The organism is Burkholderia sp. MR1-5-21 (assembly GCF_053427715.1).
On the sequence record NZ_JBSAXD010000050.1, the window covers coordinates 1 to 46564 of the forward strand.

Here is a 46564-nt window from a genome sequence, read left to right on the forward strand (position 1 = left end):
TGGCCGACCGCGGCTACGTGATGGACTCGGGCACGGTGACGATGGAAGGCGATGCGAAGCAGATGCTCGACGATCCGAAGGTGCGAGCGGCGTATCTTGGTGAATAAACACGGGCGAAATGCGGGCCGCCGGGCGCGCATTTCCGTTGGAACCAGACGGAGCAACTGATGAAATCGACTTTTTTCTGTATCGACGGACATACCTGCGGTAACCCGGTTCGGGTTGTCGCGGGCGGGGCGCCCCAACTCGAGGGCCAGAACATGATCGAGCGACGGGCGCATTTCGAACGGGAGTTCGACTGGATCCGGACTGCGCTGATGTTCGAACCGCGTGGGCACGAAGTGATGTCGGGCAGCATTCTGTACCCGCCGACACGCCCGGATTGCGACGTCGCCATCCTGTTCATCGAAGTGAGCGGGTGCCTGCCCATGTGCGGTCATGGAACGATCGGGACGGTGACGTCGGCTATCGAACACGGGCTGGTGCGTCCGCGCGAGCCGGGCGTGCTGCGGCTCGATACGCCAGCCGGTCTGGTGGTTGCGAAGTACAAGATGAGCGGCGATCACGTCGACTCCGTTCAGCTCATCAACGTGCCGTCGTTCCTGCATTCGACGGATCTCAGTGTGGAAGTGGAGGGTCTTGGCGAAATCCGGTTTGACGTCGCATACGGCGGCAACTTCTACGCGATCGTCGAGCCGCAGGCGAACTACGCTGGTCTGCATGCGTTGAAGCCGTCGGACATCCAGCGTTTGAGTCCGGTCCTGAGGCAGAAGGCCAATGAGAAATACCAGTTCGTCCATCCGGAAAAGGCAGAGATCCGCGGACTGAGCCACGTGATGTGGACGGGGGAACCGACCGTTGAAGGTGCGAGCGCGCGCAATGCGGTGTTCTATGGAGACAAGGCCATCGATCGTTCGCCGTGCGGCACCGGCACGTCGGCGCGGATGGCGCATCTGGTCGGCAAGGGCAAGCTGAAGATCGGTGAGCGTTTCGTCCACGAGAGCATCATCGGCACGCTCTTCACGGGTATTCCGGAAGAGGCAACCAAGGTGGGCGAATTCGACGCCATCATTCCGAGCATCGAAGGGTGGGCGCGCGTGACGGGGCACAACACGATATTCGTCGACGATCGCGATCCGCTCGCGAAGGGCTTCTTGCTCAAGTAAGTTGCCGGGATCGACTGGCTCACGGCGCGGGAATCGGTGAGGAGCCGACGTGTCGACCCCGGAAAATGCACATGTTCCGGCTAAGTTGGATTTTGGATCCTAAAGCCAACGTCGTGCTACGATGCCAGCTATATCGAGCATCCTGAGTCAGTCCATCATGTCCCCGGTCACAGCCAAGAAACGCCGTGCAGAAGAGTCCGGCGCGGCGGAAGCGATTGCCGCCGAAACCACCCGAAAAATCGTTCGGCCGACCACCGTCGAACTGGTGACGACGGCGATCCGGCAGCGCATCTTGAGCGGCGAGCTTGCGCCGGGCGAGGTGGTGCGTCAGGAGGCGCTCGCGGACGAACTCGGCGTGAGTCGTGTGCCGATCCGCGAAGCCATCACGCGTCTGACCGCCGAAGGGCTGCTGACCAGCGTGCCGCACAAGGGTGCGTACGTGGCCGAACTGTCGATCGAAGAAGTGCGTGAGACGTTCGACATTCGTCTCCGCCTGGAGCCATGGATTTTTGCCGAAGCGATTCCGAGGATCACGGATGCCGAGATCGCGAAGGCGGAACGGCTCGTCAAGGAAATGGACGAGGCCGATTCGGGCGAGTGGGGGCAATTGAACTGGCGTCTCCACGAAACGCTCTATATGCCGGCCCAGAAAGACATCACGCTTCAAATGCTGCGTGTGCTGCACGATCGCAGCGACAGGTATTTCCGTTTTCAGGTCGTCCAGGTTCCGATTCGCGAGCAGTCGCATCAGGAGCACATGGAACTGATCGAAGCATGCAGGAAGCGCGATGCGAAACGCGGTGCGAAGCTGCTCGAACAGCATGTCAAGATCGCGGCGCAGCAGATCATTTCGGTCGTCGACGCCATCGTGACACGCTGATCCTTCGAACCTCCTCTGCCCAGTTCGTTGCCGATGATTGACGAGTATTCTCGTCTCACATGCGCGCCGCGCCGGCCGCCGCAATCACATCGGCGAGCCGTTGCGCAGCCGTTTCGATCTGCGCGCGGCTGAAGCCGCCGAACCCGAGCACGAGCCCCGGGCGGCCCGTACCGGGCGCGAACATCGGCGACACCGCGCGCACCGCGACACCGGCTTCCTCCGCACGCGCAACGACCGCGCGGTCGTCGATGCCGTTCGCAAGCCACAGCACGACGTGCATCCCCTGGTCGCCGGGCTGCAGCCACGCGAGCCGCTTCGGCAGCCGCTTGCCGAGCGTGTCGATCAGTTGCGCGCGATGGTCCGCGTACACGGCGCGCACGCGGCGGATGTGCCGGTCGAGATGGCCTTCGGCCATGAAGGCCGCCAGCACGTGCTGGTCGGCGGTCGGCGCATGGCGATCCATCAGCACGCGCGCGCCGCAGAACGCGGCGACGAGATCGTCCGGTGCGATCACGTAGCCGAGCCGCAGCGACGGGAACAGGATCTTGCTGAACGTGCCGAGGTAGATCACGCGATCGGGGTCGAGCCCTTGCAGCGACGGAAATGGATAGCCCTCGTAGCGCAGTTCGCTGTCGTAGTCGTCCTCGACGATCCACGCGCGATTCGCGCGCGCCCACGCGAGCAGCGCGTTGCGCCGCGCCATGCTCATCGGCATCCCGAGCGGGTACTGGTGCGACGGCGTGACGAACGCGGCGCGCGCATGCGGCGCGAGCCGGATCCCCGCGTCGACGTCGATGCCTTCGTCGTCGACCGGCACGCGCACCATCGCGTCGCGCCGGCCCGTGCTTTCCAGCAGCGCGGTGATGCCGCGGTACGCGGGATTCTCGACCCAGGTCTGGTCGTTCGCGCCGAGCAGCACCTGGCACGCGAGATGGAGCCCTTGCTGGGTGCCGCTCGTGACGATCACCTGATCGGGTTCGCAACGGACCGAGCGCGACTTGCGCACATAGTCGGCAATCGCTTCGCGCAGCGGCCGCGCGCCGTGCGGATCGGCATAGCCGGACGGCGCGCCGGCGCCGCGTGCGCGCAGCCGGTTGCCGAGCCGGCGCCAGATGTCGTCGGGCGCGGTCAGGCCGACGGGCACCGAGATCGCGAACGGCACCGCCGGCAGCGGCGCGAATTCCTGCGCGATCCGCGCGAATGCGGTGGCCGGCTCGGGCAGGCTGGCGCGGGCCGGCCGGCGGCGCGCGGCCACCGGTTCGACGGGCGCCGCCGGCTCGGCCAGCGCGTGCGCGACGTGCGTGCCCGCGCCGCCGCGCGACTCGAGGAAGCCCTCGGCGATCAATTGCGCGTAGGCATCGACGACCGTGCCGCGCGCGACCTGCAGCGCCGCCGCCAGCACGCGCGTGGACGGCAGCGCGTCGCCGGGCCGGATGTCGCCGTGGCGGACCGCGTCCCGCAGCGCCTGCGCGAGCTGGCGGCTCAGGTTGCCGGCCGCGCGGTCGAGCGCGCCGAGCGACGGGATTTCGATGATCCGGGCAATTCTTGCCATGATTCTGGTTCGCTGAAAATGTTACAAACCGGCTCTTCAGCATAAACCAGTTTGCGCCCACAATCGTCGCATGACGGGTTCGAACCCGTGCGTCTCTGGACCTTTGCCCGACTGTGGAGCCCTCATGTACGTCCCTGCCCATTTCGACGAATCCGATCTCGACACGCTGCATGCGCTGATCGTGCAGTTTCCGTTCGGCAGCCTGGTCACGCACGGCCGCAACGGGCTCGACGCGAATCACATCCCGTTCGAGCTGGTCGCTGGCGACGGCGGGCTCGGCGAGCTGCATGCGCACGTCGCGCGCGCGAATCCGGTCTGGCAGGACGTCGCGAACGGCGACGAGGTGCTCGTGATCTTCCGCGCGGGGGACGCGTACATTTCGCCGAACTGGTATCCGAGCAAGCACGCGACGCACCGGCAGGTGCCGACATGGAACTACGTCGTCGTGCACGCGCATGGCCGGATCACCGTGCGCGACGACGAGAAGTTCGTGCGCGGCCTGGTCGCGCGGCTCACGCGCACGCACGAAGCGCCGCAGCCCGAGCCGTGGAAGATGGGCGATGCGCCGAAGGACTATCTCGACACGATGCTGCAGTCGATCGTCGGGCTGCAGATCGAGATCACGCGGCTCGTCGGCAAGCGCAAGCTCAGCCAGAACAAGGCGGCGGATGATATTCGGGGGGCGGGCGAGGCGCTCGTCGCGCGCGGCGAGCGCCGGATTGGCGATGCGATGCTCGCGGAGGCTGACGCGAAGCGGGAATGACTGCGGGAATGAGCGCGCTGGGGGGCGGACGGTATCGGCGCACCCCTGTCGAAGCGTAGCTTCGGAGCGATGCGGGGTGCGCGTGTCTGCTCGTGTCTTCGCCGTGACCGGCGACTACTGCGTGCGCGACGCGTCGTGCGGCCCCGACGCGTTCTGCGCGGTTTTCGTGGCTTGCGCGAGCGCATCACGAATCGCCGCCTCGGTCTTGTCGTAATCGCCTTCGCCGAAGCGTGTGTAGACGATATGCCCGTTCCCGTCGATCAGGTACAGCGCGGGCCAGTATTGGTTGCCGTACGCGTTCCACGTGTCGTAGCGGTTGTCCTGCGCGACCGGGAAGTGGATCCCGAAGCGCCCGATCGCGTCCGCGACGTTGTGCGCGTCGCGCTCGAACGGATATTCGGGCGTATGCACGCCGATCACGACGAGGCCCTGGTCGCGGTATTTGCGGTACCAGTCGTTCACGTGCGGGATCGTGTGGATGCAGTTGATGCACGAGTACGTCCAGAAATCGACGAGCACGACCTTGCCGCGCAGCTGGCCGAGCGTCAGCGGCGCGCTGTTGTGCCAGCGCTCGATGCCGGCGAGTTCGGGGGCCGGTGCGCCGGCGGCGGGCATCGGCGACACGGTTTGGCCCCGTGTGTCCGCAAACGCAGCCAGTGCGGCGGTGGCGGCGATCGCGGCGAGGGCGGTGACGGTGGCGGCGGTCTTCAGGCGTGTGAACATGGCAGGTTCCTCCGGAGAGCGACGCCGTTGCCGGCCGGTGCCGGTGGCGGACGTTCGCAGTTTCGACAGACCGTATTGAGCCGCGCTGACGTATCGGACATGTGTCCGCAAAACCCCCCATGTGCAATGTCATGTATCCGCGGCCGGGCCGGATACAGTGGGATACAAACGGGTGCGCCGCCTGCGGTATAAAGCGGATATCGCCCGTCCGGCGCCGCGCGGCACGCGCCGGCGGCAGCCGGAGAACCGGACATTTGTGCGGCACACGCCGCGAGTATGATTCCTGCCATGGACAAGACCGACCACGTGCTGATCGTCGACGACGATCGCGGCATCCGCGAGCTGATCGCCGGCTACCTCGAGAAGAACGGCATGCGCGTATCGCTGGCCGCGAACGGGCGCGAGATGCGCGCCGTGCTCGACAGCGGCGCGCCCGACCTGATCGTGCTGGACCTGATGCTGCCCGGCGAGGACGGCCTCGTGCTGTGCCGCGAGCTGCGCGCCGGCAAGTTCCGCGCGGTGCCGGTGCTGATGCTGACCGCGCGCAGCGAAGAGACCGACCGCATCGTCGGTCTCGAGATGGGCGCCGACGACTACCTCGCGAAACCGTTCGCGGTGCGCGAGCTGCTCGCGCGCATCCGCTCGGTGCTGCGCCGCACGCGGATGCTGCCGCCCGGCATGCAGGTGACGGAGACGGCCGAGATGCTCGGCTTCGGCGAATGGCGCCTCGATACGACCGGGCGGCACCTGCTCGACACCGACGGCACGCTGGTCGCGCTGAGCGGCGCCGAGTACCGGCTGTTGCGCGTGTTCCTCGATCATCCGCAGCGCGTGCTGACGCGCGACCAGCTGCTGAATCTCACGCAGGGGCGGCAGTCCGATCCGTTCGACCGCTCGATCGACCTGCTCGTCAGCCGGCTGCGGCAGCGGCTGCGCGACGGCGCGCGCGAGCCGCGCTACATCAAGACGCTGCGCAACGAGGGCTATGTGTTCTCGGCGGCGGTTACCGTCGTCGAAGGCACGCCATGACGCCGCGCGCGATGTGGCGGTGGCCGCGCACGCTGTTCGCGCGGCTCGCGCTGATCCTGTGCGTCGGCCTTGCGCTCGCGCAGGCGCTGTCGTTCTGGCTCACGCTGACGGAACGCGACCAAGCGACGACCAACATGATGATGGGCTACATCGAGCGCGAGGTCGCGAGCTCGGTCGCGCTGCTCGACCATCTGCCGGCCGGCGAACGCGCGGCATGGCTGCCGCGGCTCGCGCGGCGCAGCTACCAGTTCATTCTCGGGCCGGGCGAGACCGGTACGCCGCCGGAGGCGCGGCTGTCGGCGCGTGTCGAGCAGTCGATCTCGGACGGCATCGGCGGCGCGTATCCGCTGACCGCGAACGCGATTCCCGGCGACCGCGAACATCTTCAGGTGCATCTGCGGCTGACCGACGGGTCGCCGCTGACGATCGACATTCATCCGATGTCGACGGTGCCGATGTCGGGCTGGCTGCCGTTGGTGCTCGTGCTGCAGCTCGCGGTGCTCGCCGCGTGCTGCTGGCTCGCGGTGCGGCTCGCGACGCGGCCGCTGAAGCAGCTCGCGCAGGCCGCCGATGCGCTCGGCCCGGACCTGAAGGCCGAGCGGCTGAGCGAGGACGGCCCGTCGGAAGTCGCGCGCGCGGCGCGTGCGTTCAACGCGATGCAGGAACGCATCGCGCAGTACATGGCCGAGCGCATGCAGATTCTCGCGTCGATCTCGCACGACCTGCAGACGCCGATCACGCGGATGCGGCTGCGCGTCGACGTGATGGACGACGACACGCAGGGCGCGAAGCTGCGCCAGGACCTGATCGAGATGGAAACGCTCGTGAAGGAGGGCGTGGCATATGCGCGGACGCTGCACGGCGGCGCGGAGGCGGCGCGCCGCATCGACCTCGACGCGCTGCTCGACAGCATCGTGTGCGATTACGTCGACGCGGGGCAGGTGGTCGCGTTGCAAAGCCGCGTGCCGATCGCGCTCGTCACGCGCCCGCAGGCGCTGCGCCGCATCGTCGGGAACCTCGTCGACAATGCGCTGAAATTCGCGGGCTCGGCCGACATCGACGTGACGGCCGCGCCCGACGGCGGCGCGGTCGTCACGGTGCGCGACAGCGGGCCCGGGGTTCCGGACGATCTGCTCGAAGCGGTGTTCGAGCCGTTCCGGCGCATCGAGACGTCGCGCAATCGCGAGACGGGCGGCACCGGGCTCGGGCTCGCGATCGCGCGGCAGCTCGCGCTCGCGATGGGCGGCGTGCTGACGTTGCGGAACCGGCCCGAAGGCGGGCTCGAGGCGCGGCTGGTGTTGCGGAGTCTCGATTAGCGCGGGCTTTGCCGCAGGTGCGTGTCGACGAGCGGCGCGAGTTCACGCGCATGCACGGCGGCGAGATCGTGCTGGCCGCCTTCGACAATGTGCAGCCGCGCGTCGGGCAGCCGCTCGAGCAGACGCCGGCCGGCCGCGACCGGGCTGATCGGATCCGCATCGCCCCACAGCAGCAGCGTCGGCTGCGCGATTCGGCCCAGCTCCGCCGACAGATCGGCGCGGAACGTGACGAACCAGTCCGGCAGATGCGGGTTCGCGTTGACGAAACCGGTCTGCCACTCCTGTGCGCCCAGGCCCTGCATGTCGAGCCCGCCGGACGTCACTGTCAGCACCAGATGCGTGACGAGTTCCGGTTTCTCGAGCGCCGCGCGCAGCGCGATCACGCCGCCCATCGATTGGGCGATCACCGCCGTCGGCTGGTCGATGTGTCGCAGCACGCGTCGCACGAGGCCGTCGAAATCGCGGACGTCCGGATCGCCGGGCTCCGCACCGAAGCCCGGATAGCCGACGATCCGTCGCGCGGCCGGGTGGGTGAGCTGATCGGCGAGCGGTTGCCAGAATGCGGTGCTGCCCGATGCACCCGGCAGGAAAAGAAGCTGCGATGGAACCGGCATGGTGGTTGGTTTCCCGATGGTTGAAGTGGCGTGCGATGCCGATGCGATTGTCGTTCGTGTTGGGCGTTGCCGGGGCGACGCGGTGCTGCGCGGGGAGCGATGCGTGTGTCAGCGCGGTCCGGTGCACGTCGTGACGGATCCGTCCGGCTGCCCGGCTCCGCCCCCGAGCCGTGGGCGTGCATTGCGCGTCAGCACCGTCCGGTGCGCAGCGCGACGGACCATTCGTGGCGTCCGATCGATTCCGCGGCTGCTGCTGCTGCGTCCCAATCGTATTCGACTGCGTGGAATTCGACGGCCCAGCCGGACGCCGTGCGTGACGCCATCGCGTAGCGCGCATGCGGCGAGCCCGTTTCGATCTTGTGCGGGAACGGCAGATCGTCTTCATAGGCCTGAAGGCCGACGCTGCCCGGATTGACGATCGTGCGTCCGTCGGCGAGCGTGATCGCGCGCGGCACGTGCGTGTGCCCGCACAGGATCAGCGACGCCGATGCATCGCCTGCGCGCCGCGCGACTTCGTCGGGCGTGGCCGCGCGGCATCCGGATGCGGTGACGGTTTCGAGGAAGTAGTCGACGTCGCTGTCCGGGGTGCCGTGGACCAATAGCACGTCGTCGAGCATCAATTGGGCGGGCAGGCTGGCGATCCACGCGAGCTGATCGTCGCGCAAAGTGTCGTGCGCCAGGCGGTCGGACAGGCGCATGGATTCGCGATTGCCGGCCAGCACTTGACGCTCGTGATTGCCCTTGATGGTCGGCAGGCCGAGCGGCATCAGGCGGTCGGCCGTTTCGCGCGGGTAAAGCGCGCCGGACAGGATGTCGCCGAGATTGACGATCACGTCGGCGCCGCGCCGGCGAATGTCGTCGAGCACGGCGTCGAGGGCAGCCAGGTTACCGTGGATGTCGGAGAGCGCGGCGATTTTCATGGGCGGGAGTCGAGGGGCGGAGAGGGGATTGTCGTCAATTCGTTGCGTGTCGTCCAATGAGTGGCGCGCACGTCGAAGCAGAGGTGGTGCATCGTTTGTCTGACACGCTCGCGCACTTCACCACATCGCTTGACCGGACGGCAATCACGGCGCCCGGTGATGCATCGTGCGCCTCTCGTGGCCCATCCGTCGACGCGCGCGCGCCGATCCGCGGCGTTACCCCGATCGCCTCCTTCGTCACGATCGCGTCTCGAACCCCACGCATACTCCCGCCACCGCGGCGGCCGGTCATTCACCGATACCGGAGCACTCCCTAAAAAAACAGGCTTCCGTCAGATTAATTTTTGCTTTCATTTCGATTTCTGTTTTGAAATGATGGCGCCAATTATCCGGAAGAAAAATGGAATGCATGGCAATGCGAAAAAATGACCAGATTGCCTGAATGAAGCGGAAGAAAATGCCGAAAAAAATTGGCGTATGAACGTCCGCCGTCACGGCCGCTCAGAGCAATGACAATGCTTGTAGAAAAAGGCCGACACGGCCGCCCGCATGTCGCCCACAATTCGTCATGAGCGCGACGAAAATGCTGGCAGCAATCACCCATGTTTCATGTTCCGTGATTTAACTATTCACGAAACGACAGTCTGGAGCCAAATCTCATGTTAAGTAAACAATTGCGAGCAGCATTTCTCGGCGCGTTATTTGCGGTGATCGCGCCGGCCGGCCATGCGCAATACACGACCGACTGGCTCGCGAATACGTACGGCACGCTGGCGCAGCACGTCGGCAACGGCGCGCGGTCGATGTGGGTGGCGCCGGAGGGCGTCATCTATACGTCGTCGCGCTGGGACGAGAACGCGGGCGGGATGGCGATGTACCAGAACGGCCAGGGTCTCGGCACGATCGGCATCCACGACGAGTTCCAGGGCGGCGCGATCACCGGCAACGCGTCGTCGATCTTCGTCGCGCTCGGCTACAACCGGACATTCGGCAGCGGGTCGGTGGGGCGCTACAACCGCTCCACGAACACCCGCGACCTGCGCATTCCGGTCAGCGTATGGACAGGCGTTCAGTACGCCGACGTGATTTCCGGGCTCGCGACGGCCGGCACGCTGCTCTACGTGAGCGACTTCTACGGTAATCGCGTGCGCGTGTACACGACCGACGGCGTCTGGCAGCGCGATATCGGCGTGCAGAGCCCCGGCGCGCTCGCGCTCGACGCCGCGGGCAACCTGTGGGTCGCGCGCAAGAGCGCGGGCGTGGTCGCGCAGTTCAGTGCGACGGGCACGCCGATGAACACGATCCAGATGGCGTCGACGTCGCGGCCGTCCGCGCTGTATTTCGACGCGCCCGCCGGACAGCTGCTGGTCGGCGACGAAGGGCCCGACATGAACATCAAGGTCTACAGCCTGACGGGCCTGCCGCTGCTGGCCGGCACGTTCGGCGTGCAGGGCGGCTATCTCGACACGACATCGGGCATCAAGGGGCAGGTCGGTGACAAGCGCTTCACGCGCGTGGCGGGGATCGGCAAGGACTCGGGCGGCAACCTGTACGTGCTGAACAACGCGTGGGGCGGCGGCTGGGATCTCGGGCGCAACGGCAGCACCGACCTCCATTCGTACAGCCCGACGGGCGCGCTGCAATGGAAGCTGCAGGCGCTGAACTTCGAGGCGATCGCGGCGCCTGACCCGGCGACCGACGGCACGCTGTTCTTCAGCGGCAACAACGTCTATTCGGGCACCGCGGGCGGCACGTTCGTCGCGAATACGATCGACCCGTTCAGCTATCCGAAGGATCCCCGCCTCGACATGAAGGACTACCAGCGCGGCCAGCACTTCGGCCAGGCCGTGACCGTCGGCGGCAACCGGATCCTTGTCGCGTCCGGCCAGAACCCCGGCAACTTCAACTTCTATTACTTCACCGCGGCGAGCGGCTACATCGCGATTCCGGCCGGCTCGCTCCCGGGCAAGCCGTTCAACACGACGCTGCAGGTCACGGCGGGCTTCGCGATCGACGGCAACGGCGACGTCTGGGCCGGCCTCAACGGCGCGAACAACATCACCCGCTATCCGATGACGGGCTTCGACGCGACCGGCAAGCCGTCATGGGGCAAGCCGACGACGACGCCGGTGCCGACCACGGTGGCGCCGCTCACGCGCATCATCTACCAGTCGGACAGCGACACGATGATCCTCGCGCAGGGCATCGCCGGAAGCTGGGACTGGACCGCGATGAACGGGCACATCGAGGTCTATCACGGCTGGAAGGCCGGCAACACGACCGCGCCGAACCCGGTGATCAACCTGACGAGCGCCAATCCGAAATCGATCGCGGCGGCCGGCCACTACCTGTTCGTCGGGTACGTGCATACCGTGCCCAACGTCGACGTGTTCGATCTCAACACGGGCGCCCTCGTCACGACGCTGACCAACTCGAACACGTCGGCGATGGACGTCGGCAACGACGTCGACTCGATGTACGGGATCCGCGCGTACCTGCGCTCGACCGGCGAGTACGTGATCACGAAGGACAACTACAACGGCACCAGCATCGTCGTGTATCGCTGGCATCCGTGACCGCGCCGGCGCGGCGCGGTCACGGCTTCACTGCGGGCCGGGCGCGCCGAGCACGTGTCCGTTCACGGTCCGGCCGTACATCGAGTCGGCGTTGTCGTGGAAGCGCGCGCGCGTCGCGTCGACCGATCCCGTGAAGCGCGGGTCTTGCGGACGTTCCTGGCTGTCCATGAACGTCGCGACGTCCCACGCCTGCTGGTCGGTCAACGTGCCGCCGAGCCCGAGCGGCATGTTGGCCTTGATGAAGCCGGCGGCGTTCCGGATGTCGCCCATGCCCGCGCCCCAGTTGAACGAACGCGCGCCCCACAGCGGCGGGAACACCGTCTTGCCGCCGCTCGATTGTCCCTGGCCGTCCGCGCCGTGGCACAGCGCGCAGTGCTGCGCGTAGATCGCGCCGCCGCGCGCGTAGTCGGCCTTCAGGGCAGGCGGCGGCAGTTTCGGGAAGCCTTGCCCGGGCAGCTTCTCGCCGATCGGCGCCCCCTTCGCGAGCCAGTACGAATACGTTTCCAGCGCAACGAGGATCGGGTCGCCGTTCGGCGGCGCCTTGCCGTTCATGCTGTAGCTGAAACAGCCCTGCAGGCGTTCCGCGAACGTGTTCACGTGCCCGTTCTTGCTCCGGTACGCGGGATACAGCGGATAGGCGCCCCACATCGGGCTCGAATCCGCGCGGCGGCCGGCGTCGAGGTGGCAGCTCGCGCAGGTCAGTCGGTTGCCGACGTACTTGCCGGCGAATTCGGGCGTGTGCATGAAGATCTGCTCGCCGAGCTTCACGGTCTTGCCGAAGTCGTCGTTCGGCAGCGCGGATTCGGCGGGTGGCGTGAACGGCTTCGCGGGCGTCGGCGTCGCGGTGCCGGCTCCGGATGCGGCTGCTACTCCGGATGTGGGCGCGGATGCCGATGGTGTTGCGGCTGCGGTCCCGGATGTGGGCGCGGATGCCGATGCTGCTGCGGCTGCGGTGGGCGGCGCATCACTCGCCGCGAATCCCGGTCCGCTGACAGCCACGCTCAACAACGCGGCCAATGCGCGGCGATGCAACCGGAATCGATCGGTCATGGCGTTCCTCCTTGCGATGCCGAAGTGGCCGACGGCATGCCGGTGTCGGTATGTGCGTTGGTATGGGCGTAATAGGCGGCCACGGCGTCGATGTCCGTGTCCGACAGCTTGCTGGCGATCATCGGCATCAGCCCCATCGGTCCGGGCGGACGCATCCCGTGTTTCCAGCCGTTCAACTGATTCGCGAGATAGGCGGCCGGCTGGCCGGCAAGCGGCGGAAACGCGGTTCCGACGCCGATCCCGCCGGGCCCGTGGCATTGCGCGCACGCGGGCAGCCCCTGCGTCCAGCGGCCGCGCGTCGCGATCCACGCGCCGGTGTCCGACGGTGCGGCCGGCGCGTCGTCCCTGGCCGCGATGCCGGGCGGCGCGGGCAGCGACGCGAAGTATGCGGACACGGCGTCGCGCTCGTGCGCGGACAGCAGCTTCGCGAGCGGCTGCATGACCGGGTTCTGGCGGCTGCCATCGGCAAACGCGGCCAGTTGCGCGGACAGGTACGCGGCCGGCACGCCCGCAAGACGCGGGAAACCGGCCGCCGCGTTGCCTTCGCTGTTCGCGCCGTGGCAGCCGATGCAGGCTGCCACGCCGGTGGTCGTGCCATTCGTCGCGATGGTCTTGCCGAGCGCAGCGTCGTCCGCGTACGCGCCGGACATGGCCGACAGCAGGCCGAACCCGGCCAGCCATGCGGCAACGCATCGGCGACGCGGCTTGACGATCGAATCGTTCACGTCTCCTCCTGTGCGGGGGTGCATTTCATTGTTGTGTGCCGAAGCGCGCTCAGCTTGCGTCGGCCTGGCCGCGCGGCGATGCTTGCGTGCTGGTGCTGGTGCTGGTGCTGGTGCTGGTGCTGGTGCTGGTGCTGGTGCTGGTGCTGGTGCTGGTGCCGGTGCTCGTTCCCGTGTTTGTACTCGTACTCGTGCCGGTGCCGGCGCTAGTGTTTGTGCCGATAGCCGACACCGGCGCTGCACCCGAATTGCCGTCGTAACGTCCGAAGCCGTAGCGCTGGAAGATCCGGAACGCCTCGGGCGACCGGATGAACGCGAGCCACTGGCGGGCGGCTTCCGGATGCGGCGCGTCCTTGACGAGCGCGCCCGCGTAGATCGCGGTGGTGTTCTGGTCTGCGGGAATGTCGACGTGGCCGAGCGGATGCCCGGCCTGCTCCTGGAACATCGCTTCGGACTTCCACAGCACGCCCGCATCGGCGCGCCCCTGCATCAGGAACAGCGCCGTCTCGCGATGATGGACGTGGGTCAGCTCGGTCGTGCCCGCCCGCACCTTGTCGCCGTAGACGGTGCGCGCGAGCGCGTCGCCGCCTGCCTTCACGAGCGACGCGTTGATCTGTCGCGCGACGCCCTCGAACGCGGGATTCGGCATCGCGAGCCGCAGCCCCGGTTTCGCGAGATCGTTCAGCGACGCGATGTGTTCCGGGTTGCCCGCGCGCACCATGATCGCCAGCTGGTTCGTCACGTATGGCACGGCGGGGCCCGTCAGCGTGCCGTCGGCGATCAGCGCGTTGACTTTCGCGAGGCCGGCAAAATACGCGTCAGGCTTGACCGTCCACGTCATGTTGCCGACGGTGATCGTCCCGCCGGCCTTGATCTGCCTGACGAGCAGGCCCGGCGGAATCGTCTCCCAGTAGATCCGCCCGCGGTACTCGGGGTGGTCCTCCTCGAACTTCGCGACGAGCGGCGCCATCGCGAAGAAGTAGTTGCCGCCGACGAACAGTACGAGCTTCGGCGCGCTCAGGTCGCCGTGGAAATCGGCGAGCACGTCGACTTGCGGCACGGTGAATTCGAGGCCTCGGTTCGGCGCGTCGCTGTTCGCGCCGTGCTGCCATGGAGGAAAGATGCCGGTCTGGCTGGCCGCGTCTGCAGGCGCCGCGAGCGCGACCGCGTGCGCCGCGATGCCGAGCCAGCCCGCCAGCACCGCATGCAGGAAGCGGCGGGGGCGGCGAGTGTCGCGAGTGCCGCGGGTGCCGCGCGGCTGCGCCGGCGCGTGGGTCGATGCCATGTCGATCGTCATTTTGCGTACGAGAAGCCGGCGTGCTGCAGTTCGGGCAGCGTGCCGACCGCGCCGGGCGTGATGATCGCGCTCGGGATGATGTGGTTGGTCAGGTCGGCGGCGAGCGCGTCGAGCGGCAGCTTGTCCGGATTCGCATTCGCGCCGTCGAGCCGTTCCGCGAGTTCCCAGATCGCGTTGTGGCACGACAGGAACACGACGCCGCGCTGCAGCAGCGCCGCGATGCTGTTGTCGTGCGTGGAGTACGCGCCGTCGGCGCTTTCGTGATCCTGCGCGGCCTTCGACTGAGCGGGCTTCGCGTCGAGCAGCGTGTTGGCCGGGAATTGATCGCGGGCCAGTTTCGCGAGCCCGTATTTTTCCCATGCGGCCTGGTCGTACAGCGCGAGATGCGCGGTGCCGTGCGTGGCCGAGACGACCAGGAAATCGGGGTGCCGGAACGACCAGATCTGCGCGTTCAGCGCGTTGCGCATCAGGTTCAGCCACGGCCCGCCGAGCTCGGTGTTGTCCCAGACCTGCTTCGGGCCGCCGCGATAGCCGATGACTTCGGACAGCGCCGTCTCATCCCATTGGTCCGGATGCTCGAGGATCATCGGCACCGTCTTGAAGTCGCGCCGCCTGGGCGTGGCGGCCAGCCGCCGCGTGAGGTCGGCGAGGCGGGTTGCGCCGCCGGGCAGCAGCGATCCGGTGTCGGACTGCGCCGCCTGCACCCGGCCCGCGGCGCCCAGGATGGCTGTGCCCGCCGCGAGGCCGAAGGTCTTCAGCGCGCTGCGGCGCGCGTCCCGATCGGTCATGGCGTGTCTCCTCGAGAAGTTGTTGTCTGGCAGCAGATGCGTCACGCCGCCGCGTGCGTTCGCACGGATTCGCGCGCGGTATCGCATCGCGACGCGGCCGCCCCGACTGCTCAATCAGTCTAGAAGGGCGCGATCGATATCGGAAGTCGCGAAATCGGATGGGTGGTATTCGAGGGCCCGATGATTGGTCGGACGAGTGAAGCGCCATGCGCTTGGGGGCGGTGGCCGGATGTGCGCGTTGCGCGCAGCGTGGCGTGGCGGTGACGAAATCTTGAAGCCCTCCCGCTCGAGGGCGCCGACACATGCTTCGCGTTGCATGCGGGGCCGGCGCGGCCGGCCCCCCGGCATGTCAATGCGCTGCACGCTCGCGCAGCACTTCCGCCTCCCGCGCGTTCCGCACGAACAGGCCCGCCAGCACCGCCCCGATCAGCGCGATCGCGCCGGCCAGCACGAACGCGGACGCGAACGACCCGCTGCGCTCGACGATGAGCCCGGTGACCGCCGGCCCGACGACGCCCGACAGGCTGCCCATGCAGTGCAGGAAGCCGCTCACGCCGCCGACGCGCGCCGGATGCACGACGTCCTGCACGATCGCCCAGTAGATCGCGCCCGTGACGTACAGGAAGAACAGCGACACGGACATCAGCGCGACCGCACTGCCGGTCGATTGGACCGTCCCCGCCACCGCGACGCACGCACCCGCGCCGAGCAGGCACGTGACGAGCACGATCCGCCGGGACAGCAGCAGGTTGCCGGTGAGCTTGTAGAGCGCGTCCGAGATCGCGCCGCCGCATGCGAGGCCGACCGTGCCGACGAGCCAGGGCACGACGGTGGCGATGCTCATCTCCTTGATGTTCAGGTGATGCGCGCGCACGAGGTAGCTCGGGAACCAGCTCAGGAAGAAGAACAGCACGTAGTTGTAGCCGAAGAACGCGACCGCGGTCGCGAGGATGCGCGGCTGCCGGATGTAGTACGACAGCGCATGCGCGGTCGCCGACGCGTCGCCGGCCGCGCGCGCGTTCACCGGTGCGGCACCCGCCGGTGCGCGCGGCGCGCTGTCCGCCGCCATCGCGGGCCGGTCCGACGTCGTGAGCATCCACACGACGACCCACGCGAGCCCGATCGCGCAGACGATCCAGAACGCCGGCCGCCAGCCGAACTGCATGGCCAGCAGGCCGACGATCGGCCCGGCGATCGCGCCGCCGAGCGGCGAGCCCGCGCTGAGCAGGCCCATCGCGGTCGCGGCCGAGTCGCGCGGCAGCCAGTTGTTCACCATCTTGTTCGCGGCGGAGCACAGCGGGCCTTCGGCCATGCCGAACAGCAGCCGAACGATCAGCAGGCTCACGAAGCCGACCGTGAGCGCCGTCATGCCGCAGAAGATCGACCAGAGCCCGACCGCCAGCACGTAGACGAGCTTCGGCCCGAGCCGGTCCGACGCGATGCCGCCGATGAAGTTGAACAGCGCGTAGCCGACGAAGAACGTGCTGAAGATGAGGCCCATCTGCGCGGCGTCGATGCCGAGATCCGTCTGCACGATCGGCGCGACGATCGACAGCGCGACGCGGTCGAGGTAGTTGATGCCGTACACGACGAACAGCAGGAATACCGTGAACCACGCCTGTGTCTTCTGCTTCATGCTTGTCTCCTTGATGCCGGTGGGCCGGCTGTCATGTCTTGTGTGTCGTCGGTTCGTCGTTGGCCGCGGGCCCGGCCGGAGCGCAGGCGGGCACGGTGGTCACGCGGAGCACGCCCGCAGCGAATCTGTCGTTCTGTCGTTCAACGCACGCACAACGGCGCGAGCAGCGCATCCGTGCCCCGCGCGCGCAGCGTCGACAGATGCGCGCCGACGCGCCGGATCAGCGCGTCGGGCCACGCGGCCGGCCCGGCGAGCGCAGGGCCGGACAGCGCGGCTTTCACTGCATCGACCGCTTCGCCCGCGGATGCGAGCGTCGCCGCCAGCGCGGCCGCGCCCGGATCGCTGAGCGTCAGCGGCTCGCCGGCTTCGTTGCGCGCAGTCGCGGCGTAATGCAGCCAGATCGCGAGCGCGCGCTCGAGGTACGGGCGCTCGACGCCCGCCGCTGCGCTCTCGGCGAGCGCGGGCAGCCAGCGCAGCGGCACCTTCTGCGTGCCGTCCATCGCGATCTGTTCGGTGCGGTGCGCGAGCGTCGGATTGCGGAAGCGCCGCACGAGCGTCGCGCAATAGCCATGCGCGTCATAGCCGGACGGCACGTCGACCGTCGCGAGCAGGTCGTGCGTCATCACGCCGTCGACGAATGCGGCGATCAGCGGATCCGCCATCGCGTCGGACACCGTCGGCCGGCCGCGCAACTGGCCCGCATACGCGATCGCCGAATGCGAGCCGTTCAGCAGGCGCAGCTTCATCGTCTCGTAGGGCCGCACGTCGGCCGTGACGCGTGCGCCGGCATCCTCCCAGCGCGGGCGCGGGCCGGCGAAGCGGTCCTCGACGACCCATTGCGAGAACGGCTCGCAGACGATCGCCGCCGCGTCGCGCGCGCCGAGGCGCTGCTCGACCCAGTCGAGCGATTCGGGCGTCGCGGCCGGCACGATCCGGTCGACCATGCTGTTCGGAAAACCGACGTCGTCGCGGATGCGCCGCGCAAGCGCGCCGTCGAACCGCTCCGCGTAGTCGATCAGCAGCGCGCGCAGCGTGTCGCCGTTCGACGTCATGTTGTCGCAGCAGACGACCGTGAGCGGCGCGCCGGCCGGGCGCAGCCGCAGGCCGGCCGCGATCACGCCGAGCGCGGTGCGCGGCGCATCGGGCGTCGCGAGGTCCTGGCGGATCGCGGGATCGTCGGCGTCGAGGCCGCCGCCGGGGCGGCGGTAATAGCCTTTCTCGGTGACGGTCAGGCTGACGATCGACACGCCCGGATCGGCGATCAGCCGCAGCAGCGCCGGCAGCGACTCGGGCGCGAACAGCGCGCCGTGCACCGCGCCGACGATGCGGGTGCGCGCGGTATCGCCGTCACGCTCGGTGACGGAATACAGGTGATCCTGCGCGGCAAGCAGGTCGACGGTGTGGCGGCGGCGCAATTCGACGCCCACGATGCCCCAGCGCAGGTCGCCCTGTTCGAGCACGGTTTCGGTATGGAGCGCCTGATGCGCGCGATGGAACGCACCGAGGCCGAGATGGACGATGCCGGTGCGGACGGCGCGCCGGTCGTAGCGGGGACGGATCGTCCCGGTCGGCGCGGCAGGCAGGAAGTCGGACGAGAGCAGCATGACGGGCTGTTGACGTATGTACCATGGTAGATGGAAGATTGCCTGCAGATTATCCTTGGCTTTTTCGCGAAGTTATTGGTGTAAACGCCATGTCCCCATGGATCGCGTCCTTGTGTACCATGGTACAAACGTAACGTTTAATCAGATTGAGTCGGCACATGAGCGACACAGCAACATTGACGGAAGACGTCGTCGTCACGGCGTTGCAAGGGTTCACGCTGGACGAGGGCCAGTCGTATACGCATCAGGTGCACGCACTGCTGCGCAAGGCGATCGTGCGGGGTGCGCTGCCGCCGCGGACCGCGCTGTCGGAGGCGGTGATCTCGACGACGATCAAGGTCAGCCGCACGCCGGTGCGCGAGGCGCTCGCGCAGCTCGCGGACGAGCGGCTCGTGCAGATCTACCGGAAGGTCGGCACGCTCGTCGCGCCGATCTCGGTGTCGATCCTCGAGGAAGGGCGCTTCGCGCGCAGCACGCTCGAATGCGCGAACCACGTCGAGCTCGCGCAGAAGATCACGCCGGCACAACTGGCCGAGCTCGCGGCGCTCATCGACGCGCAGCGCGACGCGGTTGCCGCGCGCGACGTCGACACGTTTTTCGCGCTCGACGAGACGATGCACGGCCGCATGTTCGAGTTCACCGGGCGGCCGCACGTGTGGGAAATGCTGCAGCCAATCAAGCGCCAGTACGATCGCGTGCGCTGGCTGCTGCTCGACGACGTCGAGGGTCACGCACGCCGTGCGTTCCACGAACACGAGCAGATCCTCGCGCATATCGCGTCGCGCAACATGGCGCTGCTCGGCGCATCGGTCGCCGCGCACCTCGACCGGATCGGCACGCATCTGCCGGAAGTGCGCAGCCGCGCGCCCCATTACTTTGTCGACTGAATCGCCCGCTGGAGGAGCGCAGTGAAAATCGAACGCTTGCAGACCATCGTCACGTGTCCGGGCCGGAACTTCGTGACGGTGAAGATCGTGACCGACGAAGGCGTGTACGGCCTCGGCGATGCGACGCTCAACGGGCGGGAGCTCGCGGTGCTCGCGTACCTGGAAGACCATGTGTTCCCGTGCCTCGTCGGGCGCGATCCGCGCAACATCGAGGACATCTGGCAATACCTGTATCGCGGCGCGTACTGGCGCCGCGGGCCCGTGACGATGACGGCGATCGCCGCAATCGACATGGCGCTGTGGGACATCAAGGGCAAGCTCGCGGGGATGCCGGTCTATCAGCTGCTCGGCGGCAAGAGCCGCGACGGGCTGATGGTGTACGGCCACGCGAACGGGCGCGACCACGAGGAAGCGGTCGATGCGGTGCGCGCGCACATCGAGGAAGGCTTTCGCGCGATTCGCGTGCAGTCGGGCGTGCCGGGGCTCGACAAGGTGTACGGCGTCGGCAAGACCGCGGGCGCATACGAGCCCGCCGAAAAGGGCCTGCCGCCCGAGGAGCCGTGGGACACCGCGCTGTACCTGCGCCATACGCCGGAGCTGTTCCGCAAGGTGCGCGACGCGGTCGGCGACGCGCCGCACCTGCTGCACGACGCGCATCACCGGCTGACGCCGATCGAGGCCGCGCGGCTCGGCCGCGACCTCGAGCCGTACCGGCTGTTCTGGCTCGAGGACGCGACGCCCGCGGAGAACCAGGAGGCATTCCGCCTGATCCGCCAGCACACGACGACGCCGCTCGCGGTCGGCGAAGTGTTCAATTCGATCTGGGACTGCAAGGACCTGATCCGCGACCAGCTGATCGACTACATCCGCGCGACGATCGTGCACGCGGGCGGGATCACGCATGTGCGGCGCATCGCCGACTACGCGGCGATGTACCAGGTGCGCACCGGCTTCCACGGCGCGACCGACCTGTCGCCGGTGTGCATGGCGGCGGCCGTGAACTTCGGCCTGTGGGCGCCGAACTTCGGCATCCAGGAGCTGATGCCGCACAACACGCTGACCGATGAAGTGTTTCCGCACAACTACCGCTTCGAACACGGCTATCTCGTGATGGACGACGTGCCGGGCCTCGGCGTCGACATCGACGAGACGCTGGCTGCGAAGTATCCGTACGAGCGCGCGTACCTGCCGGTCGCGCGGCTGCGCGACGGCTCGATGTGGAACTGGTGAGCGGCGAAGAATCGAAGGAGAAAACCGAAATGTTGAGTGTCGTTGTCGATCGTCCGAACAGCATGCGCGTGAGCGAGGTGCCGATGCCCGCGCCCGCCGCCGGCGAGGTGCGCGTGAAGGTCCGCTATGCGGGCATCTGCGGCTCGGACCTGCACATCTTTCACGGGAAGAACCCGTTCGTGTCGTATCCGCGGATCATCGGCCACGAGTTCGTCGGCACGATCGAGTCCGTCGGCGACGGTGTCGATGCGGCGCGGCTCGGCGAGACCGTCGCGGTCGATCCGGTGATCAGCTGCGGCCATTGCCATGCGTGCACGATCGGGCGGCGCAACGTGTGCCGCAACCTGACCGTGCTCGGTGTGCATCGCGACGGCGGATTCAGCGAGTACACGTGCGTGCCGGCCGGCAACGCATACCGGATTCTGCCCGAGATCGCCGACACCTGCGCGGCGATCGTCGAGCCGTTCGCGGTTGCCGCGAACGCGACGTCGCGCACCGGCGTGCTGCCGGGCGATGTCGCGCTGATCTACGGCGCGGGCACGGTCGGGCTGACGATCCTGCAGGTGCTCAAGCGCGTGTACGGCGTGCGGGCGTTCATCACCGACCGGCTCGACGCGCGCCTGCAGCTCGCGCGCAAGTGCGGCGCGGCGGAAGACGAAATCATCAACACGAGCGTCGAAAACCTGCCCGACGCGCTGCAGAAACGCGGCGTCGACGGCGGCCCGACGCTGATCTTCGATGCGGTCTGCCATCCGTCGATTCTCGAGGAAGCGGTGCGGCTCGCGGCGCCCGCCGGCCGGATCGGCGTGCTCGGTTTCTCGTCGGAGCCGTCCGCGATCGTGCAGGCGGAACTGACGAAGAAGGAGCTGACGCTCGCCGCGTCGCGGCTCAACTGCGCGATGTTCCCGCAGGTGATCGACTGGATCGGCCGCGGGCTGATCCAGCCCGAGCATATCGTCACGCACAAGGTCGGCTTCCGCGATGTCGCGCAGGCGTTCGAGATGGCCGAGCAGAAGCCGGCCGAGAGCTGCAAGATCCTGCTCGATTTCGCGGGCGGCTGATAGAGGTTCGCATCGCCGGCCGGCGCGCGGTCGCGCAAGCTGCGCCGCTGCGGCCGTGCGTCGCGAACTTCGGTTGAACGACATTCGCCGCCGCGCGCATGCGCAGCGATGACGTTCGGGCGGGACCGGCGGCACCCGGTTCCGGATCGAACCGCACCACAAGAACTTCAGGAGACAGGCAAGATGATTCGAATTCCGTTCGAGGAGTTGCAGGGCGCCATTTATCTCGCGCTCCTGAATGCCGGCATGAACGAGCACGACGCGGGCGTCTGCGCGCGGGTTCATGCCGAAGCGACCTGCGACGGCGTCAATTCCCACGGCATCAATCGCGTCGCGCGATTCGTCGACTACGTCCGCAAGGGCTGGGTGAATCTGCAAGGCGTCCCCACGCCGGTCAAGCGCTTCGGCGCGATCGAGATCCTGGACGGGAATCGCGGTCCCGGCATTCTCAACGCACTGTCCGCGACCGAGCGCGCGATGGCGATCGCGTCCGAGCAGGGCGTCGGCATCGTCGCGCTGCGCAACACGACGCACTGGATGCGCGGCGGGACATACGGCTGGCACGCGGCGGAGCGCGGCTACATCGCGATCTGCTGGACGAACACCGAATCCTGCATGCCGGGCTGGGGCGCCAAGAACACGCGCGTCGGCAACAACCCGTTCGTGATGGCCGTGCCGCGCGACAAGGGCCCGATCGTGCTCGACATGGCGATGTCGCAGTACTCGTACGGGAAACTGCAGGCCACCCGTCTCAAGGGGAAGAACATGCCGTTCCCCGCCGGTTTCGACAGCGAAGGGAAGCTGACCGTCGAGCCCGGCCCGATCGAGGCGTCGATGCGGATCCTGCCGATGGGTTACTGGAAGGGCTCTGGGTTCGCGATCATGCTCGACTTGCTGGCCGCCGTGCTGTCGGAGGGACTGGCGACGAACGGGATCGATGCCGTGCAGCAGGGCAGCTGCACCGGCTGCTCGCAGGTCTTCATCCTGATCGACCCGCGCAAGCTGGGCGGCGAAGCGTTCACGAACGAGGTCGCCGACGGCGTGGCCGATTACGTGAATACGTCGGAAGTCGCGGAAGACAGCAACGAGGTGCTGTATCCCGGACAAAGCGCGCTGCGGACCCGCATCGAACAGCGGCAGCACGGCATTGCCGTCGATGACGGCATCTGGGCCGACGTGCTCGCGCTCGCGGAGCGGCAGGGGGCGTCGCGCAGCTGACGCGGCGCCGGCAGGCAACCGGGCCTGCCCGCGACGCGGGCATGCGCGAGGAACAGGCATACGGATCGATTTCGTTGGCGAGCAGGTTCAAGTTTTCATCAGGGGAACTGACCATGAAGGCGGACGTCACGCTTGCGCTGGGCGCAAGCACCGAAGCACTGCACGAAGACGCGTTGTACCGGAAGGTGATACTGAGGATCGTCCCGCTGTTTTTCCTCGGGTTCATCATGTCCTATCTGGACCGCGTGAACATCGGCTTCGCCAAGCTGCAGATGGCGGCCGATTTCGGCCTGACGAACGCGTCCTTCGCACTCGGCGCGAGCGTGTTCTTCTGGGGCTACATGCTGTTCGAGATCCCGAGCAACCTGATCCTGCGGCGGGTCGGCGCGCGTGCATGGATCGCGCGGATCATGATCACGTGGGGGATCGTGTCGATCCTGATGATCTTCTCGCGGAACGCGGCCGCGTTCTATTCGCTTCGCTTCCTGCTCGGCGTATGCGAGGCCGGGTTCGTTCCGGGCGTGATGTATTACACGAACACGTGGCTGCCCGCGCGGCGCCAGAGCGGCATGTATTCGCTGTTCCTGATGGCGTTGCCGATTGCCGTCGTGTTCGGTGCGCCGCTGTCCGGCGCGATCATGGAGACGATGGACGGCGTGGCGGGCATCAAGGGATGGCAATGGCTGTTCCTGCTCGAAGGGCTGCCGTCGGTTGTGCTGGGTATCGTCATCCTGGCGCTGCTGCGGAACCGGCCGGCCGACGTCGATTGGCTGACGCCGCGCGAGAAGCAGATCATCGAGGCGAATGTCGCGAAGGAGGCGGCGTTCAAGTCGCATCGCGTCGCGGACGCGTTCCGGACGCCGAAGGTCTATGCGCTGATCGTCGTGATGATCCTGTTCAACACCGGTTTCTATGGGCTGACGTTCTGGATGCCGACGCTGTTTCATGACGCCGGCGTCGCGAACAGCCTGAATGTCGGGCTGTTCACGGCCATCCCGTTCGGTGTCGCGGCGATCTGCATGTACGTGAACGCGAAGTACGCGGAGAAGTCCGGGCGGCTGCGCAGGCACGGCGTGGTGCCGGTCGCGCTGGCCGCCATCGGCCTGTTCGTCGCGACGGTAGCGCACGACAGCTTCTGGCTCGCGCTGATCATGCTGACCGTCGCGACGTCGGGCATCCTGTCGCTGATGCCGATCTACTGGACGCTGCCGGGACGCGTGCTGTCCGGTGCGGCCGCGGCGGCCGGCCTCGCGCTGATCAACGCGTGCGGGAGCCTGTCGGGGATCCTCGGCGCGATGATCATCGGCTATGCGGGCATCCGGACCGGCATGGCGATCCTGGCAGGCTTCCTGTTGTTGTGCAGCGTCGTGTTCTACCGGGTCTGTCCGCCGACGGCCGAATGACGTCGAGCCCGACCGGGTTTGCGGCCGTTGCGGTTTGTCGCGATGCGCCGGATCGCGATGCCCGGCGCGCGGCTCCATCGGGCCCCCGCCGTCAGAACGACACCGTCGTCGTCAGCGTGACGAGCCGCGGCTCGCCGACCGCGATGATCAGGTTGTTGTTGCTTGACGGATAGTAGGTCTTGTCGAGCAGGTTCTTCACGTTGAGCTGGATGAGCGTCGGCAGCTTGCCGATCGTCGTCTCGTACGCCGCGAACGCGTCGACGGTCACGTAGCCGGGCAGCGTGAAGCTGTTCGCGGTATCGCCGGGCCGTGCGCCGACGAGCCGCGCGCCGCCGCCGAAACGCCAGCGCCCCGGCAGGTTCGCGAGCGTCGTGTCGTACACCGCGAACAGGCTGCCCGTGTGGCGCGCGACGTTCATCAGTGGCGTATCGTTGTCGCGGTCGGTCGCGTTCGTGTACGCGTAGCTGCCGATCACGCTCAGGTGGCGCGTGAGCTGCCCGGCGACGTCGAGCTCGATCCCGCGCGAGCGCGCGGTGCCGATCGTCGACGTCACGTCGCCGACGGTCACCGCGACGTTGCGCTTGTCGATCTGGTACACCGCGAGCGTGCCGGTGATCGCGGGCTTCAGCGTGAACTTGACGCCGGCCTCGACGACGCGGCCGTATTCCGGCGCGAGCGGCGCCGCGACGTTCGACGCGACGTTCGGCTTGAACGAGCGGCTCACGTTCGCATATGCGGTCAGCGACGGCGTGATCGCGTACGCGAGCCCGAACTGCGGCAGCCACACCTGGCCGTGCGAGCGGTCGGCGAACACGAACGGCCGGCCCATCCCCGATTCCTGCTGCCAGTCTTCCCAGCGCAGCCCGCCGACCGCGGTGAGCCGGTCCGTCAGGCTGATCGAGTCCTGCACGATCATCGAATACGCGTGCACCTTCGACAGGCTGTCGCTCTGCTTCGGGTTCGGCGTGCCGCCCGGCGCGAGCAGGCCATACACGGGGTCGAACAGGTTGAAGCCCGAGGTCGCCTTGCCGCGGATCGTGTCGCCGCGGAAGCTGCGCTGGCGCTCGTATTCGCCGCCGATGTAGATCGCATGCTTGATGCCCGCGAGCGTCACGTTGCCGAGCAGGCCGAGCGTTGCGATCTGGTCCGAATCGTTGCGCCCGAGGTTCGCGTCCGACGTGCGCGTCATCGCGCCCGTCGCGCTGTTGAACGCGGTCGCGCGCGTGATGAACTGCTCGTAGCGGTCGCGTCCCCAGCCGTAGGTCGCGCGCATCCGCCATGCGTCCGACAGGCGGTGCTCGATGCGCGCGCGGAACGTCTCCTGGATGCCGCTGCTCTGCGACCACGCTTCCTCGTAGCGGCGATAGCGCAGCGCGTCGTCGAGCTGACCGTTGACGAGCACGGTGCCGCGATCGAACGGCGTCGTGTAGTCGACGTACTGGTAGCTGACGTCGATCGACGTATCGGCGTCGTGCCACGACAGCGCGGGCGCGATCAGCGCGTCGCGCTGGCGGCCGAACGTGCGCCAGTAGCGGCGCGTGTCGTATTCGCCGGTGAGCCGGAACGCGAGCGTGCCGCCCGCGACCTGGCCCGGCTTGCCGAGCGGGCCCGTGAGGTCGAACGTCGCGCCGTTGCCGCCGTGGCTCGTGCGCGTGGCGGAGATCGAGCCGCCGAACGTGTCCTCCGGCTTGCGCGTGACGAGATTGATCACGCCGCCGGGGTCCTGCATCCCGTAGAGCAGCGACGCGGGGCCTTTCAGCACTTCGACGCGGTCGATCGTCGCGAGGTAGCTGTGCAGCACCGGCGTGCGCACGCCGTCGACGAGCACGGAGCCGTCGTTGTTCGAGCCGAAGCCGCGCTTCGTGAATGCGTCGCGCGTGCCGCCGAGCGTGTTCGTCTGCGTGACGCCGCTGATGTTGCCGAGCACGTCGTCGAGCGAGCGGGCCTGCTGGTCCTGCATCACGCTGCTGCTGACCACGGCGACCGACTGCGGGATCTTCTCGAGCGGCGTGTCCTGCGCGCCCGCGATCGACGCGGTGCGCGGCCGGTAGCCGACCGTCGGATCGGCGGCCGCCGACGCGCTGACGCGGATCGCCGGCAACTCGCGTTCGGCGGACGACGCGGCGCGCGCCGTCGGCGACGCCGGCGCGGCGGGCTCGGCATCGGTGTCGTCCCCGGTGGCCGCATGCGCGCCGCTCGCGACGCAAAGGGTGATCAGGGTGTGCAGGCTTGCGCGCCACGGACGGAGCGTCCGGGCGCGGCGGGGCGTTCGGCGTGAATGCATGAATCGATGACCGATGGAGTGCTAAGGATGGCGCGGCCGCAAGCGCGGCTTCGGCGTGGCTGGAGGCGGCATGATATTAGGAATGAGAATCATTTGCAATAAAGATGGCCAATGCGCCCGTGCTGAGGTGCTGTGGGACGTTTGCTTGCTGACGGGGCGGAGCGGGCTGCGTGGCGCGACGGTCGTCGGCCATGTTCGCCGGGAGGCGATCCGGTTCGGCATCGGGGAATTAGGTGCGGCGGAAACGCGGCTTTGCTCGTATCGCCGGACAGGAAATTTCAGGCTTAAACCGATTAACAGACGTTGAAACGTTCGAACGACCGCTTGAAAGAGAATGAAATTCGGCGGAAATGCCGCGCTGAAATTCAAACCGGCGAATCCTGGTCATTTTGGCCACAGCAAACCGATATTGCATGCCGCGCGCCCGTCTGCTACCTTAGCGCCAAAAATCAAACGCAGTTAATTCAATGAGAGCCCGGGGGCCACGCCATGTCACTTTCCTGTCACGTCGTGATCGACGCGAAGCCGCGCGCAGCAATGGATCGCGCAGGCGGTGGGGTGATCGCAGCCGTTTGTCGCCATTTGAAGATTGGGAGAACGGCAGTGAATTCACCGGACGTTTTTCCGGAAATCCGGAGAAACGTCGCCTTTAACCACCAAGCCTGACGAGATATTGCACATGAAAAAGATTTCCGTGTCGCGCGCGACTGCCGCGCTCGTGGCGTGCGCCACGCTGGCCGGTATTAATCAGCCGGGTTTCGCCGCGCCGGCCGACGAGCCCGCGATCGACGCGCGCTATGGCGCCGTGATCGACGCCTATACGACGAACATGACGGCGGCGAAGTCGAAATACGACGGCAGGCGCCTGGCGTTCGAAGGCGCCGTGATCCGGATGGGCAGCGAGCCCGGCGGCACGTACTTCGGCGCGCTCACGACCGACGGCGCGCAGTTCGACACGCATTTCGATGTCGCCGACCAGGACGCGCTGAAGAGCAAATTCAAGGGGCAGGAGATCAAGCCGTTCGAGGCGTCGGGATTCTTCCGCTTCAGTTGCCTGAACGAAGGCTATATCGACGCGCCGGTCCTGCCCGGCCTGAAGCTCACGCATTGCCGCGCGATCCAGTGAGATCGTGACGTCGCCCGGCCGCGCGCGTAGCCGCTGACGGCGGCTACGCCGGTCGCACTGGCCGCACCGGCCGTGGAAGTCACGCGCGCGTGCCGCCGCCCTCCAGCCGCCGCACCGCCTCCGCCACCTCGTTCCTGAACCGCACGAGCGCCGCCTGCTCCGGCGCCGGCGGCTGCACGGCCGCCCACAGCATGTCGATCAGCTGCGCGGCCGTCGTTTCGGTAACGAGCTTCCGGCGCCCGAGAATCGCATCCCACAGCACGTGCTCGATCGGCCCGAACACCATCGAGCGCAGCAGGCTCAGCGGCAGGTCGGTCCGCACCTGTCCGGCTGCCTGCCCGCGGGCGAGCACGTCCATCAGCGGCGCCGTGTAGCGGCGCTGCAGCGCGGTCAGCTCGTCGCTCAGCGCATGCTGCTTCGCGCGCCCCTCCGACAGCACGAGCGCACACAGCCCGGTGCCGCTCACCAGCATCAGCCGCAGGTGCGTGCTGACGACGAACGCGAACTGCTGGTCGACCGGCGCGCCGAGCGGCATGCCGCTCTCGAACACCTTGATGTTTTCGTCGTACCAATCGGCGATCACGCGCGCGCACAGCTCGCGCTTGCCGCGGAAGTAGCTGAACACCGTCGCCTCGGACACGCCGACGCGCTGCGCGATCTCGGCGGTCGTCGCGGATTCGTAGCCTTTTTCAGCAAAGACTTCACGTCCGGCGCGCAGGATGTCCTGCACGCGCTGCTGCGATTTGCGGCCGGCGGGCGCGCGGGGCGCGTCGGCGCGGTCGGCTTTGACGGTGTCGGTCATGGTGTCGGAGGCGGCGGCTGTCATGCCGAGATCATATCCGAGTTATCTGAGTGTGACTCAAAAAACTGTTGACGCCGGCCCCGGCGAGGCGCGACACTACGCAGAATTTCCGCAGTATTGGCTAACGAATCGGCGCAACAACCGGTTTTGAGCAAAACTCAGAAATCGGTGCGCGCAACGCACTTTCTGGAGACGGAGGAGACATGAGCAACCTGCCCGGCGTGCAATTCATGCTCGGTGAAGACATCGAGATGCTGCGCGACGCCGTCGCGAACTTCGCGGCGAAGGAAATCGCGCCGCGCGCGGCGGAAGTCGATCGCACCGACCAGTTCCCGATGGACCTGTGGCGCAAGTTCGGCGACCTGGGCGTGCTCGGCATGACCGTCTCGGAAGAGTACGGCGGCGCGAACATGGGCTACGTCGCCCACATGGTCGCGATGGAGGAGATCTCGCGCGCATCCGCGTCGATCGGCCTGTCGTATGGTGCGCACTCGAACCTGTGCGTGAACCAGATCCACCGCAACGGCACCGACGCGCAAAAGCAGAAATACCTGCCGAAGCTGGTGTCCGGCGAGCACATCGGCGCGCTCGCGATGAGCGAGCCGAACGCGGGCTCCGACGTCGTCAGCATGAAGCTGCGCGCGGACAAGCGCGGCGACCGCTACGTGCTGAACGGCACGAAGATGTGGATCACCAACGGCCCCGACTGCGACACGCTCGTCGTCTATGCGAAGACGGATATCGATGCCGGCCCGCGCGGCATCACCGCGTTCATCGTCGAGAAGGGGATGAAGGGCTTCTCGGTTGCGCAGAAGCTCGACAAGCTCGGCATGCGCGGCTCGCACACGGGCGAGCTCGTGTTCCAGGACGTCGAAGTGCCGGAAGAGAACATCCTCGGCCAGCTGAACGGCGGCGTGAAGGTGCTGATGAGCGGCCTCGACTACGAGCGCGCGGTGCTGTCGGGCGGCCCGACCGGCATCATGGCTGCGTGTCTCGACGCGGTCGTCCCGTATATCCACGACCGCAAGCAGTTCGGTCAGTCGATCGGCGAATTCCAGCTGATCCAGGGCAAGGTCGCCGACATGTACACGACGTTCCAGGCGTGCCGCGCGTACCTGTACGCGGTCGGCCGCCATCTCGACTCGGCGGGCAGCGACCACATTCGCCAGGTGCGCAAGGACTGCGCGGGCGTGATTCTCTACACGGCTGAAAAGGCGACGTGGATGGCCGGCGAGGCGATCCAGATCCTCGGCGGCAACGGCTACATCAACGAATACCCGGTCGGCCGGCTGTGGCGCGACGCGAAGCTCTACGAAATCGGCGCCGGCACGAGCGAGATCCGCCGGATGCTGATCGGCCGCGAGCTGTTCGCGGAAACCATGTAACGCCCACGTCACGCGAACGGAGCCCCGGCGATGCCGATCATCGAATCCAAACTGAACCCGCGTTCGGAAGAATTTCGCGCGAACGCCGCGGCGCTCGCGGCGGTCGTCGCCGACCTGCGCGCGAAGATCGAACAGCTCGCGCAGGGCGGCGGCGCGGCCGCGCGCGACAAGCACCTGTCGCGCGGCAAGCTGCTGCCGCGCGATCGCATCATGCAGCTGCTCGACCCGGGCACGCCGTTCCTCGAGCTGTCGCAGCTCGCGGCGAACGGCATGTACAACGACGACGCGCCGGGCGCGGGCATCATCACCGGCATCGGCCGGATCGCGGGCCGCGAATGCGTGATCGTCTGCAACGACGCGACGGTCAAGGGCGGCACCTACTACCCGGTCACGGTGAAGAAGCACGTGCGCGCGCAGGAGATCGCCGCGGAAAACCGGCTGCCGTGCGTGTACCTCGTCGATTCGGGCGGCGCGAACCTGCCGAACCAGGACGACGTGTTCCCCGATCGCGACCACTTCGGCCGCATCTTCTACAACCAGGCGACGCTGTCGGCCGCGGGGATCGCGCAGATCGCGGTCGTGATGGGCTCGTGCACCGCGGGCGGCGCGTACGTGCCGGCGATGAGCGACGAGTCGATCATCGTGAAGAACCAGGGCACGATTTTCCTCGGCGGGCCGCCGCTCGTGAAAGCGGCGACCGGCGAGGAAGTGAGCGCCGAGGATCTCGGCGGCGGCGACGTGCATACGCGCCTGTCCGGCGTGGCCGACCATCTCGCGCAGAACGACGCGCATGCGCTGTCGATCGCGCGCAACATCGTCGACCATCTCGCGCCGAAGATCGCGACGCCGGTGACGCTGCGCGACGCGAAGCCGCCGCGCTACGACGCGCAGAGCCTGTACGGCGTGATCCCGGCCGATACGCGCAAGCCGTTCGACGTGCGCGAGGTGATCGCGCGCATCGTCGACGATTCCGAATTCGACGAATTCAAGGCGCGCTACGGCACGACGCTCGTCACGGGTTTCGCGCACATCTGGGGCCACCCGGTCGGGATCATCGCGAACAACGGCATCCTGTTCTCGGAATCGGCCGTGAAGGGCGCGCACTTCATCGAGCTGTGCTGCCAGCGCAAGATCCCGCTCGTGTTCCTGCAGAACATCACGGGCTTCATGGTCGGCCGCAAGTACGAGAACGAAGGCATCGCGCGGCACGGCGCGAAGATGGTGACGGCCGTGTCGAACGCGAAGGTGCCGAAGTTCACGGTGATCATCGGCGGCTCGTTCGGCGCCGGCAACTACGGGATGTGCGGCCGCGCGTTCGGGCCGCGCTTCCTGTGGATGTGGCCGAATGCGCGGATCTCGGTGATGGGCGGTGAGCAGGCCGCGTCGGTGCTCGCGACGGTGCGCCGCGACGGCATCGAGGCGAAGGGCGGCGCGTGGTCGCCTGAAGAGGAAGAGGCATTCAAGCAGCCGATCCGCGACCAGTACGAGCGCCAGGGGCATCCGTACTACGCGAGCGCGCGGCTGTGGGACGACGGCGTGATCGATCCCGCGCAGACGCGCGACGTGCTCGGCCTCGGGCTCGCCGCGTCGATGAACGCGCCGATCGACGACACGCGTTTCGGCGTGTTCCGGATGTAACCAGGAGAGCGGACGATGCGATACGAAACCATCAAGGTCAGCGAAGCCAACCGCGTCGCGACTGTCACGCTCGCGCGCCCCGACGTGCGCAACGCGTTCAACGAGACGATGATCGCCGAGCTGACGACCGCGTTCGAATGGCTCGATGCGCACGAAGGCGTGCGCACGGTGGTGCTCGCGGCCGAAGGCCCCGCGTTCTGCGCGGGCGCGGACCTGAACTGGATGAAGAAGATGGCCGGCTACTCGGACGACGAGAACCGTGCCGATGCGCGCAAGCTCGCGCGGATGCTCGAGGCGATCCACCGCTGCGGCAAGCCGGTGATCGCGCGCGTGCATGGCGACGCGTATGCGGGCGGCGTCGGCCTCGTCGCCGCCGCCGACATCGCGATCGCGGCGGACGGCGCGAAGTTCTGCCTGTCCGAAGCGCGCCTCGGGCTGATCCCGGCGACGATCGCGCCGTATGTCGTGCGCGCGATGGGCGAGCGTGCGGCGCGGCGCTACTTCACGACCGCGGAAGTGTTCGACAGCGCGCGCGCGGCGTCGCTCGGCTTCATTCACGACGCGGTGCCGGCCGACGCGCTCGGCGAGACGGTCGACAAGCTGGCCGCGACGCTCGTCGCGAACGGGCCGGACGCGGTGCGTGCGTGCAAGCGGCTCGTCGCCGACGTCGCGGGCCGTCCGCTCGACGCGGCGCTGATCGACCAGACCGCCGACTGGATCGCGCGGACCCGCGCCGGCGCGGAAGCGCGCGAGGGCATCGCCGCATTCCTGGAGAAGCGCACGCCGTCATGGCGGGCGTGACCGCCGCGCGAAGCGTGAACCCCATCTCTTACCGGACGATATCGAAGCCATGTTCGACAAGATTCTGATCGCCAACCGTGGCGAAATCGCCTGCCGGGTCGCCGCGACGTGCAAACGTCTCGGGATCGCGAGCGTCGCCGTCTATTCCGACGCGGACGCGCACGCGAAGCACGTCGCCGCGTGCGACGAGGCCGTGCATATCGGCGGATCGGCGGTCGCCGACAGCTACCTGCGCATCGAGCGCATCATCGACGCCGCGCGCGCGACCGGCGCGCAGGCGATCCACCCCGGCTACGGGTTCCTGTCCGAGAACGAGGATTTCGCGCACGCGTGCGAGAAGGCCGGCATCGTGTTCATCGGGCCGCCGGTCGACGCGATCGCCGCGATGGGCTCGAAGGCCGCCGCGAAGGCGCTGATGCACGCGGCCGCGGTGCCGCTCGTGCCCGGCTACCACGGCGACGAGCAGGACGCCGCGCTGCTGCACCGCGAGGCCGACGCGATCGGCTACCCGGTGCTGCTGAAGGCGAGCGCGGGCGGCGGCGGCAAGGGGATGCGCGTCGTCGAGCGTTCGGACGATTTTCCCGCGGCGCTCGCATCGTGCCAGCGCGAAGCGGCGAGCAGCTTCGGCAACGACCGCGTGCTGATCGAGAAATACCTGACGCGCCCGCGTCACGTCGAAGTGCAGGTGTTCGGCGACACGCACGGCAATACCGTCTACCTGTTCGACCGCGATTGCTCGGTGCAGCGCCGTCACCAGAAGGTGCTCGAGGAAGCGCCGGCGCCGGGCCTGCCGGACGAAGTGCGGCACGCGATGGGCGAAGCGGCGGTCGCGGCCGCGCGCGCGGTCGGCTATGTCGGCGCGGGCACCGTCGAGTTCATCATGACGGGCGACGCGTTCTACTTCATGGAGATGAACACGCGCCTGCAGGTCGAGCACCCGGTCACCGAGATGGTCACGGGCCTCGATCTCGTCGAGTGGCAACTGCGTGTCGCGTCGGGCGAGCCGCTGCCGCTGAAGCAGGATCAATTGCGCGTGACCGGGCATGCGATCGAGGCGCGTCTCTACGCGGAAAACCCCGCGCGCGGTTTCCTGCCGTCGACCGGCACGCTGAAGCACCTGCGCCTGCCCGAAGGCGTCGAGTTCGCGATCGGCGCGCCGGTGCGCGTCGACAGCGGCGTGCGCGAGGGCGACGCGATCACGCCGTTCTACGATCCGATGATCGCGAAGCTGATCGTGCACGGCGCGGATCGCGAGGAAGCGCTCGGCCGGATGATGCGCGCGCTGCGCGAATGCGAGGTGGTGGGTCTTCATACGAACGCCGCGTTCCTGCAGCGGATCGTCGCGTGCGAGCCGTTCGCGACGGCCGATCTCGATACGGGGCTGATCGAGCGCAACCACGACGCGCTGTTCGCGCCGCAGCAACCGCCGCGCGCGGCGCTCGCGCTCGCCTGTGCGGCGTTGCGCGCGCGGGAGCGCGATGAACTCGCGGGCGAAGGTTCGCCGTGGGCGGCGCTGTCGAACTGGCGGCTGAACGCGGGCTTCCGCCGCACGCTCGAATGGCGTGCGATCGATCGCGAGTCGGATCTCACCGTGACCGTCGATGACGACGCGGCCGGCAAGCGATTCGCGATCGGCGATGCGCCCGCGCAGCCGTTCGCGTGGACGCGCGGCGCGACGCCGCTCGATTTCGACGTGACGCTCGACGGCGTGCGCAGCAGCGGCCGCGTGTACGCGGACGGCGACACGTTCCACGTGTTCACGCAGGGCGTGTCCGAGTCGTTCGAGTGGCGCAACCTGCTCGCGCACGCGGGCGACGCCGAGCACGGCGGCGGGCGCCTGACCGCGCCGATGCCGGGCAAGGTGATCGCGGTGCTGGTCGAGGCCGGGCAGGCCGTCGAGCCGGGCACGCCGCTGATCGTGATGGAAGCGATGAAGATGGAGCACACGATCGGCGCGCCGGCCGCGGGCGTCGTCGCGGAAGTGCTGTACGGCGTCGGCGACCAGGTGGCCGACGGCGCGCAACTGCTCGTGATGGCCGAGGCTTGAGCAGCACGTCGGGGCTCGTCGCCGGTCGGCGCGGGTCCTGACCATCCCTGACAGTCCGGCGGCGGGGAGTCCGCTAGACTGGTGGGCTTGCGCGCGCCCGCGCGCTACACTGCCACCATCCAACATCCCATCCCCGCCGACGATGACGTCCCCTGACCTGAACGGCCTGCGCATCGGCATCACGATCGGCCTGCGCGCGCCCGACGAAAGCCTGTGGATCAATGGCATCAAGCAGAACGCGCTGTTTCTCGCGAAGCTGCTGATGGCGTCGGCGCACCGCTATCGCGTGACGCTCGTCAACACCACCGACGTGCCGCTGACCGACGCGCTGCCGTGGGATCGCACCGTCTACGACACGCGTGCGTTCGCGGATGCGAAGGATGCGCTCGACGTGGTGATCGAACTCGGCGGGCAGATCGACGCGGAGCAGACCGCGTACCTGAAGGCGCGCGGCGCGAAGATCGTCAGCTATTGCTGCGGCGTCGAATACATCAACGCGATGGAATCGATGCTGTTCGGCCGGCGGCTGTGGGATTCGCTCTTCATCAACCGCGGCTACGACGAGGTGTGGGCGATTCCGCAGATCGCGCCGTCGTCGTTGCCGTTCCTGCAGTCGCTGCGCCGCTGTCCGGGGCGCGTCGTGCCGTTCGTCTGGGATCCGATGTTCCTGACGGAGCGCGCGCGCACGCTGCCCGGGCATGGCGAATACCGGCCGAGCGGCACGAGCGCGAAGCGGCTGACCGTGATGGAGCCGAACCACAACGTCGTGAAGTTCTGCGTGTATCCGCTGCTGATCATCGACGAGGCGTTTCGCCGGGAGCCCGACGCGATCGCGTTCACGCACGTGACGAACGCCGATCGCCTCGCGCACGAGAGCCAGGAGTTCGTGATGCTGATGAACTACCTGGAAATCGTGCGGGCGGGCAAGGCGAGTTTCGTCGGGCGCTTCGACACGCCCGTGTTCCTCGCGGAACTGACCGACGTCGTCGTGTCGCATCAATGGGCGAACCCGCTCAACTACTTCTACTTCGACGTGTGCTGGCAAGGCTATCCGCTCGTGCACAACGCGAGCCTCGCGCCCGATCTCGGCTACTACTATCCGGACAACGACGTGCAGCAGGGCGCGGATCGACTGCTGCACGCGCTGCGCATGCATGACGACGACTGGGAAGGCTATGCGCGGCGCCAGCGCGAGATCCTGCGGCGCTATACGTCGGCGAATCCGGCGCTCGTCGCCGAATACGACGCGCTGCTCGCGCAGCTGGTCGGCGGCTCGGCCGGGTAAGAACCGGCGCATCGCGCGATGAGAAGACGGCCTGATATTCAATTGTCTGTTTGAATAAAAAAGAAACCGCCGAACGACATGCATTCGGCGGTTTTCAAGGCACGAATCTGACAGATCCTGAGAGACCCGTCGAAATTAATTTTATTGTTAACTAACTTGAAAGATTGTTAAAAACAGTCAGTTGTTTTGATTTTTTTGACGGATTTGATTTTTAGACTCTCCGATATTCCGGTTCGTAGTTAGCGGCTGTTGGCAATACGTCGATTTACACCGGATTGAGCGTCGAGATGAATGAGTCGCGAGTGCTGCTCGCATTGTCTGCATCGGATGATCTGGCGCGTTTGACAAGCGTTGACAGTCGTCCGGCTGGCGCGCGCTTAGAATGAGCCTCGAGTGGTCGAATTCGTTCGGCTACTCTGTCATGCAGTATCCACGGTCTTGAGGCCGCCAGCGTACCCGGTTGGCGGCCATTTTTTTCGCATGAATTCGTCTGATCAAATTCGCGCGGCCGAGGCGTTCATTAACACCGGTTCTGCATGCGAGTTGTGTAATCCATCGAACAGTTCCATTCGAATATATGTGACTGGCTTTCAGGATTTGAATATCGTTGACAAAACATTTGAAGATAAGAATCTAGAATTGGCGTCGCGGTATTTCGGTTTAATGCAGGATGAATTTGCAGCCGGATTTTGATGTAAATCCAGGAATTCGTATTCTTTGATTCCTGTTGTTTGTTATGACGATTGAGCCGCCTGCCGCGGCTCGTCAATTGCCGGAGCGCCGGGATGAGTGCGGTCGATGGTTCCCATCACGCGAACATGAAAACGCCATGCGACGACCTCGCGCCGTGGTTCGACGCGGCCGGCGATCGTTCCGACGTCGCTTCGGTGTACGACTTCATCGAAAGCCGGCTCGCGTTCGCGCGCGAGCCCGTGTGTAGAACCGACCTGTCGGGTGGCGTGCTCTATCAGGAATGTCTCGCGCGGCTCGTCTGCGGAGAGCACACGGTGCTGCGCCCCGCCGCGTTCCTGCCGCGTCTCGAGTCGATGGGGTTGATGTGCTGGTTCGACCAGCTCGTCGTCCGCAGGACGATCGAACGCTTGAGCCGCGATCCGGACGCCATTTACGGCTGTAACGTCGCTGCGTCGAGCGCAGTGGACGATGTGCGCTGGCAGGCTGTCTTCGACAGCCTCGACCGGGAACCGTCGGTCGCGGCGCGGCTCGTGATCGAGATCACCGAAACCGTGCCGCTGAGCCCGGTGTTCGGCCGGTCGTTCGTCCGGCGCTTTCGGCAGACAGGGTGCCGGATCGCGATCGACGATTTCGGCGTCGGCTACAGCGCGCTGAACAATCTCGTGGTCGGCAATCCCGACATCGTGAAGATGGACAGGTCGATCCTGCCGATGCTCAAGCACAACGCGATCGGCCGGTATCAGTTGCGCCGGCTCGTCGCGTTCGCGCTCGAGAATGCGCGGCACGTCGTCGTCGAGGGCGTCGAGAGCGAGCTCGACCGGCAGATGATCGCCGACGTCGGCGTGTCGTGGGCGCAGGGGAATTACTTTCCGTGGCAACCGCACATTGCGTGATGCGGGCCGCGCGGCGCGAACGGCCGGCGGCGAAGGGCCGGTCGTTCGCCGCCGTCGTCGACGCGCGGCCACGGCGGTATCGGCCATGCGGGACGTCGACATCATGAGGGGCGCAAAGGCCGTGGATCGAAACAGCAAGTTGGCGATGCCCGATGAACTGGCCGCAATCGGCGACATCGAGGTCATGCTTCGCCGTCTGGCGCGCGGTTCGGCCCGCGAGCAGGCCGAGGTGGCGCGGTGCGTAGACGGACTGTACGCGGTCGCGCGCCGTATCGCGGCGATGGGCGCGCTCGATTGCACGGGGCGCGAACTGGCGGCCCGATACTATTGCGCAGGCATTGCGATGGGCGTGTACGGGCCGCATTCCGCGATCGCATGCGGCGTGCTCGGCAGCGTCGAATATCGGATGCATGCGAGCGGCGCGCGTGTCGGCCGTGCGCCGCGACGCATCTTCGCGTCGCTGGTGCGCGCGGGACGGCGGCACGGTCACGCGTTCATGGAGACGTGCGGGCGCCTGGTCACGATGTAGCCGTTGCGCCGCGTCGTGCGGCGCGAGTCTGGCATGCGTGGTCGCGGTGACCGGCCGGTTGTCGCCGAGCGGTTCAGCGTTGTCCGGCTTCGGTCAGTACGAGCGTGATCGCCTGGTCGATCGCGTCGTCCCATTGGCCTATGCGCGCGGCGCGCACGATGTGCACGCGCGGATAGAGCGCGGTGCGCGCGCCGCTGCCCCAGCGCGGATCGGGTTTCGGGCTGAGCAGCAGGACGGCCGGCTTGCCCAGCGCGCCCGCGAGATGCACGTGCGCGGTGCAGGTGGTTACGATCACGTCCATCGCGAGGATCAGCGCGGCCAGATCGCTGAAATCGCCGATGCGCTGGTGCGGGAACACGACGGGCAGATCCGACTGCTCGCTCTGTGCGGACAGATCGCGGTTGATGCAGTAAGCGGCATGGCCGCGCAGGCGCGCGAGCGGCGCGAAGTCGCGCAGGCTGGCCGCACGATGAAAGCGCGCATCGCTTTCGTCGCGGCCGCGCCAGTTGATGCCGATGCGCCGGATGCCGGACGGGTCCGCGTCGCGCGCGACCCAGTCGCGCCACGCGGCGGTGCGCTCGGGCGGGCACTGCAGATACGCGCCGTCCGGCAGCCCGGACGGCACGGGCGCGAAGCGGAACAGCGCCGCGAGCATCAGGAACGAACACCAGTAGTCGTACTGAATCTGCGACATGTCGTGCCACGCGCCGTGCGCCGCCACGAATTCGATGTGCGGGAACGTGTGTTGCAGCAGCACCGTCACCGCGTGCGGCACGACGACGGTCACGCCGGCGCAACCCTGCGCGGCGAGCGCATGCAGGTAGCGTGCGTACTGGATCTGGTCGCCGATGCCGCCGTAGCTGATGACCAGCAGGCGCTTGCCGCGCAGCGGCTGGCCCTGATACAGCCGCTGCGGCGGCAGTCCGAATTGCGCGGTCGTGAGCGCGTTCTCGCTCGCGATCGATGCAACGGCCGCCTCGTCGCGCCGGTCGGCGCGCAGCAGCAGCGCCGAGCGGGCGAGTTCGACCCGGCCGCGCAACGCGTCGGGCAGCGCGGCCGTGTCGCCGAAGCGGTCGAGCGCCGCGAGCCCCGCGTTCGGCTGGTCGGCATGGCAGAAACAGTGAGCGAGCTGGATCGCGATATCGTCGTCGCCGAGCCCGCGGCCGAGCGCCTGCCGCCAGTGCGCGATCGCCTGTCCCCACTCGCAGCGCGCTTCGTGCTCCAGCGCGCGGTTCCAGTTCGTCTCCGGCGCGTCGGCCTCGGCGATTTCGTGTGCGCGGCTGTCGACGGGCGCGGTGCGCTCGATCGGCTCGCCGGTGATGACGAGACGCTGCCGGTCCCAGCGCGCGTTCGGCACGCACAGCAGGTTCAGCGCATCCATCCGGTAGAACGTGTAGTCGAGGCCGTCGAACTCGGCAATGATCGCTGCGTCGCCGGTTTTCCAGTACTCGATCCAGCACCACGGCGCGTGCGCTTCGATCAGCCGTCGCGCGCCGCGCAGCGCGTCGATCTCCATCCCTTCGATATCGAGCTTCAGGAAATCCAGCCGCGGCAGGCCGAGCGAATCGAGCGTCACGACCGGCGTCGGCGTCCCGCCCGATTCACTGTCCGACACGAGCGACACGGTGCCGAAGTCGGCATCCTGTCCGTAGTCGATGTCGGGCACCCGCATCGTGCCGTTGCGGCTCGCGAGGCCCATGTTCAGCAGATGCAGGTTGTCGAGGTCGTTGAGCGCGGCGGTGCCGCACAGCGCGCGATAGAGCGTGCGCTGCGGCTCGAATGCATGGACCTGGCCGCCGCGCGCGCGCAGGCGCTGCGCGATCGGCACGCACACGAGCCCCGCGTTTGCGCCGCCGTCCACCGCGATGCAATCGTCGGGAAGCTGGTCGACCACCTGCATGATCGTGTCCAGCTCGGCCTGGATATGCGGGCGGCCTGTCTTGATCAGCGCTTCGGCCTGAAATTGGCAGTGCCGGTTAATGATGAACGGGCCGTACACCGAGTCGATCACCACGAAATTGCGGATGGGCGTATTCATGGGCAGGGGAGGGTCGCGTCGAGGGAATCAGCCGAGCGATCGGCCGCCGAACAGCGCCTGGATCCGTTCGGAATGGGCGCGCACGTTCGGCTCCGCGAGCGCATCGACGCCGGCGAGGAACCGGCGGGCCGCGTGCGCGTACTCGTCGAGCCGCGCGTCGTGCGTTTGCGCGGCCATCGCGATCGCGCGTGCCGCGTCGAAGATGTCGAAGTCCGCGTAGTAGTACCCGACGTCGCGCAGGAACGGCGAGTTGTGGACGAGCGGATAGTTGCCGTACAGCGCGTCGTAAAGCAGGTAGTTGAGGCCGTTTTCCCAATGGTGCGACACGACGATGTCGGTGTGATGCGCGGCCCACGCGACGAACGGCGCGCGCACGTCCGCCGTCGCCTTGCCGTCGCGGACCATTTCGAGGCCGAGCGCGAGATGCTTGAAGGCGACGTTCTCCTTCTTGTCGAAGGTGTTGGTCATGTACACGTGTTCGACGAGCTCCGGATGCGCGACGTAGCAGGCATTCGCCGCGAGCATCGGCACGACCGCGCTTTTCACGACGTTGAGGTTCGGCTCGAAGAACGCGATCCGCTTCGCGGGGCCGTGATTGCGGTAGCCGAAGCGTGCCTTCAGCTCGGGGGCGGCGTCGAGGCTCCGGTCGATGAAGTACGGCGACCAGATGTGCGGCAGCACGAACACCGGTGCGCGATAAACCGCCTGGAAATAGGCCGCGCAGGTGTGCGCGTGCTGCGGATTGGTCCAGATCTCGTCGAACTGCACGCGGTGCGGATTGGGGCGCCAGTCGTTCTGCCCGAAGTTGATCGTCTCGACTGCGATCACGTAGTCATTCCCGAAGCGGTAGGACACACATTTCCCGCCGCGCTGGCGGACCGCGTCCGCGTGGGTCGGATGGATGAACGCGTTCATCTCGATCAGCAGGTCGGTCTGGTGGACGATCGACGACAGCGGCCGCAGCGCGTCGCGGAATCCGTTCATCATCAGCGCTTCCGGGTACGCGGTCACGCCGTCGTCATGCACGAGCCAGACGTCGCCGACGAACGGCGACTGCTTCAGCAGCATCGCCAGGTACACGCAGTGCTGGTTCGCGCCGTTGTACCAGATCGACTGCGTCGCGTCGCGCTGCACGTTCATCGTGATGGCGACATTGATTTTCATGGCGGCTCCCCGTCGGCGGCGGCTGTGTGTCACGCGGTCCGGTAGAGCGCCGCGATCGCGTCCGTATAGGCGGCGACGTTGTCCGGGTTATAGATGCTGACCGAATCGAGCACGTGCAACGACCGCTCGCGGTACGCGTCGAGGTTCGCGTCATGCTCGGCGAACGCCTTCAGCAACGCGCGGCCGCCCGCCTGGCAATCGAAGTCCGGATAGAAATACCCGGCCTTGCCGAGGAACGGCGAGTTGTGGATCAGCGGATAGTCGCCGTACAGCAGCTCGTAATACAGGTAGTTCTGCGCGTTTTCCCACGTGTGCGACACCACCGCGTCGCCATACACGGCCATGAACTCGTACACCGCGTAACGGCTTTCGAACGTCGTGAGCCCGTGATCGACGATGTCGAGGCTTTTCGCGAAGTGGACGAACGTCGTGTGGTCCTTCAGGTGCACCGTGTTGCACACGCGCACGATTTCGAGGAAATCCGGCTGCGCGCGATACGCCTCTTCGGCCACGAGCATCGGGATGATGCTCGTCTTCACCATGCAGATGTTCGGCTCGAACATCGTCACGCGCCAGCGCGGCTTGCCGGGCTGGTAGCCGAACGACAGGCCGGGCCCGAGCGTCGCGCGCGCCTTGTCGAACAGCATCGGGTGCCAGATGTGCGGCACGATCGTCACCGGCGCGCGCAGGCCCGTCTGGTAGTAATGCAGGCACGAGCGCTCGAATTCCGGAATCGTCCACACCGCGTCGTACGGCGCGCCGGAGAACAGGAAACCCGACGGCTTGTTGAACATCGCGCGCTCGATGTCGATCACGTAGTCGTTGCCGACCCGCATCGTCGCGACCTTGCCGCCGCGTTCGCGGAATGCGCGCAGATAGTCCGCGCTGAACTGCGCGCTCATCTCGATCAGCACGTCGCAGCGCTGCATCGCTTCGTCCATCGACAGCAGCGGCACGTTCCATTCGCCGAGCATCATCTGCGGATCGGCGACCTGCTCGCCGCCGTTCACCATCACCGCTTCCGCGACGAGCGGCGACTGGCGCAGCAGCAGGATCAGCAGCAGGCAGTTCTGGAAGATCCCGTTTTCCCACAGCGACTGGCCGGCGCCGCGCACATGCAGCGACACGCCGACGACGAGACGCTTGCCTGCGCCGGGCGCTTGACGGGCATTGGAGTCCGACATGCGTGTTCTCCGGTTCAGGCGACCAGACGCGCGACGAACGCGTCCAGGTTCGCGGGGTTGTCGATCGAGACCGACTTCAGCAGCCGGTCGGTTTTCGCGCGGTAGTCGTCGAGCCGCGCGTCGTGGTGTTGCCAGGCGTCGAGCAGCGCGCGGCCGCCGGCCGCCGCGTCGAAGTCCGGATAGTAGTAGCCGGCGTCGCCGAGCAGCGTCGAGTTGTGGATCAGCGGATAGCCGCCGTACAGCACGTCGTAATACAGGTAGTTCTGCGGATTTTCCCAGTGGTGGGACACGACGGCATCCGCATGGCGCGCCATGAAGCCGGGCAGGTCGATGCGCGGCTCGAAGCTCGCCTTGTGCTCGCGAATGAGGTCGAGGCTGTTCGCGAAGTGCAGGAACGTCGGGTGCTCCTTCAGGTGCATCGCATTGACGACGAACAGGTGCTCGACCGCTTCCGGACGGGCCCGGTAAAGCTCCTCGCACGCGAGCATCGGGTAGTGGCAGGTTTTCACGACCGAGATGTTCGGCTCGAGCGTCGCGAGCCGCCACGCGGCGCGGCCCGGCTGGTAGCCGAACGTCACGCCTTCGCTCGCGAGCGCGGCGATGCGCCGGTCGAGGAAGTACGGCGACCAGATGTGCGGAATCGTATGGACCGGCGCGCGCGTGAGCGTGCGCAGCAGCGGCACGTCGATGGTCTGCGATTTCTCGAGCACCCACACTTCGTCGAACGGCGCGCCGTTGAAGATGTGCCCGGACGGCTTGTCGAAGATCGGCGTTTCGGTAAGGCCGCTGTAGGTATGGCCGACGAAGCACGCGATGCGCTTCTTGCCGAGCGCCTTCATGTGCTTCAGCCATTCGACCGGCAGCTGTGCGCCCATTTCGATCACGACGTCGAGTTCGTGCGTGACGTCGCCCGGCTGCACGAGCGGCACGTCGAGCCCGTCGAGGTCGAGGCCGGCCGGCAGTGCGTGCGCGTCCCCGCCGTTCAGGAAATAAACCGGGCCAATGCGATCCGATTGTTTCAGCATCATCGCGAGGTACGCGATGTTCTGATGGATGCCGTTTTCCCAGATCGCCTGGCCGTCTCGCGCGAACAGCGAGATGCCGACGGCCGGCCGTTCGTTGCGGGCGCCGCGCGATGCGGCTTGAATGTTGTCCGTCACCAGCTTTATCCCTCTGCGGCGCCGGCTGTCCGGTGGCGGCAGTGTGCCGCGAAGCCCGGATCCGGTGTGCCGTTGGTTGTCACGTGTGCGTCTGTGCCGACGCGGCCCGCCGCGACGCGCGATGTGCGTCGTGACGTCGGCGGCCGGATCGGGAGCGATGCGCCGGCGAGCCGATGCGTCGCGCGGCGGATCCGGCCGGGCCGGCGGCTTGCGGCGATTGTGGCACGGAAACCGCCGGTTTGTGGAGTCGGGACAGGACTGATCGATACGGCCGGCGCAGGCACGTCGGTGGCGCGCGGCGATCGGTCAGGGCAACGTTGCCGGATCGCCATCGCGCGGTGTGGCCGGGCGGGAGGCTGTCGTGCGTATTCCGAAGCGTCTGCGCATGCGAAGCACGACCGCCGCCAGCTCAATGCTGCAGCGAGATGTCGACGCGCCGGTTGCTTGCGCGGCCTTCCGCCGTCGCGTTGGAGGCGACCGGATCGGCGCTGCCGCGTCCCGTCACCGTCCACGTGCCGGCCTTCAGCCCGCGCGCTTTCAGATAGGTTGCAACGGCTTGCGCGCGTCGCTGCGACAGCGCGAGATTGGCGGCGTCGCCGCCGACGGAATCCGTGTAGCCCGTGACCGTCACGCGCGTGTAGGTCGTGTCCTGCCGCGCGCCGAGCAGCGCGTCGAGCGACGACCGCGCGTTCGGCGTGAGCGTCGCGAGGCCCGTCGCGAACAGCGCGTCGCCCGCGAGGTTCACGTGCTCGACGGGAGCAGGCACTGCCGCGGCGGCTTGCGGCGATGCAGGTTCCGGCTGTGCGACTGCCGGCGTGCCGCACTGAAACACCAGCGTGGCCGGGTCGGCGTTGTCGCGCAACGCCTTCGCGGCATCGACGGTCCGCACCGGCTGGTCGCCGCAGATGCGCCGTGCGGCCTTCATGCAGGTATCCGGCCCCGAGAAGATCCCGTGGCAGTCGACCTGGTACGTGCGCACACCGTCGCGCGGCTGCAGTTCGGATGCGCTGAACGTCGGGCCGGACGCGCTGGAGCATGCGGCCAGGGATATCACGGACAGCGTGAGGGCAAGATGCAGTTTGTTCACGATAGTGACCTGGAAATGTTCGTGACCGGTCGGAGTCCCGCCGCGCGGAATGCGAACGGGGTCCGTTTTCCTTTCGTACCCGCGGCGGGGCCGGCGGCTTCGACGCAGCCGGACCGCGCGGCGGGCCTGACTTCCGCTTTTACTTCCACTGATACAGCACGCCCGCACCGATCACCCTCTGGCCGCCGCTGAAGCCGCCGTTGATCGACGCCTTCAGGTTCTCGGTGATCCGCGCCTGCATGTTGACCGCCATCGCCTTCTGGCCGAGGAACGTCGACGTGCCGACCCCCATCCCGAAGTTGGCGTCGCGGTCGAGCTGCGGGATCGACGCCATCGCGCCGACGGCCGCGATACCCTGCTTCGCCATCTGGTCGGTTTGCTGCAGCTGGTTGCCGAGGCTGTTGATCTGCGTCTGCTGGTTCGACAGCGCCGTCGACATCGTCGTCGACACCGCGTTCAGCTGGTTGACGTTGACCGCATCGGTGCCCTGCGTTCCCGGCGCGACGTTGACGACCTGGCGCTGCTGCGTGTCGCTGCCGACCGACACGACGTTCGAGCGGCCGCCGTCGGTCGAATTCGCGCCGATCGCCACCGAGTTCGAGCCGGCGGTGACGGTCGGGTGGTCGGAGCCGGTGCCGTTCATGTCGGTGGCCACGCCGTTGGTGTTGACCGACCGGATCGTGTTGTTGTTGATCGTCGTCGACAGCTGGTTCAACTGGTTGTTGATGGTCGTCACGCCGGTCGACAGCGAAGCCACGGTGCTGTTCGTCGAGCTGAGGCCCGTCGACAGCGACGTGAGGCCGGTCGACGTCGACGTGGACAGCGACGTGACGGTGCTGTTCGTCGAGCTGATGGTGGTCGACAGCGAGCTGATGCTCGTCGACGTCGACGTCGACAGCGACGACACCGTGCTGTTCGTAGTACTCAGGCCGGTGGACAGCGAGCCGACGCCGGTCGACAGCGACGAGATGCTCGTCGACGTTGCCGTCGACAGGCTGTTGAGGGCCTGGTTCGTCGCGTTGAGCTGGCTGCCGTTGATCGCGTCCGTGCTGGTGGCCGTCACGCGGCCCGCGGCGACGTTGGTGATCTGGCGTTCCGCGCCCGGCGCACCGACGCTCACGACACTCGTCGGCGTGCTGCCGGCGAAGAAGTACGTGACGCCGCCGATCGTCGCGCTCGACGTCGGGTTCGCGACGGACGTGACCGAGCCCGTGCCGAGCGCGACGTCGTTGACGTTGTTCGCGACGGCGTTCGAGCCGAACGCGAGCGACCCGGCGCCGGCTGCCGTCGCGGTATTGCCGAGGGCCACGGAACCCGTGCCCGTTGCGACGTTTGCGTTGCCGAGCGCGAGGGCGCCGTTGCCGGTTGCCGTGTTGTTCGCGCCGGCCGCGACCGCGCCGGTGCCGGTCGCGACGTTCGGGTCGCCGATCGCGACTGCGCCGTCGCCGCTCGCGGTGTTCGCGACGCCGATCGACACGGCCTTGCCGCCGGTGGCCATCGCGTTCTGGCCGATCGCGACCGCACCGTTGGCGTTCGCGTTCGCGCCGTCGCCGACCGCGACGCTGCTCGCGCCGGACGCGCTGGCGTTCACGCCTGCGGCGATCGCGTTGACGCCGGTTGCGCCGTTGTTGTTGTAGTTGGCCTGCTGCGTGCCGTTGTCGTTGACGCTGTAGTAGTGCGTCTTGGCGGCCTGGATCGCGGTCGAAGTCGACGTGGACAGCGACGTCACCGAGCTGTTGGTCGAGCTGAGGCCGGTGGACAGCGAACCGATGCCGGTCGAAGTCGACGTGGACAGCGACACGATCGTGCTGTTGGTCGAGCTGAGGCCGGTGGACAGCGAGCTGATGCCGGTCGAGGTCGAGGTGGACAGCGACGAGATCGAACTGGTTGCCGACGAGAGGCCAGTCGACGTGGAGGTCGACAGCGACGAGATCGAGCTGGTTGCCGACGACAGGCCGGTCGACGTGGACGTCGACAGGGATGCAACCGAGCTGTTGGTCGAGCTGAGGCCGG

The 46564-nt window shown here is 67.3% G+C and carries 39 protein-coding genes; 20 read left to right on the forward strand and 19 right to left on the reverse strand.

Annotation, left to right across the window (positions count from 1 at the left end):
- The 3 genes from ACV229_RS38125 to ACV229_RS38135 form a co-directional block, all read left to right on the forward strand.
- The coding region (locus ACV229_RS38125) for an ABC transporter ATP-binding protein C-terminal domain-containing protein (protein ID WP_448088249.1) at window positions 1-107 on the forward strand (107 nt) is incomplete at its 5' end.
- Window positions 108-167: 60 nt separating this feature from the next.
- The gene (locus ACV229_RS38130; protein ID WP_448088212.1) at window positions 168-1166 is read left to right on the forward strand and encodes a 4-hydroxyproline epimerase; all 999 of its coding nucleotides are present in this window, start codon (window positions 168-170) and stop codon (window positions 1164-1166) included.
- Between the two features lie 157 nt (window positions 1167-1323).
- Window positions 1324-2046 (forward strand): GntR family transcriptional regulator, encoded by a 723-nt coding sequence (locus ACV229_RS38135; protein ID WP_448088250.1) that lies wholly within the window; start codon window positions 1324-1326, stop codon window positions 2044-2046.
- Window positions 2047-2101: 55 nt separating this feature from the next.
- Here ACV229_RS38135 and pdxR read toward each other — a convergent pair whose 3' ends face one another.
- Window positions 2102-3598 (reverse strand): MocR-like pyridoxine biosynthesis transcription factor PdxR, encoded by a 1497-nt coding sequence (gene pdxR / locus ACV229_RS38140; protein ID WP_448088213.1) that lies wholly within the window; start codon window positions 3596-3598, stop codon window positions 2102-2104.
- A gap of 124 nt (window positions 3599-3722) precedes the next feature.
- On the opposite strand from pdxR, the gene ACV229_RS38145 reads away from it, so the two are divergent.
- The gene (locus tag ACV229_RS38145; RefSeq protein ID WP_448088214.1) at window positions 3723-4361 is read left to right on the forward strand and encodes an FMN-binding negative transcriptional regulator; all 639 of its coding nucleotides are present in this window, start codon (window positions 3723-3725) and stop codon (window positions 4359-4361) included.
- A 114-nt stretch (window positions 4362-4475) separates the two neighbouring features.
- On the opposite strand, the gene ACV229_RS38150 is transcribed toward ACV229_RS38145, so the two are convergent.
- Window positions 4476-5084: a thioredoxin family protein gene (locus tag ACV229_RS38150; protein WP_448088215.1), complete on the reverse strand. Its 609-nt coding sequence runs from the start codon at window positions 5082-5084 to the stop codon at window positions 4476-4478.
- A gap of 288 nt (window positions 5085-5372) precedes the next feature.
- On the opposite strand from ACV229_RS38150, the gene ACV229_RS38155 reads away from it, so the two are divergent.
- Both ACV229_RS38155 and ACV229_RS38160 read left to right on the forward strand, forming a co-directional pair.
- The gene (locus ACV229_RS38155) at window positions 5373-6113 is read left to right on the forward strand and encodes a response regulator (protein ID WP_448088216.1); all 741 of its coding nucleotides are present in this window, start codon (window positions 5373-5375) and stop codon (window positions 6111-6113) included.
- Window positions 6110-7429 carry an ATP-binding protein gene (locus ACV229_RS38160; protein ID WP_448088217.1) on the forward strand — a complete coding sequence of 440 codons (1320 nt, stop codon included), beginning with the start codon at window positions 6110-6112 and terminating at the stop codon, window positions 7427-7429. The genes ACV229_RS38155 and ACV229_RS38160 overlap by 4 nt, the downstream gene beginning before the upstream one ends.
- On the opposite strand, the gene ACV229_RS38165 is transcribed toward ACV229_RS38160, so the two are convergent.
- The 3 genes from ACV229_RS38165 to ACV229_RS38175 form a co-directional block, all read right to left on the reverse strand.
- On the reverse strand, window positions 7426-8043 hold the full coding sequence (locus tag ACV229_RS38165; RefSeq protein WP_448088218.1) for an alpha/beta fold hydrolase: 618 nt from the start codon (window positions 8041-8043) through the stop codon (window positions 7426-7428). The two genes, ACV229_RS38160 and ACV229_RS38165, sit on opposite strands and share 4 nt — an antisense overlap.
- A 188-nt stretch (window positions 8044-8231) precedes the next feature.
- Window positions 8232-8963, reverse strand: a complete 732-nt coding sequence (locus ACV229_RS38170; RefSeq protein WP_448088219.1) for a metallophosphoesterase family protein — start codon at window positions 8961-8963, stop codon at window positions 8232-8234.
- Between the two features lie 288 nt (window positions 8964-9251).
- On the reverse strand, window positions 9252-9458 hold the full coding sequence (locus ACV229_RS38175; RefSeq protein ID WP_448088220.1) for a hypothetical protein: 207 nt from the start codon (window positions 9456-9458) through the stop codon (window positions 9252-9254).
- A gap of 164 nt (window positions 9459-9622) precedes the next feature.
- Here ACV229_RS38175 and ACV229_RS38180 point away from each other — a divergent pair, with 164 nt between their 5' ends.
- The gene (locus ACV229_RS38180) at window positions 9623-11539 is read left to right on the forward strand and encodes an SMP-30/gluconolaconase/LRE-like region family protein (protein ID WP_448088221.1); all 1917 of its coding nucleotides are present in this window, start codon (window positions 9623-9625) and stop codon (window positions 11537-11539) included.
- Between the two features lie 27 nt (window positions 11540-11566).
- Here the strand turns inward: ACV229_RS38180 and ACV229_RS38185 are convergent, their stop codons facing one another.
- From ACV229_RS38185 to ACV229_RS38210, 6 genes are all read right to left on the reverse strand, one after another.
- Complete coding sequence (locus ACV229_RS38185) at window positions 11567-12589, reverse strand: c-type cytochrome (RefSeq protein ID WP_448088222.1); 1023 nt, start codon at window positions 12587-12589, stop codon at window positions 11567-11569.
- Window positions 12586-13338 (reverse strand): c-type cytochrome, encoded by a 753-nt coding sequence (locus tag ACV229_RS38190; RefSeq protein WP_448088223.1) that lies wholly within the window; start codon window positions 13336-13338, stop codon window positions 12586-12588. The genes ACV229_RS38185 and ACV229_RS38190 overlap by 4 nt, the downstream gene beginning before the upstream one ends.
- A 25-nt stretch (window positions 13339-13363) precedes the next feature.
- Window positions 13364-14596, reverse strand: coding sequence for a molybdate ABC transporter substrate-binding protein (locus tag ACV229_RS38195; RefSeq protein WP_448088224.1), 1233 nt, complete (start codon window positions 14594-14596; stop codon window positions 13364-13366).
- An 8-nt stretch (window positions 14597-14604) separates the two neighbouring features.
- Entirely contained in the window at window positions 14605-15396 is a 792-nt protein-coding gene (tetH, locus tag ACV229_RS38200) for a thiosulfate dehydrogenase (protein WP_448088225.1), read from the reverse strand.
- A 349-nt stretch (window positions 15397-15745) separates the two neighbouring features.
- On the reverse strand, window positions 15746-17032 hold the full coding sequence (locus ACV229_RS38205) for an MFS transporter (protein WP_448088226.1): 1287 nt from the start codon (window positions 17030-17032) through the stop codon (window positions 15746-15748).
- 140 nt (window positions 17033-17172) lie between these two features.
- Window positions 17173-18636 carry a mannitol dehydrogenase family protein gene (locus ACV229_RS38210; RefSeq protein ID WP_448088227.1) on the reverse strand — a complete coding sequence of 488 codons (1464 nt, stop codon included), beginning with the start codon at window positions 18634-18636 and terminating at the stop codon, window positions 17173-17175.
- Between the two features lie 158 nt (window positions 18637-18794).
- Between ACV229_RS38210 and ACV229_RS38215 the strand changes: the two genes are divergently transcribed.
- From ACV229_RS38215 to ACV229_RS38235, 5 genes are all read left to right on the forward strand, one after another.
- Complete coding sequence (locus ACV229_RS38215) at window positions 18795-19523, forward strand: GntR family transcriptional regulator (protein WP_448088228.1); 729 nt, start codon at window positions 18795-18797, stop codon at window positions 19521-19523.
- 21 nt (window positions 19524-19544) lie between these two features.
- Window positions 19545-20753 carry a D-mannonate dehydratase ManD gene (gene manD / locus ACV229_RS38220; protein ID WP_448088229.1) on the forward strand — a complete coding sequence of 403 codons (1209 nt, stop codon included), beginning with the start codon at window positions 19545-19547 and terminating at the stop codon, window positions 20751-20753.
- A gap of 29 nt (window positions 20754-20782) precedes the next feature.
- Window positions 20783-21814 carry a Zn-dependent oxidoreductase gene (locus ACV229_RS38225; protein ID WP_448088230.1) on the forward strand — a complete coding sequence of 344 codons (1032 nt, stop codon included), beginning with the start codon at window positions 20783-20785 and terminating at the stop codon, window positions 21812-21814.
- Between the two features lie 183 nt (window positions 21815-21997).
- Window positions 21998-23032, forward strand: a complete 1035-nt coding sequence (gene yiaK, locus ACV229_RS38230; RefSeq protein WP_448088231.1) for a 3-dehydro-L-gulonate 2-dehydrogenase — start codon at window positions 21998-22000, stop codon at window positions 23030-23032.
- A 113-nt stretch (window positions 23033-23145) separates the two neighbouring features.
- Window positions 23146-24435, forward strand: a complete 1290-nt coding sequence (locus ACV229_RS38235) for an MFS transporter (RefSeq protein WP_448088232.1) — start codon at window positions 23146-23148, stop codon at window positions 24433-24435.
- A gap of 91 nt (window positions 24436-24526) precedes the next feature.
- Here the strand turns inward: ACV229_RS38235 and ACV229_RS38240 are convergent, their stop codons facing one another.
- The gene (locus ACV229_RS38240) at window positions 24527-26719 is read right to left on the reverse strand and encodes a TonB-dependent siderophore receptor (RefSeq protein WP_448088233.1); all 2193 of its coding nucleotides are present in this window, start codon (window positions 26717-26719) and stop codon (window positions 24527-24529) included.
- 679 nt (window positions 26720-27398) lie between these two features.
- Between ACV229_RS38240 and ACV229_RS38245 the strand changes: the two genes are divergently transcribed.
- Window positions 27399-27845, forward strand: coding sequence for a hypothetical protein (locus ACV229_RS38245; RefSeq protein WP_448088234.1), 447 nt, complete (start codon window positions 27399-27401; stop codon window positions 27843-27845).
- A 79-nt stretch (window positions 27846-27924) separates the two neighbouring features.
- On the opposite strand, the gene ACV229_RS38250 is transcribed toward ACV229_RS38245, so the two are convergent.
- Window positions 27925-28671, reverse strand: coding sequence for a TetR/AcrR family transcriptional regulator (locus ACV229_RS38250; RefSeq protein ID WP_448088235.1), 747 nt, complete (start codon window positions 28669-28671; stop codon window positions 27925-27927).
- A gap of 179 nt (window positions 28672-28850) precedes the next feature.
- Here ACV229_RS38250 and ACV229_RS38255 point away from each other — a divergent pair, with 179 nt between their 5' ends.
- The 7 genes from ACV229_RS38255 (at window position 28851) to ACV229_RS38285 (ending at window position 37918) form a co-directional block, all read left to right on the forward strand.
- Window positions 28851-30032, forward strand: a complete 1182-nt coding sequence (locus ACV229_RS38255; RefSeq protein ID WP_448088236.1) for an isovaleryl-CoA dehydrogenase — start codon at window positions 28851-28853, stop codon at window positions 30030-30032.
- Window positions 30033-30062: 30 nt separating this feature from the next.
- On the forward strand, window positions 30063-31670 hold the full coding sequence (locus tag ACV229_RS38260) for a carboxyl transferase domain-containing protein (RefSeq protein WP_448088237.1): 1608 nt from the start codon (window positions 30063-30065) through the stop codon (window positions 31668-31670).
- Window positions 31671-31685: 15 nt separating this feature from the next.
- The gene (locus ACV229_RS38265; protein ID WP_448088238.1) at window positions 31686-32471 is read left to right on the forward strand and encodes an enoyl-CoA hydratase/isomerase family protein; all 786 of its coding nucleotides are present in this window, start codon (window positions 31686-31688) and stop codon (window positions 32469-32471) included.
- 49 nt (window positions 32472-32520) lie between these two features.
- Window positions 32521-34518: an acetyl-CoA carboxylase biotin carboxylase subunit gene (locus tag ACV229_RS38270; RefSeq protein ID WP_448088239.1), complete on the forward strand. Its 1998-nt coding sequence runs from the start codon at window positions 32521-32523 to the stop codon at window positions 34516-34518.
- A gap of 142 nt (window positions 34519-34660) precedes the next feature.
- Window positions 34661-35803 carry a DUF2827 domain-containing protein gene (locus tag ACV229_RS38275; protein WP_448088240.1) on the forward strand — a complete coding sequence of 381 codons (1143 nt, stop codon included), beginning with the start codon at window positions 34661-34663 and terminating at the stop codon, window positions 35801-35803.
- Between the two features lie 785 nt (window positions 35804-36588).
- On the forward strand, window positions 36589-37389 hold the full coding sequence (locus ACV229_RS38280) for an EAL domain-containing protein (protein WP_448088241.1): 801 nt from the start codon (window positions 36589-36591) through the stop codon (window positions 37387-37389).
- 145 nt (window positions 37390-37534) lie between these two features.
- Window positions 37535-37918, forward strand: a complete 384-nt coding sequence (locus ACV229_RS38285; protein WP_448088242.1) for a hypothetical protein — start codon at window positions 37535-37537, stop codon at window positions 37916-37918.
- A gap of 73 nt (window positions 37919-37991) precedes the next feature.
- Here the strand turns inward: ACV229_RS38285 and ACV229_RS38290 are convergent, their stop codons facing one another.
- The 6 genes from ACV229_RS38290 to ACV229_RS38315 all read right to left on the reverse strand — a co-directional run.
- On the reverse strand, window positions 37992-39956 hold the full coding sequence (locus tag ACV229_RS38290) for an FkbM family methyltransferase (RefSeq protein ID WP_448088243.1): 1965 nt from the start codon (window positions 39954-39956) through the stop codon (window positions 37992-37994).
- Between the two features lie 27 nt (window positions 39957-39983).
- The gene (locus tag ACV229_RS38295; RefSeq protein ID WP_448088244.1) at window positions 39984-41120 is read right to left on the reverse strand and encodes a DUF2827 family protein; all 1137 of its coding nucleotides are present in this window, start codon (window positions 41118-41120) and stop codon (window positions 39984-39986) included.
- Between the two features lie 29 nt (window positions 41121-41149).
- Window positions 41150-42304 (reverse strand): DUF2827 domain-containing protein, encoded by a 1155-nt coding sequence (locus ACV229_RS38300; protein WP_448088245.1) that lies wholly within the window; start codon window positions 42302-42304, stop codon window positions 41150-41152.
- A gap of 14 nt (window positions 42305-42318) precedes the next feature.
- The gene (locus ACV229_RS38305) at window positions 42319-43464 is read right to left on the reverse strand and encodes a DUF2827 domain-containing protein (RefSeq protein WP_448088246.1); all 1146 of its coding nucleotides are present in this window, start codon (window positions 43462-43464) and stop codon (window positions 42319-42321) included.
- A 409-nt stretch (window positions 43465-43873) separates the two neighbouring features.
- Window positions 43874-44551 carry an OmpA family protein gene (locus ACV229_RS38310; RefSeq protein ID WP_448088247.1) on the reverse strand — a complete coding sequence of 226 codons (678 nt, stop codon included), beginning with the start codon at window positions 44549-44551 and terminating at the stop codon, window positions 43874-43876.
- Between the two features lie 139 nt (window positions 44552-44690).
- A partial coding sequence (locus ACV229_RS38315; protein ID WP_448088248.1) for a YadA family autotransporter adhesin occupies window positions 44691-46564 on the reverse strand: 1874 nt, incomplete at its 5' end.

Excerpts from the sequence above, each read along its gene's own strand:
- ACV229_RS38290 (WP_448088243.1), bottom strand. The coding sequence starts at position 39,956 with ATGAATACGCCCATCCGCAATTTCGTGGTGATCGACTCGGTGTACGGC.
- pdxR (WP_448088213.1), bottom strand. The coding sequence starts at position 3,598 with ATGGCAAGAATTGCCCGGATCATCGAAATCCCGTCGCTCGGCGCGCTC.
- tetH (WP_448088225.1), bottom strand. The coding sequence starts at position 15,396 with ATGACCGATCGGGACGCGCGCCGCAGCGCGCTGAAGACCTTCGGCCTC.
- ACV229_RS38240 (WP_448088233.1), bottom strand. The coding sequence starts at position 26,719 with ATGCATTCACGCCGAACGCCCCGCCGCGCCCGGACGCTCCGTCCGTGG.
- ACV229_RS38185 (WP_448088222.1), bottom strand. The coding sequence starts at position 12,589 with ATGACCGATCGATTCCGGTTGCATCGCCGCGCATTGGCCGCGTTGTTG.
- ACV229_RS38215 (WP_448088228.1), top strand. The coding sequence starts at position 18,795 with ATGAGCGACACAGCAACATTGACGGAAGACGTCGTCGTCACGGCGTTG.
- ACV229_RS38180 (WP_448088221.1), top strand. The coding sequence starts at position 9,623 with ATGTTAAGTAAACAATTGCGAGCAGCATTTCTCGGCGCGTTATTTGCG.
- ACV229_RS38205 (WP_448088226.1), bottom strand. The coding sequence starts at position 17,032 with ATGAAGCAGAAGACACAGGCGTGGTTCACGGTATTCCTGCTGTTCGTC.
- ACV229_RS38155 (WP_448088216.1), top strand. The coding sequence starts at position 5,373 with ATGGACAAGACCGACCACGTGCTGATCGTCGACGACGATCGCGGCATC.
- ACV229_RS38145 (WP_448088214.1), top strand. The coding sequence starts at position 3,723 with ATGTACGTCCCTGCCCATTTCGACGAATCCGATCTCGACACGCTGCAT.
- ACV229_RS38280 (WP_448088241.1), top strand. The coding sequence starts at position 36,589 with ATGAGTGCGGTCGATGGTTCCCATCACGCGAACATGAAAACGCCATGC.
- ACV229_RS38245 (WP_448088234.1), top strand. The coding sequence starts at position 27,399 with ATGAAAAAGATTTCCGTGTCGCGCGCGACTGCCGCGCTCGTGGCGTGC.
- yiaK (WP_448088231.1), top strand. The coding sequence starts at position 21,998 with ATGATTCGAATTCCGTTCGAGGAGTTGCAGGGCGCCATTTATCTCGCG.
- ACV229_RS38275 (WP_448088240.1), top strand. The coding sequence starts at position 34,661 with ATGACGTCCCCTGACCTGAACGGCCTGCGCATCGGCATCACGATCGGC.
- ACV229_RS38135 (WP_448088250.1), top strand. The coding sequence starts at position 1,324 with ATGTCCCCGGTCACAGCCAAGAAACGCCGTGCAGAAGAGTCCGGCGCG.
- ACV229_RS38160 (WP_448088217.1), top strand. The coding sequence starts at position 6,110 with ATGACGCCGCGCGCGATGTGGCGGTGGCCGCGCACGCTGTTCGCGCGG.
- ACV229_RS38250 (WP_448088235.1), bottom strand. The coding sequence starts at position 28,671 with ATGACAGCCGCCGCCTCCGACACCATGACCGACACCGTCAAAGCCGAC.
- ACV229_RS38170 (WP_448088219.1), bottom strand. The coding sequence starts at position 8,963 with ATGAAAATCGCCGCGCTCTCCGACATCCACGGTAACCTGGCTGCCCTC.
- ACV229_RS38195 (WP_448088224.1), bottom strand. The coding sequence starts at position 14,596 with ATGGCATCGACCCACGCGCCGGCGCAGCCGCGCGGCACCCGCGGCACT.
- ACV229_RS38225 (WP_448088230.1), top strand. The coding sequence starts at position 20,783 with ATGTTGAGTGTCGTTGTCGATCGTCCGAACAGCATGCGCGTGAGCGAG.
- ACV229_RS38270 (WP_448088239.1), top strand. The coding sequence starts at position 32,521 with ATGTTCGACAAGATTCTGATCGCCAACCGTGGCGAAATCGCCTGCCGG.
- ACV229_RS38210 (WP_448088227.1), bottom strand. The coding sequence starts at position 18,636 with ATGCTGCTCTCGTCCGACTTCCTGCCTGCCGCGCCGACCGGGACGATC.
- ACV229_RS38255 (WP_448088236.1), top strand. The coding sequence starts at position 28,851 with ATGAGCAACCTGCCCGGCGTGCAATTCATGCTCGGTGAAGACATCGAG.
- ACV229_RS38285 (WP_448088242.1), top strand. The coding sequence starts at position 37,535 with ATGCCCGATGAACTGGCCGCAATCGGCGACATCGAGGTCATGCTTCGC.
- ACV229_RS38265 (WP_448088238.1), top strand. The coding sequence starts at position 31,686 with ATGCGATACGAAACCATCAAGGTCAGCGAAGCCAACCGCGTCGCGACT.
- ACV229_RS38260 (WP_448088237.1), top strand. The coding sequence starts at position 30,063 with ATGCCGATCATCGAATCCAAACTGAACCCGCGTTCGGAAGAATTTCGC.
- ACV229_RS38190 (WP_448088223.1), bottom strand. The coding sequence starts at position 13,338 with ATGCACCCCCGCACAGGAGGAGACGTGAACGATTCGATCGTCAAGCCG.
- ACV229_RS38300 (WP_448088245.1), bottom strand. The coding sequence starts at position 42,304 with ATGTCGGACTCCAATGCCCGTCAAGCGCCCGGCGCAGGCAAGCGTCTC.
- ACV229_RS38150 (WP_448088215.1), bottom strand. The coding sequence starts at position 5,084 with ATGTTCACACGCCTGAAGACCGCCGCCACCGTCACCGCCCTCGCCGCG.
- ACV229_RS38130 (WP_448088212.1), top strand. The coding sequence starts at position 168 with ATGAAATCGACTTTTTTCTGTATCGACGGACATACCTGCGGTAACCCG.
- ACV229_RS38165 (WP_448088218.1), bottom strand. The coding sequence starts at position 8,043 with ATGCCGGTTCCATCGCAGCTTCTTTTCCTGCCGGGTGCATCGGGCAGC.
- ACV229_RS38235 (WP_448088232.1), top strand. The coding sequence starts at position 23,146 with ATGAAGGCGGACGTCACGCTTGCGCTGGGCGCAAGCACCGAAGCACTG.
- ACV229_RS38295 (WP_448088244.1), bottom strand. The coding sequence starts at position 41,120 with ATGAAAATCAATGTCGCCATCACGATGAACGTGCAGCGCGACGCGACG.